Raw genomic sequence first — 56,721 nt, 5'->3', positions numbered from 1 at the left:
ATGGAAAGTTGATAACCCTTATGTTTGGATTCTTATCGGAAGAGCAATTCAAGGGATAGGTGCTGCTGGTGCTATGCCAGTTGTCATACCATGTGTCGGTGATTTATACAAAGATGAAAAACAGGTTAGTACAGGTTTAGGAATCATTGAGACGTCAAATACATTTGGAAAAGTATTGAGTCCCATATTAGGATCAGCTCTTGCAGCTATTGTATGGTTCTTACCATTTTGGGCGATTCCAGTTTTATGTGTAATATCGATTGTTTTACTACTGGTACTAGTAAAGGCGAAGAAACAAGAAGAAGAAGTCCCACCACTTAAAGAATTTATTCAATCTATTATCTCTACGTTTCGAGAAAAGGGAAGATGGTTAATTGCCATTTTTATACTAGGTGCAATTATTATGCTTATTTTATTCGGAATACTTTTTTATCTGTCAACTATACTGGAGTCGAAGTACGATATTCATGGTATATGGAAAGGGTGTGTACTCGCTATTCCTTTACTTGTACTATCACTTAGCTCATATATGGCTGGTAAAAAAATTGGAGATCAACAAGATATTATGAAAAAGTGTATCTATATTGGATTTTTACTGGCTGCTGCATCTGTCTTCTTACCTTTATTTCTAAAAGGAATCTATTTGCTACTTCTTTGTCTCGTTATTATGGGGGGAGGAATTGGTATGGCGTTACCATGTCTAGATGCTCTTATTACACAAGGGATTGAAAAAGAGCAGAGGGGGACAGTTACGTCATTTTATAGTTCAATGCGATTTATCGGTGTAGCAGCTGGACCACCCCTGTATTCTTTTTTTATGAAAGGGGCAGACCATGAAGTGTTTTATTTAACAAGCATCTTCGCTGCTATTGGTGCTGTCATAGCAATTATTTGGATTAAACCAGCAAAAGATAAAATGATGTTAAAACAGAAACCGGAACCAACTTCATAATGCGAAAGAGAATTGCATGCCAATTACATAACATGCAATTCTCTTTAATTAGTTAGGAAAAACAACTTGTTTTAACATATAAAGTGCGACTCCCCATATGATTAGCCCTGAAATTTTATTTAATATTATAATCGTTTTTCCTGTCGAGTCAAATCCTTTTAGAAATTTTCCAGCAAAAGCTAAACTAATAAACCAGATCCAAGAAACTATAATTGTTGCAAAAGTGAAAGCCCATTTCTCACTTCCTATGTACTGTATAGAGTTTGTTCCGATTACACCAATTGTGTCTAAAATTGCGTGTGGATTTAGTAATGAAACTGATGCGGCGAAAATAATTTGATTTTTTAAAGGCATGCTTTTTTCTTGTTTTACATCATTTGAAGGATCGCTTCTCCAAATAACCCAGCCCATATACATAAGAAAGAAAAATCCAATCATATACAAGGTGGTTGTTAACCAAGAGAAAGTTAAGAGGACAAGGGAGACACCTTGTACAGCAATTAATATTAATAATGTATCACATATAGATGCAGTCAAGACTACAGGAGCAGCTCGCCAAATATTTGGTTGACTAGCGCCTTGGTTAAAGACGAAAACATTTTGGACACCTAATGGAATGATAAGACCAAATGCAAGGATGATACCGTGAATAATTGCTTCACTCATCAGATTACCTCCTACTTAATTTGATTAATTATGATAGTCTATATTGTATAGAAGAAATGAAAATTTGTATCCATCCATATGGTTGGATAGGTTACCAACCATAAAGTATGTGAGGTGAGATAATGGAAAGGCTCGTTTGGAAACCTAATATGTCTTCATCTGTTCCTTTGTATAAACAAATAGAATCTTATATAAAAGAGAGAATTGTTAATGGGGAATGGACAATTGGAACTAAATTACCTTCACAAAGAGATTTGGCGCATACGTTTGAAGTGAATCGAAGTACAATTGTAATGGCTTTCGATGAATTAGTAGCAAAAGGGTATGTTGAGGGGAATGGCCGGAAGGGAACAATTGTTATAAATAATAGTGAGAGTACTTCTACATATGCCCCGCCTCCAAACTGGCAGTCTTATGTAGAAACAGGACTTCATTATCCGAATCTTCCTGCTGTACAAGAGATTAATCAAGCTGAATTTACTCCCAATGTAATTCGATTAGGAACAGGTGAACTTTCACCGAGTCTCTTGCCTGAGAAAAAGATGAAGGGTATTATTAATAAAATTCTACAATCAAATGTTACACTTGGGTATGAGGAACCGAAAGGAAATCTCCATTTAAGAGAAAAAATTGCGGAATATTTAAAAGGGCATGGGGTATATGTATCTCCTGACTCTATTTTAATTGTTTCGGGAGCAATCCAAGCACTGCAACTTATTTCTATGGGGCTTCTTCCGAAAGGAGCGTCAATTTTACTAGAAAAACCATCATATTTATATTCGCTTAATGTATTTCAATCAGCAGGAATGCGCTTGATTGGAATACCAATGAATGAGAATGGTATAAATACTTCCTATATCACAAAATATAAGAAACAATTTAACGCATCTATTTTATATACAATCCCATCTTTTCATAATCCGACCAATTTTAGTATGAACACTAAGAAGAGGGAAGAAGTGATGGAGATATGTAATGAAATTGGATTACCTATTATTGAGGACGCGGTATATCAAGATTTATGGTTCGATGCACCAGTTTCAAAGCCTTTAAAGGCATATGATAAAAATGGTATCGTGCTACATATTGGAAGTATGTCCAAAGTCATTAGTCCTGGTTTAAGAATTGGGTGGGTTGTTGGATCAGAATCAGTTATTCAAAGATTAGCAGATATAAAAATGCAAACTGATTATGGTTCAAGTTCTATATCCCAGCAGATTGCAGCGGAGTGGTTTGAAAATGGATTGTATGATGAACATTTACAGTTTGTAAGAAGTGAATTGAAAAAACGTAGAGATTTTATGATAAGTATGTTAGAAAAGTATTGTAGTGGCATTGCAACTTGGCATGAGCCAGTAGGAAGCTTTTACATTTGGCTACATATAAATCTACCAATTTCGAATCGTAGTTTATTTGAAAAAGCTTTACAAGAAAGGGTGTTGTTAAACCCAGGCACTTTGTATGATAGAAGTGCTAACCAATTTTTACGTCTTTCTTATTCCTATGCAACTGTAGAAGAAATTGAAGTTGGAATAAAAAAGATTGCGCAATTAATTAAAGGGTAAAAGGAGAAAACCATGAAACAATATGTGATTTGCCAAATTATCGATGGGGATAAATATTTAGCTGCTTATGCAGAGACAAAACAGGATGCAGTTGAAAAAGCAGAACTGTTAGGATTAAGAACCGGAAACCGTTACATAGTAATTACCGCAGAAGAAGCTGAAGGGTTAACTTATCCTTAAATAATGGGAGAGTACATAAGAAGTAAATAAGCCTAACAATGTACTATATTATTAGGCTTATTTACTATTAAAGTGTGACAGGGAAAATAATATAATTATGAGTCAAGTTGGCGGAAATACCGATTTGTTTTTCGATCCTGATTGCCGTCTCTATATTCATCAACATATTGTCTGAAGTTCCAGGATTGTAAAAACTTATTAGCTGCATTATAACCAGAGTTATAGAGCCATTCTTTCTCTTCTTTAGTTAGTTGAAAATTAGTACTGGTAATGATTCCTGTTGGAATTGTAATAGTTCTAGCCTTTGATTCTTTATCTAAATGACGTAAATCATGAGCTTGCATCATCGTTTTAAATAATCCTTTGAACATGGAAATAGGTTCGTCATAGTGGGCGGGATCAGCTTGAATCTCATCTTTTACAAAATGAAATCCAAAGGTAGGCCAGCGAGGAGAAGTCGGTGAATCGAAAATCCAAATTGGGTAATTACTTAAAATACCGCCGTCAACCATATAACAAGGTTGTTTCCATTTTGGGGTTCTCCATTTCACTGGTTCGAAGAAGAAAGGAATGGTTCCACTCATTCTTACTGCTTTAGCGATAGAGAAGCGATAATTTAAAAATCCGTAGTTTGGCAAGTCATCGGGAAAAATAACCATTTTACCATTGCTTATATCTGAAGCGATAATTTTGAGTTTATTCAAATCGGGTAAGTCTGTAAACAAATGAATTCCTTTTTTTCTAAGCAGGTCTTCTAGCCATTCTTCGAGAAATACATTTGAATAAATACCTAGAGTAGACCAAGCGCTTAATCCTTTACCAATAAAGGGGATTCTATCAAGAAAAGTTTTTTTAGTGAATTTTTCATAATCAATGTCTGTTACAATCGTCTTTAATTCGGAACAAGAATATCCTGCTGCTAGAAGAGCTGCAATAATAGCGCCGGCTGATGTTCCAGCTAAACGTTCCCATTCATATCCTTTTTCGGCTAACGCGCAAATTGCCCCTACATGAGCAATTCCGCGTACACCGCCTCCTTCAAAAACACCATCAATTTTCATTGAACATACTTCCTTTCTAAAAAATGAAAATGGAAAAAAAGCACGTATTGTACGTGCTTTTTTACAATAGTTTTTAAGTTTACTAGCAGCCTACAAAGCCGCCCCAACAGCTAGCTCCGATGATGATTAGAAGGATAAATAAAACGATTAATAAAGCGAAACCTCCATAACCACAACCGCCACCACAACTACCGCCGTAACCGTAACCACCGCCGTAACCGCCGCAACTATATCCGTAACCCATGTGGAATTCCTCCTTAAATTAAAAATAAAAATGAACGAGGGGAAAATGTACTGGAAGAAATAAAGAATTATCGTGTTTGTAGGAACAATGTATACTATGCTTTTTTAAACTTGTTCGCGTACGAGGGATAAGCCCGTTTTTTGGAGGGCTTGTTGAATTTACAATGAATGAAGTATAATCTTTGTGCTATGATACAAATAAGTATGTAAATGTAAGGAGAATTTATGGAACAGAAAATTGAAATATTAATTGATAAATATGAACTAACACATTTGAAACAGGAACTTATTAATACTGTATTTCCTTGTGTAAAAGTTGTGCCAAAACAACAGGAAATAATTGCGATAGGCAGTTCGAAAATGGGCGGAGTTCCTGATTTGCCAAATACATTTGAATATCCAACATACAAAGAGAATCCGTTACGTTTTATCGCACAATTTAATTTAAGTGATTTACAAAACGTTGGTATGGATCATAATCTTCCTAAGACAGGGATGTTATATTTCTTTAGTATTGAAAATTACTTTGAAGAAGATGTGGATCCAACCGAAGCTGGACGTGTACTTTATTATGATATCCCTGTAGAGCAATTACGTAGAGCAGATGAAATACAAGCGAAATATAACCAGTGTGCAATTACTTTTGAACTGACGTATAAATTACCGGAGCTTTTCATTGAAGATGAGGCGGATTCAGATCGTTTCTTGCAATTACTTGAAGAGCTAATCCCAGACAACTATGATAATCATCAAATGTTTGGAGAACCATTCTCTGTACAAGATGAGGTATTGTACGAGACTGGACAATATATGGGGATAGATCCACAGCATATGACGCTCTTATTCCAAATTGATTCAGATACTAAAAATTGTAATATGATGTGGGGAGATTTAGGGATGCTTTATTTCTGTATTGGAAATGAAGACTTGAAAAATCGCCATTTTGAAAATACATGCTGTGTGTTGCAAACTTGCTAAGAAAAGGGTTGTTCTTTTTCTAAAAGAACAACCCTTTTAAAAATGTTAAATATGCATAATCTCATATGACCTATTTTGAAAAGTATTGTATACTCTGAAACTATACGATACTTTTTTGTATAGTTATAGAATGTAAGGAGTGACAAGATGGGAAAGACAAGTAAGTATGTGACAGCTGCCGCACTTTGTTCAACTATAGTAATGGGAAGCTTACAGGCGTCAGCTGTATCTTATGCGGCTACGAATCCGACTACAGTGACAACACAATCGGATGCAAAGTTGTTAAATGATTTCAGAAAAGAATTAAAAAAACAGATTGATAATAGAGAAGAAAATATTACAATCACATATAAAACAAAAGATAGAAATGCTAGAAATATTATGGACCAATTGTATGGCGAGTTTAATAAAATTGTAGATGCTGATGAGTATGTAAAATATAATGTAGCGTCTACTAAATATTCTATAAAAGGGATGCCAGGGAATTATACATTTACATTACAAGTGAAGTATCGTGAATCAAAAGAGCAAACACAGTATGTAAAGTCTCAGGCGAAAGCAATTGTAAATTCTATCATTAAACAAGGCATGGATGAACATGAAAAAGTGAAAGCTATTCATGATTATGTTGTGAAAGAAGTATCATATGATACTTCTTATCAAGCATATACAGCGTATGAAGCGTTAGCGAATCGTTCTGCCGTTTGCCAAGGATATACATTGTTAACATATCAATTACTAAAAGAAGCAGGTATTCAAAATCATATTGTAACAGGTACAGGGAATGGACAAGCTCACGCATGGAATTTAGTGAACATTGATAACAAGTGGTACCACCTTGATACTACATTCGATGATCCAGTTCCTGATAAAGCTGGGCGCGTAACATATTCATATTTTAATATGTCTGATGAACAATTAAGCAAAGACCATGAATGGGATCGTAGTGAATATCCCGCGGCAACTACAAGCTACTTCAACGAATTAACAAGCAAAATAAAAGCCGGTAGTTCAAAAACTGCTGTATATGAACAAATGTTAAAAGAAACAAATTTAAAGTATTTATCTGCACAATACGGAGCGGAAAATTACAATGAGTTTAAGAAAAAATTACAGCAACAATTTGCTTCCAAGCCAGAAAAAGTAGAAGTACGATATAAGCAGTCCATGGATGGAACGATGCAAGATATAAAGAAAGTATTAAATGAAATAACTTGGCCAAAAGGTGCAAAGCGTGTATCTTATCAAGTTGCGCCATATAGTGCAATGACAGGTTATTCATTAGCGACAATTACATTTACGTATTAATGAAAAAGAGCATCTTTAAAAGGTGCTCTTTTTACGTTTGAGTATAATTCTAGTGACTATTTAGAATTATGCGATAAAATAATTGAAAATAGAGGATGTGATAGCTGAATGAATTTGTTCGAAAATAATATATTTGCATTGATATATTTTTGTCTAGTAATCGGACTTATCGTTTTGTTTTTTGTATCATTTACTCTGTTCATTAAAAGATTATTGCAAAACAACACTATGAAAAAACAACATGTGATTAATATGAATCAGAAGTTAGATCGGATTATTGAATTGCTTGAAAAAGATAAAAAAGAATAATGGAAGATGGATAAAAAGGAGAAGCAGATGGCGAATTATATAAAGGAATTACGTGAAAAAATAGGGCATGATTATGTTATTTTGAATTTTGCAGGAGGTTGTGTATTTAATGAATTTGGTGAAGTGCTTCTGCAAAAAAGAGGAGACTTTAATGCTTGGGGATTTCCAGGCGGTGCAATGGAAATCGGGGAATCTGCGGCAGAAACTGCGATTCGAGAAATAAAAGAAGAAACAGGATATGATGTGAAAATTGATGAGCTCATTGGTGTGTATACGAAATATTTTCAAGCATATCCGAATGGAGATCAGGCACAGGCAATTGTAATATTCTTTAAGTTTTCAATCGTTGGAGGGAATACAAAAATAGACGGTGATGAAACGTTAGATTTGCAGTTTTTCCCTTTAGACAAAATGCCGCCATTGTTTAATAAACAACATGAAGATTGCTTGCAGGATTTATTAGAGAAAAGAGTAGGGGTATATCGTTAACGTATAAAAAAGAAGCTAAATGAGATTAGCTTCTTTTTTATGTTCTATTTCCACCAATCATCAAACATTGACGCTGGTACTTGTCTTTTATGTTCACTCACTTTGTAACGCTTCTCGATCTTTTCAGCAACGTCAGCTGGAACGGATTTACCTTCTAAATAGTCATCTAATTGATCGTAAGTAATGCCTAGCTCTGTTTCATCAGCTTGACCTGGTTTTTCATCTAATAAATCAGCTGTTGGCATTTTTAAGTAAAGTCGCTCGTCTGCACCTAATTCTTGTAATAAATCACGTCCTTGGCGTTTCGTTAATCCCGTTAATGGTAATAAATCTGCACCGCCATCTCCGAATTTTGTGAAGAAACCTGTTACAGCTTCAGCAGCATGATCAGTTCCGATAACGAGTAGCCCTTGTTGTCCGCCGATTGCGTATTGTGTAACCATACGGATACGCGCTTTAACGTTCCCTTTATTGAAATCTGTTAATGATTCGTCTAATAAGTTTTCGTATTGATTTGAGAAAGCATCAACTGTTGAAGCGATATCGAAAGCAACAGACTGATCAGCTTGAATAAATTGTAATGCTAATTGTGCATCATCTTCATCTTTTTGTACTTTGTATGGAAGACGTACGGAGATAAACGTTGCGTTACCACCTTCATTACGAACTTCTTCGACTGCAAGCTGTGCTAAACGTCCTGCCAGTGTAGAGTCTTGTCCGCCGCTAATTCCAAGTACAAATCCTTTTGCACCTGTAGTTTTTAAATAATCTTTTAAGAAATCAATTCGTTTACAAATTTCTACTTTCGGATCAATTACAGGCTGAACATGTAATGCTTTCATAATTTGTTCTTGTAATGTCATTATGTTTTCCTCCTATTCATATTAAAGCGGTAAATAAGTTTATATGTATATTGGTACATACTTCTATCCTTTATTATTTCGCAAAACTAACGAATATACAATAGGATGCGTGTATGAATGTAGTCATTATAATGAAACTGTTTTATATAAGCAATTGTTTAAAACCTTTCAATAATGTAAGGTTTTTGTCATTTGAATCGATGGAAGGTATTTCCGAACTTTACTAATATAAAAGTATAGTTAGTAGAAGGGCGGAGAAGTAGTATGAACATTAGAGAACTCGCATTTCGAAATGTAACGCGAAATAGACGAACATACTCAGCTTATTTTTTGAGTAGTGCATTTGCAATTATGGCCTTTTTTGTGTATTCATTTTTTGCGTTTCATCCGGCATTAAGTGCTGGAGAATTAGGACAGTACGTATTCGTAAGTATGTCTTTTGCGCAGTCTATTATTTACTTATTTACATTCTTCTTTATTTTATATTCAATGGGAATGTTTTTAAAAACGAGAAAGCGTGAACTAGGAATTTTAATGATGCTAGGTATGACGAAATATCAATTAAAGCGTCTTATCTTCTTTGAAAATATAATGATTGGAATAGGAGCAATAATTTTTGGGATTCTTTCAGGTATGTTGTTTTCAGGGATATTAATATTTGTAGCTCCGATGATATTAAAACTAGATATCTCTTTATCCTATTACATACCGATGAAAGCGATTGTTGTAACGAGTATTATGTTTTTCGTATTATTTATGATCATTTCATTGTTTAGTGCAGGAATGGTTCGTAAAAATAAAATTATGAAATTGTTTAGAGGATCAGCAGAGGCGAAGCCGGAACCGAAGGCATCTATAATTTCTTCTATATTAGCAGTAGTATTGCTTAGTGCTGGCTATGCAGGAGCTCTTATGTCACATGGTGCAATGGTATTTATAATGATGATTCCTGTTACAACGGTAGTCATTATTGGTACGTATTTGCTGTACAAGCAGTTGAGTGTCTTTATTATTCGATTATGTAAAAAAAGTAAACGTTTCTATTGGACACAGACAAATATTATTACTTTGTCAGATTTAGCATACCGTATGAGAGATAATGCAAGGATGTTCTTTATTGTAACGATTATTTCAACTGTAGCATTTTCAGCAATAGGTACATTGGTTGGGTTTGCTTCGATGACGAAAGAAATTATGGACAGACCAATTGCGTTTCACTATCAGTCTAAGCAAGGTAATAGCAATGAGTCACAGCATCTGAAAATCATTGACGAAGGATTAAAGAAACATAATATAGCAGCTTCAAAAATAAATATTTCATCGAAGAAAACGGAGGAGCAGTCGTTAAGAAGCGCCATTTTTATAAAAGAATCAGATTATAAAGAATATGCAAAGTTAACAGGAGAACCATTTAATAGTGTATCAAATAAAGAGGCTTTATTTTTGTCAGTCGAAATACCCGGACCACCGATGAAAGAAAGAAAAGAAATTACTTTACCAAATATGAATGAACGTTTAAATGTGAAAAAAGTTAATACTTCTTCATTAAGTAAAATACTAAGAGGTAATGTGTATGTAATCTCTAAAAATCAATATGATTCATTACAAGATGGATTTAAAGAAGAAAAAGATTATATGTATAAAACACAATCCGCGAAAGATGAAATTGAGGTCGGTAAGGAACTTACGCTTCAGATGAAGCCTTATGAAGAACATTCAACGTTTAGTGCAGAAGAGTACGATCAAAATCAAAGTCTACAAATCGCAGGACCCATTTTATTTGTAGGTTTCTTTATTGGTATTGTATTTTTCGTTTGTGCAGGAAGCTTCCTTTACTTCCGTTTATTTTCAGATTTGGAGGACGATACTCGTTTATTTGAAATGATTCGAAAAGTTGGATTGACGAGAGGGGAATTATCGAAAGTAGTCACAATCCGCTTAGCGCTTTTATTCTTCGTTCCAGTTGGAGTTGCAACATTACACGGGGCAGTAGCATTAACTGCGTTAGGACAAATGTTTGAGTACTCACTGTTTAAAGAAAATACAATTGTATTAAGTATTTTCGTAGGTATTCAAGTTGTATACTTCTTAATTATAAGATCGCGTTATTTAAAACAATTGAAAGAAAGATTGAATATTCGTTAAATGTGTTTTTTTAACTTTTGTACTATATTTTCTAAAAAGAGTAAGGCATTACCAAATATATAGTGATAAAATGAAAATAGCGAGGTGAAAAAAATAATAGAGAGTAAGGGGGGAGTAACATGAAAGCAACAGGAATTATTCGAAAAGTAGATGAATTGGGACGGATAGTTATTCCTAAAGAATTACGAGATGTATTAGGAATACAAATCAAATCACCACTTGAAATTTTTGTAGAAGAAGACAAAGTCATTTTACAAAAATATCAACCTTACAATGCTTGTCAAATAACAGGTGATGTTTCAGACCAAAATATTTCATTAGCAAATGGAAACATTACTGTTAGTATAGAAGGCGCAAAACATGTAATAAAAGAAATTGAGCAGTTTTTGAACAAGAGTAAGATTTAGTCTTAATTTATCCAGCTATTTGTGGGCAGTAAAACTCCCACCTCAAAACTCGGCTGAAGAAAAGAAGTTGGGTGGGAGATCAACTGCCCGTAAAAGCCCGATTGGTGAGGGCTAATAATCAGTGGGGGATGAACACCCCCCACTGATTATAGTTTCACTTTATATTATTCTTTTGAAAAACTGAAAAAGAAAAGGACCATAATGGGTCCTTTTCTTTTGTTTATTGAGAAATATTTGAGAGGAAGGGAAATGGAACGAATAAAACGAATGTTAAATCTAAACGCATTCAATAGTGGTCTGAAATGAAAATAATATATTTTCAGGAGGGATTACGATGAATAGTAGTACAGCGAATAAACAAAAAGGCATTAAATTAATTCCGTTTACTGTAAATAAAGTGGTTGAACAAGTAAATGAAATTCCACCAGGTGTACAATTGATTCATGCTCCGCAAGTATGGGAAAAGAGCGCGAAAGGAAAAGACATTGTCGTTGCTGTTTTAGATACAGGTTGTGATGTAAATCATGTAGATTTAAAAGATCGTATTATTGGTGGGAGAAATTTCACAAAAGATTATGAAGGAAATCCCAATATTTATCTTGATAATAATGGGCATGGTACTCATGTAGCGGGGACAATTGCAGCGACTGAAAATGGAGTGGGTGTACTAGGAGTCGCACCACTTTCTAAAATGTTAGTTTTAAAAGTATTAGCTGGAGATGGTTCTGGAAGTTATGAGCAAATTATTGAGGCCATTCATTATGCTGTAAATTGGAGAGGACCGAATAAAGAGAAAGTGAGAATTATTTCAATGTCACTTGGTGGTCCGCAAGATGTACCAGAGTTACATGAAGCTATTCAAAATGCGGTAAAACAAGACGTACTTGTCGTGTGCGCTGCAGGAAATGATGGAGATTGTAACGATGATACTGAAGAATTAGATTTTCCAGGTGCTTATTCTGAAGTAATTGAAGTAGGTGCTGTTAATTTAGAGCGGAAAATTTCATGCTTTAGTAATTCAAATCAAGAAATTGATTTAGTAGCGCCGGGTGATGAAATACTGTCTACGTATCCAGAGGGGAAATATGCGGTATTAAGTGGTACTTCAATGGCGACGCCGCATGTCGCTGGGGCGCTAGCACTTCTCATAAAGCAGTGTGAGAGAGAGTATGGTAGAAAATTATCAGAGCCGGAAATATATGCGCAACTTATAAAAAGGACTGTACCTTTAGGGTATGAACGTACATCTGAAGGGAATGGATTAATAGATTTATTAAAAGAATAGTAATTACTAAAAAACATCTCATATTTATATGAGATGTTTTTTAGTATGGTTCTGTCGCATGTATTACAACATCTAATAAACCAGGGAATCTAGTATTTAAATCTTCTTCACGAATTGAAATGAAACGTTGCGTTCCCTCAAGTCGTGTAAACATAACACCAGATTCACGTAAAACTTTGAAATGGTGAGATAAAGTTGATTTCGCAATTGGAATGTTTAACGCACCACAAGATTGTTCATTTTTCTCTAGTAGCATAGTTACAATTTGTAAACGAATTTGATCGCTAAGTGCATATAAGACAGAAGAGAATTGAATTTCTTCTCGATTTGGATGATAGAGAGTACGCATTTTTTCACCTGCTTGTATAAGTTAATATATTTGCACTATAACATATAAAGTGGTATATTTCTATTGTTCGAATATAATCGAACAATAGAAATATAGGGGGATAAAAAATGAAGTATACAAAATTGCAAAAGGCAGGACTAAATATTTCGAAGTTGGGGTTAGGAACAAACGCTGTTGGGGGACATAATTTATATGCTGATGTGAATGAGGAAGAAGGAAAAAGATTAATAGAAGAAGCAATTCAGCAAGGGATTACATTTTTTGATACAGCAGATTCATACGGTTTCGGTAGATCAGAGGAATTGGTAGGAGAAGTATTAAAAGGAAAACGCCACGAGTTTGTACTTGCTACAAAAGGTGGAATTCAGCCGTTATTAAATGGAGAGGTTCATATTAATAATGAACGAAGCTATTTAAGAAATGCTGTGGAAAATAGCTTAAGAAGATTACAAACTGATTATATTGATTTATATTATTTACATTTTACAAATCCTGAAACAAGTTACATAGATTCAATTGGGGAGCTTACTCGCCTAAAAGAAGAAGGGAAAATTCGTTCAATTGGAATATCTAACGTAAATGTAGAGCAACTAAAAGAAGCGAATCAGCACGGACATATAGATGTTGTACAATCACCATATAATATGTTGGATCGTGCTGCTGGGGAAGAACTTTTGCCATATTGTATAGAATCAGGTATTTCATTTATTCCGTACGGGCCTCTTGCCTTTGGGATACTAGGCGGTAAATATACAGAAGATTTTAAATTAAACGAAGGCGATTGGCGTCAAAGTGTAAATCTATTTGAAGAAAATACATATAAAAATAACTTTAAAAAAGTTGAGATGTTAAAAGATTTAGCTAAAGAAATGAATCTTGAAGTATCACATTTAGCTTTAGCGTGGCTATTAAATAAAAAAGGAATTGATACTGTTATTCCTGGTGGGAAACGAGCGGAGCAAATAAGAGAAAGTGTAAGAGCAGTGGATGTTTCATTGAATGAAAAAGTTATGAAAGAGATTGAATCTATTTTAGAAGATTAGTTGAAAAGAGGGATAGGGCCCTCTTTTTATATAAAAGGAGAAGGTTTAAATGAAAAGAGTGCTAGCTGTATTCTTTACGATAATGTTTATGATTGGTACAGATACTTTCTTAATTTCACCACTTTTGCCGACATTACAACAAGTGTATCATGTATCAACTGAATTATCAGGATGGATGGTGAGTTCATATGCTTTAGGATACGCTGGATTTGCGCTTATCGCTGGTCCTATATCAGATGGCTTAAACAGAAAAAAAGTGATGGTATTAGGAATGAGTTTTTTTGCATTAAGTACATTTTTGTGTGGAATGGCACCGAGTTTTTTATGGATGCTAATATTTAGATTTTTAGCAGGTGTAAGTGCAGCTTTTGTATCTCCACAAGTATGGGCATCTATTCCGCTCCTTATAGAGAAGAAGCAAATTGTAAAAGCAATTGGAATTGCAACAGCAGGGTTATCAATCTCCCAAATTTTAGGCCTGCCAATTGGAGCATATTTAGCAACGATACATTATACAACACCATTCTTCGTCATTGGTATATTATCAGCACTACTTGTCGTTCTTATTTATGTAGTATTACCAGAAATACAACCGGTTCATATAGGTGGAAGTAAAACAAACATCTTAAAGCGCTATAAACAATTACTTACAGATTCAAAGGTTTCACTTTCTTATTTTGCATATTTTGTTTTTCAAACTGGTAATTTTGCTGCATTTTCATTTTTTGGTGTATGGCTTTCCATTCAATTTGGCTTACAAGTCCATGAAATAGGAACAGCTATGCTCGTATTAGGGTTAGGAAATTTAACAGGGAATATTTTTGGCCCAAGAATCGTAAATAAAATTGGTTATAACCTTTCTTTCTATGGTGGAATTGTATTTACAGCTGTGCTATATGTATTACTTCCTCATGTAAAGAACATTATATTTGTGGAGTTATTATTCTTTGTTTTATTTTTTGTGACAGGAATTTTGTTTGTATTGATGATGGGGCGCTTACAAAATATGTCTAGTATAGCAAGAGGAACAGGAGCCGCTCTTGCTAATGCTTCTATGTATATTGGCCAAATGATTGGAGCGGCAATAGCAGGAATGTTATTTGCAGCATCTCACAATTTTATACTTGTAGGTAGTTTTACTGCGTTACTATATATAGGAGCTTTATTTTTGTTTAGAAAAAGTGAAAAGCTTAGTGAAGATAGTGAAACAGGAATTGCATCATAAAGCCTTTAAAAATAAATCGGAGAAATCCAAAAAAATAAAAAATCCCTAAAGAGATAGGGATTTATATATCGGCATATAGTTCCTTGGAAAAGGATATACTTAGTTTAACATATAGGAATACTTATATTTGTGAAATAGATGTGAAAGTAATGTGAAAAATGCCGTAATAAAAAGCACTGTTTTAGCTAAAACAGTGCTTTTCGTTTAGATTGAACTGTTGCCGCATTTTCATCATGTATTCCTGCTTCTTCAATAATTCGTTTTTTTACTTTATTTAATAGATGGTCTACTGCCTCACCAAAATAGTTAGCTTCGCTTTTTGTGCGGGCTTCTCGTAAACATTTATAGTTTTCTAGCAGTTCCTCTTTTTCGGTGTTTGTTAAGAAATCTTCTATTTTCTTTTTTGTCATACGAAACACCCTTTCTTCTGACAAACGACGCAATAGAAAATAATTATTTTTTATTATAACAATAATTTTTAGAGAAAGTATAGACTAACGTCGTAATAGTTTGTCAATTTCTTGGATTTTCTCATCAGCTTTCCCAATTTGCGTATTTTTAGCCTGTTCACCACCAAGAGCTTGGTGAAGTAAAAACGTTTGACCGGAAATAGCGGTCACAATGGAGACTTTTATAATTTCTTTTATTAAGGTGACATCGAATAAAACGAGTCCAAGAAGTGCGGCGAGGCTACCTGTAAAAATATCAGTTAAAAATCCAAAATGAAAAAAAGTTTTTAAACGGCGTGGAAGCAATAACTTGCCTTGGTTATTGATTAGATGGGAAACGAAGCCAGTAATGCCACCAACGAGAACTGCGGTTAGCCATTGATACATTTCCATCGAATCCACTCCTTTTAGTGAATAAGATTCGATAATTTTATATTGATTCCTTTTAATATTTCATATAAGCATATTGAGAAAGTTTGTTTAGGTTTATTCCGTATTCAATTTAATTTTAACAGAAAAATCTGATATATTTCAGTCATATTATATGAAGCGGTTATTCCTTAATATGAATGTAGAAAGGGGTGCGTGATATGAATATAGATTATCGAATAAGAAGTGTAGATGGTTATACAAAAAATATAGGGGAATTAGTAAGCATGCTGGAACATACGAGGGCTGTAACATTCCAGGAAATAAACGAGCTATCAGTTGAACAATTAGATTTAATTATGCCAAGTGGTGGGAATTCAATTGGCGCCTTATTAAAACATATAGCAGCTATAGAAAAAGCCCATCAGCTTATTTCATTTCAAAATCGTGACTTTACAAAAGAAGAATTAGAAATATGGGAAGACGCACTGTATTTAGGGGAAGTTGGGAGAACGATTCATGGTCATGAAATACAGTATTATGTACAACTTTTGCAAAGTGTTCGAGAAGAGTCGCTAAAGTATTTGAGTGAAGTAGATGATACATGGCTAATGTCAGAAAGAAAGTGGCCTAATGGCGTAGCGTATAATCAGCACTACCTTTGGTTTCATGTGCTAGAAGATGAAATTAGTCATCGCGGACAAATTAAAATGCTAAAAAATAAGTTATTTGAAAATTACGTTAAATAAGGTAGCTTTTTAAATCAATATTCCATATAATGAGAGTAATTAAAATAAGAACGGGGTGATGTATTATGGCGAAATTAACTTATATGAATAATAAACCAAATACAAAGGTGGACGGAAAGGGCGATACTCTATAAGTGAGCGCACAATCCTTCCACTAAGTTCAAACTAGGGAGGATATCAATTTGGATCAAAATATTTTAGAATCTTTCGGATGGGATTCTTTTTTTGAAGAACAAGCTGTAGAGAACTATGAAGTAGGGCGTATTTTACTTGAGCATAAGCATATATATCGGATTATTTGTAATGATGGTGAATATGTAGCGGAACTGTCTGGGAAGTTTCGTCATGAAGCGTTAACGAAGGGAGATTATCCGGCAGTTGGGGATTGGGTATATATAAAGAAAATAGAAAATGAGAAAAAGGCAATTATTCACCGTATTTTTCCGAGAAGAAGTTCTTTTTCAAGACAAGAAGCTGGTAACAGAACTGAAGAACAAATTATCGCAACAAATGTAGATTATCTATTTTTAGTGAATGCACTTAACCATGATTTCAACGTAAGAAGGATGGAACGTTATTTGCTGGTGGCTTATGAGAGCGGTGCAATGCCTGTTATTGTTTTAACGAAGAGTAGTTTATGTGAAGATGTGGAACAGAAAATTGCAGAAACTGAAGCGGTAGCAATCGGTGTTCCTATATTTGTTGTTGATAGCTTAGTGTACGTCGGAATAGAATCATTGCAACAATTTGTTTCACCAGGAAAAACAATTGCTTTAGTTGGATCTTCAGGTGCAGGGAAATCTACTTTATTAAATGCATTAATAGGAACAGCTGTAGCAAAAACCGGAGATATACGTGAAGAAGATAGTAAAGGAAGGCATACGACAACTCACCGTGAATTGTTCCAATTACCGAGTGGCGGTTTAGTAATTGATACGCCTGGTATGAGGGAACTTCAGCTTTGGGAAGGAAGCACGGCAATTCAAACTACATTTTCCGATATTGAAGATCTTGCAAATACTTGCCGCTTTCGAGATTGTAAACATGAAGGTGAACCAGGATGTGCAGTGCGAAATGCTATAGATAACGGAACTATACCCGTAGAGCGCTTACTAAGCTATAAAAAGCTGCAAAGAGAATTGGCATATGTTATGAGAAAACAAAACATTACTCTGGCAAGAGCGGAACGAGATAGATGGAAAAAGATTTCTAAACAACATAAAAAAATGTAAAAAACCAAAGGATTATTCCTTTGGTTTTTTGTATTTGTAAATTTTATAATAATATTATTCATATATATAGACAAAGGGGGGATATTTGTTTAAACTTTACAAGGTGTTTATCAAAAACGAATTGTAAAAATAGAGGATAGGGAATGGGATATATTCATAATTGGTTATTTATCTTTAAAACTTAATATTTAAATGTAGGAGGTTTATAATGAGTAAACTGTTAAGGTGGTTTCGAGATATAAAAGTAGCAAAAAAGCTATTAATTTCATTTTTGATAATTTTAATTGCGGCTGTCTCTATTATTGGAGGAATGTCTTATCAAACGGCTAAAAAGAATTTTGAATCACAAATTACGAGTAGTGCTCACGATAATATAAAAATATTAGATAATTTAATCAATCAAATGATTGAGGCGAAATTTAACGAAGTAAATAACTTTGCACGAGTGATTCATAGTGATATGTATCAAGGAGATAATCAAGATGAATTAAGAAAGGTATTATCTCAATATATTAATTTAAATAAAGATATTGAACAAGTATATGTTGCCGGCAATGATAAGAAATTTGTGCAAGAACCAAATATACAAATGGCAGCAGATTATGATCCAACAACTCGTTCTTGGTATAAAGATGCAGTGAGTAAACAAGGTGGAATCGTGGTCACTGAACCGTATAAGGCGAAAGGAAATGGACATATTGTCGTAACGATTGCGAAACAAACAGAAGATAAAAATGGTGTTGTTGCGGTAGATTTAAGTTTAGAGAATTTATTGAAAACAACAAAGTTAATCAATATTGGTAAAAAAGGATATACTTTCATTTTAGATGGAAAACAAAAAATAATTGCGCATCCTCAAGAAAAACCAGGAGATAAAGCAGCTGATTCTTGGGCAAAGAGAATTTACGAAGATAATCAAGGCACTTTTTCATACACGTATGACGGTAGTGAAAAGAAAATGGTATTTGCTACAAACTTAAAAACAGGTTGGAAAATCGGTGGAACGATGTACTCAAATGAAGTAATTGAAGCTGCTCAGCCTGTATTTTATAATATGTTAATTGTTATGCTTATTTCATTAGTTGTAGGAGGGGCACTTATTTATTTCGTAACTCTTTCTATTACAAAACCTTTAAAGAGATTAGTTGCCACTTCTAAAGAAATAAGTGAAGGAGATTTAACGCAAACAATTGAAATTAATTCAAACGATGAAATCGGTCAACTTGCAAAAGGTTTTAATGAAATGACAGATTCACTAAGAACGTTAATTGGAAGAATTAATACTTCAGCAGGGCATGTTGCAGCGGCATCTGAAGAGTTAACCGCAAGTGTGAGACAAGCGAGTGAAGCGACTGAACAAATTACATCAGCAATGGATGAAATATCAAGTGGTGCAACGACGCAAACAGCAAGCGTAGAAAATGGTGCTATGTTACTGTTTGATGTAACAGAAGGGATTCAGCATGTAGCAAATAGCTCATCATCTATTAATACTGCTTCTGCTCACACTCGCGAAAAAGCAGAAGATGGTGGAAAGCTAGTTGGAAAAACAGTAAATCAAATGCAATCTATTGCGGAATCTGTTTCACAGTCAGATGCTGTTATTCAGTTGTTGAATAACAAATCAAAGCAAATTGGTGATATTTTAGAAGTTATTCAAAATATTGCAGATCAGACAAATCTTCTAGCTTTAAATGCAGCAATTGAGGCTGCAAGAGCTGGTGAGCATGGAAGAGGCTTTGCAATTGTTGCTGATGAAGTACGAAAATTAGCAGAACAATCTAGTGTATCATCAAGTGAAATTAGTAAATTAATTTGTGAAATACAAGATGATATGAGTAAGACAGTAAAATCTATGAATAATGTAAATGAAGAAGTGCAATCTGGACTTGTTATTGCAAATGAAACAAAACAAAATTTCACTGAAATTTTACAATCTACAAATGAAATTGCTGACCAAATTAAAACGATGGTTGAAACAGCTAATGGGATGTCAAAAGGTGCAAATGAAGTATCTATTTCGGTTGGTCAAATTGCTATGACGGCACAAAATAATGCGACGAGTACACAAAGTGTTGCAGCGTCAGCTGAGGAGCAGTTAGCTTCTATGGAAGAAATTGGTTCTGCAGCTGGAACACTATCTCAAATGGCTGAAGAGTTACAAGTATTAATTGAAAGATTTAAAGTATAAAAAGGGGAGGCTGTCTCAAAATAGCATTAGTGCTATTAGAGACAGTTTTTTAGCTGATAAACGGATTAGAGGTTCAATGTATTTAATGTTTGTCGAAAAATAGAGGAATTTGTTAAGCGGGTGTATAATTAATATAATATAGACTACGTTTAAAGGAGATCAGTATGGGAGTGTATTGGGGAACGAAAAGACATTCTTGGCTTAGCTATGTCTCGTTTTGGTTAAGCATTTTATTCTTTGTTGCTTTTTTAATTGAAGTGTTTGTATTTAAAACACTTTCAAATAGCTCATTACAAATCGTTAAATACTTTTATTTTATATTTGTCCCATTAAATATCATTCTTAGTTTAAGGTTATTATTTAAGAAGAATGAAAAGAAAATATTACCGATTTTTAGTTTAATTGTATCACTATTATTTGCAAGTTTAATTATAGTGTTAGCATTAGCAGCTACAGGAAAATTCTTATGAGGAGAGTGATATAAATTACTCTTCTTTTTTGTGGTTTTTTAAGAGTTATAAGTAGTATGTAGGAAATAAGGAAAGTGATAAGTTATCAGTAAGAGGACGTACTAGTGAATAGAGAGTGAACTGAAAATACTATATGTTTTGTATGTGTATATAAAGCAAATGAATGCAGTAAGATTCGTGATATATGGTACAATAAACATGGATAGTGATAGAGATAAAGGGTATATAAAATACTCATCGTTTTTTAGTAAGAGAGGGGTTATCTTATGCTGTACGAGGATTTGATGACATTATTCCAAGCTGCTCCGATAGAATTGGATAGAGGCGGCTGGAAATATATAATCCAGGAACAAAATGATAATTATGAAATTGTTGATGAAATGTTAAAAAAGCAAATGAATGTTGAATTGTATTTTAATGAGTATGATGAGGTGAAAATCACTTTATATAAAGATGGAAGCCCTATTACTACTATGCAAAGAATTGCTATTTCAAAAGTTGAGTTGGATGAAGAGGAAGACGGCATTCAATTCGTATTGGAACGCATGCCAAGTCGAATGATTCGTTTGCAATTAAAGCCATATCTTGCAGTAGAAATGGGGCCGTACTGGGAAGTATGTGAAGACTGTGAATGAAGATGAAAAACATCCGTATACACGGATGTTTTTTTATGTTTTTTGAAGTTTTTTAAAGGCAATAATCGGTAGTAAAATGATGCTCACCCAACCGATAATAGGATATAGAATATGAAGTAATTCACTATATCCAATGAAACTAAAGCAATAACTAATTAGTAATATGAAGTAAATAATGTTATTACTTTTCCATCCGGTAATGGATTGCATTTGTTTTGTCATTCCGAATATATTCCCAACTAATGTTGTGAATACTTCACCAAAAATGATAAGAACAAAGAAAAAATGGAAAGTTGCATTAAACCTTCTTACAACTTCAGCCATTGGGATGTTATATTGATAAAATTGTTCAACTGATAATATTGCTAGATGGCTACATAATAAAATAAAGCAAAGCCCCGCGCCGCCTAAAATACCACCCCATAAAATAGCTTTTCGATCTTTTACTTCACTGGCCAATGGGACGAGAACACTTTGGGCGAGAGACAGATTTAATGCAACATATGTAATAGGGCTAGTAATCCATTTCATATTCCAACTTTCTGTAGGAACGGTGTCAATAATAGGAGTTGTACCATGAATAAGGGTTGTAATAGCAAGTCCGATAATGAAAATCATCATAATAGGTACGACAAGTGTATTCACTTCAAAAACACCTTGTAATCCCCGGCTCCCAATAATGAGGCAGGCGATGACTGTGATGAAAATACCAAGTTGTCTTGGGAGACGAAGTTGTTCTTCAAATACTGCCCCAGCTCCTGATAACATAACGCTAGTTACGCCAAATAATACGAGTAATAATAAAGTATTTACGACATTTCCAAATACATCCCCAAATAAATATTTATTAAATTCTTGCGCTGAAAATGCCCCGATTTGTGATGAAAGTAACATCATTTTTGTACCGAGCCAAATAAAAAAAAATCCACTTATACATATGCCAATGGTTCCGTACAATCCGTTAACTGTAAAAAATTCGACAATTTCTCGCCCAGTAGCAAATCCAGCTCCAACGACCGTTCCGATATAAGTAGCAGCGACTTTCTTTGCTACTTGCCATTGTTGATTGTCCATGTTATCCCTCTTTCTTCTATGATGAGCTTGACTTACTATTATGCATATGTGTGAGCTTGGACAATTAGACATATGAAGTAGTTGAAAGGATACATGAATTATATGATATTAGGGAAATATTAAGGTTGTTAAAACTTTGTTACATAAAAGCTGTTCATTCAAAAGAATAGGGAATGTATGGTAAAATGAAGTTAGGTCATTAAAAGATAGTAACATGATAAGAGGGGTGGATTGTATGAGTACGAAAACGAATGTTGTTGAAGTATTAAACAAGCAGGTAGCAAACTGGAATGTATTATATGTCAAACTGCATAATTATCATTGGTATGTGACAGGACCGCACTTCTTTACATTACATGAGAAATTTGAAGAGTTTTATAATGAAGCAGGAACATACATTGATGAGTTAGCAGAGCGTATTTTAGCGTTAGAAGGAAAACCGTTAGCGACAATGAAAGAGTATTTAGCAACTTCAACTGTAATCGAAGGGACAAGCAAAGAGTCTGCAGAAGAAATGGTGCAAATTTTAGTAAACGATTTTTCTGCACTTATTCAAGAATTAAAAGAAGGTATGGAAGTAGCTGATGAAGCTGATGATGAAACATCGGCTGATATGCTATTAGCAATTCATACGACATTAGAACAACATGTATGGATGTTAAGTGCATTCTTAAAATAAACATAAATGGATTAAAGAAAAACTCTATCGAAAAATTCTTTCAATAGAGTTTTTTATGATTTTTCAGTTTTCTTTTATGCTATAATATAGTAAAAAGGAGGCGATACAATGTTTCGCTTTTTCAGAACTGGAAAAGAGGATAGGGAAATTACGAAAGATGAATTAGAACAAGCGATGGCGAAGTTTCTAGAAACGAATGCTAATATCGTTTATACAGTTTTAGTAAATGATGATTACACAGTAAATTATGATTTGTTAAAGCCCTATTTACCTGCATTTCCAACAAATTTTTTTCTGATAACGAAGGAAACGCTTGAAGTATTTGAACATACAGAAGAAAATTTAAACCTAGTTAAAGAAATTGATATCGTACAAAAGGCCGTAGATCAATATGTAACAGAAAAAGAAATGTTCCCAATTGTTGAAGATAGCGAAGATCGCCTCATATGCGGAGTGAAGTTAGGACCATATTTAAATCGTATATTAAAAAGAAACTTATATATTTCAGAAAAGCATTATTTAGTTTCAAGTAAACCGGATAAGAAAAAAAAGAATAGTGGGCAGATGTTATGAGAACAACAATAATATTATTGTTGTCTTTTTTTTATTAAAATATTGATTTTTCAGTTTATTTAACTTTATACTACAACTAGTGGATAGGAAGGAGTGGTGTATTATGCGTATACATACATTAACTATTAAATATCATTCTGAGAATCAGGTATTGTTAAGTTAAATTGTAGAATTTAACTATTTATACCGTGACCCTAGAATGATAGGAAGATTGGAGAAGCAATTATTATAAAAGGTTACGGGGGAATTCCTATATGGAAAATAATATGACTTATATTAAGTTATTAAATGAAACGTTACATTGTTATGCAAATAAAGGAAGTTTTGAAGCGTATTCTTATATAATGAATAATGCTAAAGATGTAATGGGTAATGAAGCACAAATATATAATTTTAAATATGCATTAGCAAGTGCAGCAGGACTTGAAGAAGAAGCGTTGCATTTAATGAAGAAAGCAATTATAGAAAATGGATTTTGGTACGAAAGTGAGTATTTAATTTCCGATGATGATTTAAAACCACTACATAAATTTGAAGAGTTTCATAGAATGGTTCAATTATGTAAAGAAAGAGAAGAATTAGAAAAGAAATCGGAACAAGCAGACGTGAAATATAAATACAGCAAACAAAATGAAAATCTACTAATAACACTGCATGGGGATCAAGAAAATATACAAATAATAGAACCATATTGGAACTCTGTAATGGAACAAGGTTTTATGCTGGCATTGCCTCAATCTTCCCAAATTCAATTTTCAGATGGATATGTTTGGGATAATATCGAAAGAGGAAGAGAAGAGTTAAAAGGACATTACAATAAGATTAAAGTGAATAAAACATTTGGGAATATTATTATTGGTGGCTTTTCTGCTGGGGCAAGAGTAGCGTTACATTCCATGTTACAAGGTGAAATAGAAGTGAACGGTTTTATTTTTGTGGCACCGTGGCTCCCGGAAATGGAAGAATGGGAAGAAATGATTGGAATATTGCATGATAAAAGCATAAAAGGATATATAATATGTGGGGATCAAGATGAAGATTGTTTTGAAGGTACACAGCAATTTGTAAAGTTATTAAAGGATAAAAATATAGAACATAAGTATAAAGTTGTGCCTAACTTAAATCATGATTACCCTCATAATTTTGATGAGTTATTAAAAGAAGCTATTGAATATATAGGAAGCAAAAACAATTGATTGGTAGTAAGAAAAGGAGATGCATCATATGTGATGCATCTCCTTTTCGTTATTATAAATTAAAAGCATCTGCCAATAGGCGATAAGAGTTTAATTTATGTTCAAATTGATGAGTAATCGTGACAATCATAAATTCGTCAGTATTATACGCTTTGCTTAAGTTTAATATTTTTTCTTTCACAGAAGACGGATCACCGACAATCATACGTTGACGATTTTCTTTTATACGGAATAGATCATAAGCACTATACGAATAATTTTGAGCAGTTTCAATAGAAGGAGTACCAGTAGTCCGTTTTCCTTGTTCTAATAGTAAAATCGATAAATCAAGGCTTGATGCAATCTTCTCCGCTTCTTCATTTGTTTCTCCGCAAATAACAAAAATAGATACGATTGATTTTTGTTTATCACCTAAATAGGAAGGTTGGAATTGTTCTTGGTAAGCCTTCATTACTTCAGGGCCACCGTATCCGTTAATGAACTGTGCAAATGCAAAAGAAGCGCCTTGCTTTGCCGCAATCAGTGCACTTTCTCCGCTAGAACCGAGCATCCACATTTCAGGAGATGTTGGGATAACTGGAGTAGCCTTTAAGTTTGCATAATGATGGTTTTCTGGTACTTGATCATGTAAGTACATAGCAACATCTGCAATTTGTTCTGGATATTGATCAAGTGAGACCATTTTACCTTCTTGAAGTGCGCGAGTTGCTATCGGCATACCACCAGGCGCTCTCCCGACACCAAGGTCGATGCGGCCCTTATAAAGTGCTTCTAAAACGCGGAAATTCTCGGCAACTTTATATGGACTATAATGTGGCAGCATAACACCACCAGAACCAACTCTAATACGGTCAGTTTTCGCGGCAATATGTGAAATGAGTATTTCTGGACTTGAACCAGCTAAGCTAATTGAATTATGGTGCTCGGATACCCAAAAACGTGTGAATCCGAGTTTCTCAACTTCTTGTGCAAGCGTAACTGTATGCGAAATAGCCTGGGCTGCTGTGCTACCATCTGAAATAGGTGATTGGTCTAATACACTTAATTTGATCATAGAATATACCTCTCAATCTTAATGTACATCCTATTATATATTTACTTACGAAAAATGCGTAATGAAATGCTCAAAAGGAAAAGTGAATAATTTTTTATCCGCTTTTAATGAGAAAACCCTCGTTCATAATGATTCATTTCGACTAAGTTTAATATATATTCGTAGTTATCAATTTCTAAATGTATTTGCTTGCGTTCTTCTTCAGTTAGTTTAACGCTAGTGAGTTTTTTACATAACTGCTGTTTTTTAAATTCTAAATGTTTTTTTGTAGCCTGATAATCGTAAGTACGTTTCATGTGTATCCATCCTTTCCATACAGTTACTATCTGTATGTTTATCATATGAAGCATGTGGAAGGGGGAGAGCTGCACCTTATGTATTTTTAGTGATTTTTCAAATTGTGGTGGTGTTATGTTTAAGTGAATTTATGAATAAAATGCACTAAACCACTAATTTGTATTTCATGAAGTAAGGGGTGGGATTGTGCAGAAAGATATAATGTTTAACAATGAGATGGATGAAACGTTAAAAGTTATAAATAAGGGATTGAAGAAGACGACACGTCCGAAACAAATCATTGTAGTAGGGGCTGGTATGGCTGGATTAGTTTCGGCATCTTTATTAAAAGCAGCAGGGCATGAAGTGAAGGTTTTTGAAGCGAACAACCGTGTAGGTGGCCGCATAGAGACAGTTAGGATGGAAGATACCGGATTATATTTAGATGTTGGAGCGATGAGAATTCCGTATTCGCATACATTAACGATGGCATATATAAGAAAGTTTGGGCTACAGGTGAGCCCTTTTATTAATAGGAATGAGACTGATATTATATATGTTAATGGCCGAAAAACAACGTTGAAACAATATGAAAAGGACCCAAGTATTTTAAAGTATCCGGTGGAAATGAACGAAGAGGGGAAAACGTCGGAGGCCCTATTATTATTAGCGGTACAGCCAATTATAAATTTTATTAAAAGAAATCCAGAAAAAAATTGGGATATTGTAGTAAAGGATTTTGGGAAATATTCTACAGGGCAATTTTTAAAGTATCATCCTTATCAATATAATACTTATTTTTCGCCAGTAACGATTGAGATGATAGGTGTTTTATTAGATTTAGAAGGCTTTTTGGAAAGGTCATTCGTTGAGACGTTACGATTTTTATACATTATGCAAGAGGAAAGTGGATTTTGTGAAATAATAGGTGGGAATGATAGATTACCAAAGTCTTTTTTACCACAATTAGAAGAAAATATTATATATAATCAAAAATTAATGAAGCTTCATCAACAAGCCAATAGTGTAACAGCCTATTACCGAAATGAGGAAACTTTTGAGTATAGTAGTATAACTGGTGATTTAGTTATTGTTACAATTCCTTTTTCAACAATGCGATTTGTAGAAGTAGATCCATTTGATTCGATATCTCATGCGAAGTGGAAAACAATTCGTGAATTGCATTATATGCCGGCTACAAAAATAGGGATTCAATTTAAAAGTCGTTTTTGGGAGGAACAAGGGCAATTAGGTGGGAGAATTATAACAGATCTTCCTATACGTTATGCGTATTATCCAAGTCATGGAATCGGTTCAAAAGGACCAGCCATTATGCTTGGGAGCTATACGTGGTCATACGATGCATTACTATGGGATGGTTTATCAAAAGGAGATCGTATCTATTACACATTACAAAATTTAGCAACAATATTAGGTGGTCAAGTATATGATGAGTTCATGTCTGGAATATCAAAGAGTTGGACATTGGATCCATATGCACTTGGAGGATTTGCACTATTTCAAGCTGGTCAAGAATCTGAATTACAACCGGTCATTGTAAAACCTGAGGGGAGAATTTACTTTGCCGGAGATCATACAACGCTGTATCACGGATGGATTCAAGGTGCGATTGAATCTGGAGTTCGTGTAGCGATGGAAGTGAATGATTAAAAAGTTTAAAATTCAGAAATTTCTTTACTGTATAACTTGAGATGGATATTATTATATAAAAGAATTATAGGGAGTGTTTACAGTGAATCCGTTATTATTCGATTTTCCTTCTGAATTTTATACTGACAGGCTTTTTATTCGAATGCCAAAACCAGGTGATGGTAAAGTTGTATATGACGCAATTCAAGCTTCAATACAAGAATTAAAACCTTGGATGGTCTTTGCACAAAAAGAGCAAACAGAGGAAGAAATAGAAGAGAGTATTAGAAAATCGCATATTCAATTTTTGCAGCGTGAAGATTTGAGACTACTAGTTTTTTCGAACGAAACAGGTGAATTTATTGCATCTGCCGGATTACATCGTATTAATTGGGATATACCTCAATTTGAAATCGGGTATTGGATTGATTCAAGGTTTAGTGGAAAGGGCTATATGGTAGAGGCTGCAAAAGGAATAACGGATTATGCTTTCACTGAACTGAAAGCAAACCGGGTAGAAATTCGTTGTGATTCTCTAAATAAGAAGAGTAGAGCGATACCAGAGAAATTAGGCTTTAAATTAGAGGGTACTTTAGAAAGCGCGAGTGTTGCGGTGGATGGAAATGGATTAAGGGATATGTGTGTATTTGCAATGACGAGAAATACATATGAAAAAGAAGAGCTGTAAAGAACTATATAGACTAAACTAATAAGAGGATATTATGTTCAATATATGAGCATATATCCTCTTTTCCTATGCATATTATATTCGTTAATTAGATAGTAATAATTAATTAGGCTTAAAAAAGACAAGTTTGTGAAGAAATCTACTTAAACTATAGGGTGCTTTAATTGAAGATTCGCAACCAGAAATAATCAATCTTTATTATAAAAACCAAACTAGATAAATAAAGAACCAACTGTTTTGATCAAACTTTGTTTCAAAACAGTTGGTTTCTTTCTGTATAAAATCAGCGTTTGCAACTTACTTTTAATCGAACTTTATTCAAAAGCTACATATTCTTCTCTCTAAACAATCCAGGTATATATAAATTAATGCTGTTGATTGATAAAACTACGGTCTTAACATGTCTCCCTCTTTCCATGAATCGATTAATCGATTCAATCTTCTTAGCCTAGTTTCTTCTTTTTTGGCACTCATTACCCACCAAATAGAATCTCTTTTGTAAGAATCCGGAAGCTGATTAAAGAATTTCCAAGAATTTTGATTTTTTTTAATTTCATCCTCATATTCTTTTATTAAAGTAACGTTCCTATTAGCGGAAGAATAACCTGTTTGATCATTTCTTTGATTAAAAATAGTCAATCCTTCAGGCTTCATTTGATTAAGTTCTATTAATTTATGCACCTTTTGCACGTTAACTTTACTCCAGAGGCTATTAGACTTACGTGGAGTAAAGCGGATTTTATAGCTATCTTCATCAACTGTTTTTCGTATCCCATCAATCCAACCAAACGACAGTGCACAATCTACTGATTCTGACCAAGTAAGACTAGCTTTATTGGTCTTTTTTTTTGAAAAAACTACCCAAATCTCACTAGCTGTTTGGTGATGAATATCTAACCAATCAATAAATTCTGTTTGATTAATAAAAAATAAGGCTTCACTCATTTTATCAGCCATTTTAAAATCATTTGATTAAGCTCTTCAGGTCTTTCTTCTTGAATCCAATGACCAGTGTCCAAACTCTTAACGTCTATATTAGGTACAAAATCTTTTATATTTTGAAGTGGCGGAATAATATCTTTCTCGCCATATACCATCAATGTTGGCTGATGAATAATAGGAGGGACGTCACCTAATAAATGCCAATTACGATTTAGATTTCTGTACCAATTGATGCTTGGAGTGAAACCTGTCTTATTGAACCCTGAGATATAAACAGAAAGATCTTCATCACTCATAACAGGTTTACCTAATGGCTTGGTTGCTTTAGCTAGATTAATCATTTCCATTCCTTTACCAGGAACTTGTGATGGAGCATTCTTTCGATATAAGTTATTAAGAAATTGTGATGAATTTTCATCTAGTATAGCATCTGCAACACCTGGTTGTTTGTTAAAGTGAACAAAATAGTAATCGTCTCCAAAAACTTCTTCCATAAAATCAATCCAAGGTTTCTCTCCACGAACTTGATAGGGCAAGCATAAGTTAATCATTTTACGAACACGTTCTGGGTGCAGCAAAGCCATGCTCCAAACAACACTTGCACCCCAATCATGCCCCATAAAAATGGCATCTTTGTACTGATAGTGATCCAATAGAGCAACAAGATCACCGGTTAAATGTTTAATATCATATTTTGTAACTTCTTTGGGACAAGAAGATTCTCCATATCCCCGTTGATTGGGAATAATAACGTGATAACCTGCTTCTACAAGAGGAGTCACTTGATGTCTCCAAGAATAGGCATGTTCTGGCCATCCGTGGCAGAGAACGATAGGTCGCCCCCAATTTTTTTGTCCAGCTTCAAAAACTTCTAGTTTCACACCGTTAACTGAGATAAGTGTTGGTGTTGGAAATTCATAATTGTTTGTCATTTAACGTTCCTCCTAATTAAAATAAATGTGTCTTATAACAACAATATTATCACGGTGATTTGACAACAGTCTGTCAACTTTGAGAAACGCAATTAACGATATTTTTCAGCCATCAATCTGAGTTTTGAAGCAATTGCTTCACGCATTTCTTTTGGAGCTAAGACCTCTACATGCTCTCCAAAACTAAATATGAGAGAGAACAACCATTCTTTTTCGGGGAGTGTAGCTTTAACAAGAAGTTCACCTGTTTCTAACACCGAAATATCTTCTTTATTAAAAATATCCTCCACACGAGACTGCATTATAGAGGAAATCTTTAAGACAATTGTTGTCATTATTGTTTGCTCATTTAATAATGTCCTAATCTCATGATACGATTTTTCTCGACGTTCAAATGATTGATTTTCGATATAACAATCACTTATACGGGAAACTTTAAATATTCTGAAATCTTCTTTTGAAAGACAATAAGCAAATAAGTACCAAGTATAATTTTTAAATATGAGTGACATAGGTTCAACTCGTCTTTTGCTGACAATATTATTATAATTTCTGTAGTCAATCGTCAGTATATCAGTCTGTGTAATAGATTTTCTTAGCGTTTTAACTAATGACTTTTGTTCTAGAGATTCTCCAAAAGGATGTAAATCAATGATGATTTGTTCCATATGCAGCTTTAGTTCATCTGCCTTGTTTTTAGGAATGATATTTTCTAACTTTTCTATGGATGATTCTAGCTCAATGTCGTCAACCGTGGAATTAATATCTTTGAGAACAGAAAGAAGGGAGGACAGATTATTAAGAGTCAGTACTTGATGATTTAATTTATAATTTTCATAAATGCTGAATCCACCATTGTTTCCAGAGTGGGAAATGATAGGAATTCCGGCTAGATTGATTGTTTCAATATCTCGGTAAATAGTCCGAACCGACACTTCAAATTTTTGAGCCAATTCATTGGCTGTTATACGATTTCTATTAAGTAACATCACAATAATGGTTAACATACGTTCTATTTTCATTTTGTTCTCCTTAGATAAGGTTTCTTTTCATTCTACACTACACAATATGATGATACATTAAAAAAACTTTTCAAAAGAACTAATCTTTCATATACAAAAATATTATTCAAGTCTTGTATGCTTAGAGGTTCTTTTTTTACGTAACAAGTATGATAAAAGAATACTCAATACTTTTGATTGAGAAATTAAATCATGATATACTTTAAGTGCGAAACGTTATGAAATTTAGCAAGACAACACGAAAGCCAGTCCTACAGCGAATAGGACTGGCTTTTTTTTCGTTTGTTGCGAAGCCAAACGCGTGTTCAATACATGCGTCACACCATATAGTTCACCTTTTCCATTATGATTAATTGCAACGTCTAAATCATTGATAATTTGCTTCATGTATTCGAATGCAATACGCGTATTTTCATCAGTAGGTGCCCATTGATTAACTAAATCTGTTGATTCCATTGCTTCACCATTAGGATCTAAATGTACCGTACGGGCAACTTGCTTATTAGATATATAACTTGTTAAAAGGAACAAATTTATATAATCTTTTTCCAATTCTTTATTTCCTTTAATTAAATGGATTGGTGATTCAGCATTGACTACTAGTGACTTCAAGTAATACTCGAAACCTTCATCGTTACTAGCTTTTTTCAATTTTGGGTCGTTCATCGGTTCGGAAAGTAATACGTTCATCTTTGAAACCCATTCTCCGATTTCAGCATTATAAATTTGGGATTCAGATGCTTCTACAATGTTGCTATTTGTTGAGTCATCTTTGTCGCTTGAATATTTAAGAGCCCCATATTCACGAACTCCAAGTGTGGCAATAAGTATAACGGCAATAGCAGCAGAACCGAATAAGATTTTTCTTTTCATTCTCAACACTACTTTCCCTAATAAAGTTAGTATAACCAATAAGAGGGGCTCTTACAAATAAACGGGAAAGGGATGGAGAAGTAATTGTAATTGAATGATTTAATTGTATTTTCTAAATAAAGATAAATTTGATTAGTAATGATATTACAACTCTTATTCAACTAACGGAGTGCTTTAGTTGAATTTTAAAGCCAAAAATAACCCACATATTAGATATGTTCTAATTTGTGGGTATCTTTTATTATGATACGTTCAAGTTAACTGACCTAAAAATAGGTGTCTCCTCGTTTTTTTATATTTAAAGAGGAAAACTATCCTATTGTAGAAATTTTATGAGAGGAGAGTGAGGAGGAATGAAAGAAGTTAGACTTTGTTTTCATTGTGGAAATAAAACACAGATGGAGTTAGTGACTACGTATAAACATAATATTCCTGAAGTTGAATATGAACCAGGTTACGGAGAAATACAAATCGGGGAATATTGGGATGTTTATAACCTTTTTCTTTGTCCAGTATGTCAGAAAGTTACATTAGAACTGAAATCCTCAAGTACTTTTGAGTGCGGACCAGATGGAACAGAATATTGGAGCGAAAAGGTATTATATCCTCTAATAGAATCTCAAGTAATAAAGTTTCCCTCCGGAGTGAAAGAGGCTTTTGAAGCAGCACATAAAGTGAGAAATATTGATGGAGCTATAACATCTCTGGCTTTAAGGAGAACACTTGAAAGAATGTGTAAGGATAAAGGTGCGGAAGGGAAAAATCTATATCGTAAATTGAAATATTTATCAGATAATGGTGTAATCCCACCGATTCTTTCAGTAATGTCTTCTATCATCAAAGATATTGGCAACGAAGCTGCACACGGTGATGATGTGGAATTTGATCAACAATTAGTAAGTTCCCTATTCAAATTTACAGAGATAATTTTGGAATATGTTTATGTAATACCAAGGCATCTAAAAAAAATTCAATTTGATATGGGCATAAGGGAAGAGGAAAATCAGAAACCAACAGTGGAGGTAACTAGCGAGTAGAAAATACTCGCTTTTTTTGATTATTTAAAAGTAAAAACAGGACACTTGTGTACTGCATTTCTAACCAAATAAAATGGGGAATAATTGATTCTATTGAAATATAAAGACTTTAAAGAAGTTGAAGAATCATTAGGGATGACTTATATATTTCTAATAGGTGTTTTTTTATATCGTATATAAATATATTCGAAAGTGATAAATTACTTATTCAACTAACGGGGGCTTTAGTAAAAGAAGAAAGGTTCTACATATTAGTCATATCTAATATGTAGAACCCTTTAATTTTTCTATCTTTTTTAAAATTAGGTCTTGATAAAATACAACAGCTCTTCTTTTTGTTTATTATGGTACAGGATGACCGTTAGAGCTTTCGAAAATTGTAAACCATTGTTGGCGGTCTAAATTAACTTTTGTTGCCATTGCAGCCGTTTTTACTCGATCTAATTTACCAGAGCCAACGATTGGCATCATTTTAGCTGGATGAGCAAGTAACCATGCATACATAACAGTATCGATGCTATCAACGCCGAGCTCAGTAGCAATTTTTTGTAAAGTTTCACGTACACGTACGGCGCGTTCTGATTGGCCAGTAAAGATTTCTCCACCAGCAAGAGGTGACCAAATCATTGGATTGATTCGTTTTTCTTGGCATAAATCAATCGTACCTTTTTCAAAATGCTCCATTTGCATCGCAGATACTTCAATTTGATTTGTAATGAGCGGGAAATCTAAATATGAACTTAACATATTAAATTGAGAAGGTAAAAAGTTAGAAACACCGAAGTGACGAACTTTTCCTTCTTGCTTTAAGCGTGAGAACGCTTCTGCCACTTCGTTTGGGTCCGTGAATGGATCAGGACGATGAATGAGCAATACATCAATATAATCTGTATGTAAGTTTTGTAATGAATCTTCCGCGCTTTTTATTATATGTTCAGCACTCGTATTGTAGTGAGCAACATATCGCTCTGGAAATTTAGGTGATGGGGGAGCGATTCCACATTTAGTGATGATTTGCATATTTTCGCGTAAGGAAGGCTTTAATTGTAACGCTTCTCCAAACAATCCTTCACACGTATCCCCACCATAAATATCAGCGTGATCGAAAGTAGTAATCCCCAAATCCATACAGTCTTCAATAAAAGAAAGTAACTCTTGCTTTGTCATATTCCATTCTGCTAAACGCCAGAACCCTTGAATAATACGAGAAAATTCTAGTGTTTCGGCCATTTGAACTCGTTCCATTATAAGTACCCCCTTGATGAATGATAATATTTTTGAAAAGGCTTTCTTGCTACATATTATTATATAGTTACCCGGTTGTACATACAATAAATATGTTTTGCTACAAAAACGTTTTTCTCTATATGCTATAATGTAGAAACATATAGCTATAAGGAGATGTAAGGAATGATTCCAGTAACAATACTAACTGGTTTTCTTGGATCAGGGAAAACGACATTATTAAATCGAATTTTATCAGAGGATCACGGCAAGAAATTAGCAGTGATTGTAAATGAAATAGGGCAAATTGGTATCGATAATCAATTAATTATGAACGTTGAAGAAGAAATTATGGAAATGACAAACGGTTGTTTATGCTGTACTGTGCGTGAAGATTTACTTGTTGCTTTAAAACAATTACTGGATGTGAAAGCAGAAGGGAAAATGGACTTTGATGGATTAGTAATTGAAACAACAGGTCTTGCAAATCCAGGTCCGATTATTCAAACTTTCTTTTTAGATCCAGTTATTCAATCTGCATACCAAATTAACGGTGTTGTAACAGTTGTAGATAGCTATCATATACATAAACATTTTGAAAAGGGACTGGAAGCAAAAGAACAAATTGCCTTTGCTGATGTTGTGTTAGTTAATAAATTAGATTTAATTGAAGAAAATGAGAAAGAAAATCTCTTGCATGAACTTCAAGGAATTAACCCGACTGCAAAGTTAATCGAGGCGACTAACTGTGAGGTAGATATTCCATCGTTATTACAAATTCAAACGTTTAAAACGAAAGATACGCTGCAAATTTACCCTCATACAGAACATAACCATCTAGAAGGTGTAAAATCGTTTGTACTACGTGAAGAACGTCCGTTAGATTTACAAAAATTGAATGAGTGGATGTCAGCTGTCGTTCAAGAACTAGGGGAGCATTTATATCGCTACAAAGGAATTTTATCTATTGATGGAGTAGATAAACGTATTGTTTTCCAAGGTGTGCATACGTTATTTGCTGCTTCGTACGATAGAGAGTGGCAAGAGGGCGAAGAGCGAGTAAGCGAAGTAGTTTTCATCGGAAGAGATATTAATAAAGAATGGTTCCAAGAACATTTTGAAGAATGTGTGAAATAAGTCTGCGTAAATCGCAGGCTTATTTTTTATGAGCATTTTAATGAGATAATACTAGATTACAAAAATGAAGTAATAAGGGAACGAAACAAAAATAGAAAACATAACATTGATAAATGCATAATAAAAAGCCTGTTTTCACAGACTTGTATTTTCATCTATAAGTAATTCCATTACAACACCTACAACTGGACCTTCGTCATCAATATCCCCATTTAAACGGAAGCCAAATGACTCATATAGTCCCATTGCGTGTTTGTTGTCAGGATGTAAACTTAAATAAATTATTTTACATTCGAATTTTTGTTGCAAGAATTGAATTAGTAAGCGAAGGAAACGTTTTGCGTATCCTTTTCCTTGAAATTGTTGGTCAATCATAAAACGATCTAACCATACGCTTTCATGTTTTTGGGAATACCAACCGTACATTGCGTATCCAACGAGTGTTTCTTTGTCATATAAGCCTACTGACGTTCCGTTTTCTTCATATAATGATTCCGCTAAAGAAAACGCATTGCTTTCAATAAACTGCTGCTGGTCTTTTGCTACGTCTAAAGCAGCAACTGAACGCCAATTATTTGCTGTTACTTCACAAATGTGAAGATTCATAGTTCCAACTCACCTTCTAAATTAGTATAGCTTACAAGCTAATATGGATAATTCTACTTGTTATTTCGATCAAGTCAAGGATAAATACATAAAAAGGCAGCTGGATGACATATTCAGCTGCCTAGAAAATATAGTTGATTAGTTTGTTGCTTCTTTTAAAGTATTTACGTTTTCTTCCATTAATGTGAAGTAATCTTTATTGTTCTTTGCATCATCCTCAGAAATAGTAGCAAGGTGATTTAAGCGTAAAATTTTTGTACCTGTTTCTTTTTGAATAACTGATGCTACTTTTGGAGTAGAGAATGTTTCAAATAAAATATATTGTAGACCGTGCTCTTTTACTGTTTTTGTAATGTCAGTAAGCTGCTTTTGAGATGGTTCATCAGATGCTGAAATTCCAGCGATTGGAATTTGTTTCAAACCGTATCGTTGTTCCCAGTAGCCGTAAGCTGCGTGTGAAACTAATATTTCTTTCGTTTTTGCATTTGCAACAACTGCTTTAAATTGATCATCTAAATCAGTAAATTTTGTTTGTAGTGCTGCAAAGTTTTTTTCGAATTCTTTTTTATGTTCAGGCTGTAATTCTACAAGTGCATTTTTAATTTTTTCTGCTTGTTTCATCGCAAGAGTAGGGTCTATCCAAACGTGTGGGTCTTTATCGTGATGATGTTCATCTTCTTTATGACCGTCTCCATGATCGTGCTGCTCTTCTTCAGATGAAGCACGAAGTTCGATATCTTTAGATGCATTTACAATTTTTACGTTTTCTTTTTTTAATGATTTTTCCATTTTTTCGGCAAATGGTTCTAATTCTGCGCCGTTATAAACAAATAAATCGGCTTTCGCCACTTGTACAGTCTGCTTTTGACTTGGTTCAAATGTATGAGAATCCGCACCAGGTGGGTAAATTGTTTCTACATTTACATAATCACCACCGATTTTTTTTGCAAAGTCAGCGAGTGGGAAAATGGTTGTATAAACAGAAAGTTTCCCATCTTTTTTCGCTGCACTATCTTTGTTGTTAGAACATCCAGCAAAGATGAGTGTGAAAATAAGTATAAATGAAAATAGAGCTAATTTTTTAGGCATATAATTCTCCTCTTTTCTTTTTTACAATTATATTTTCTCCAAATATAAGAAGAAAATATCGTTTTAATACAAAACGGAATAATTACGTTTTAGTTTGCGAACCTAGTATAATACATCTTTATGAAAGTTGCAATAAATAATAATCATTACGATTTGATTTTGTAATAAATCTGTCAAAAAGAAAGGTATTAATTTTTATGATTGGTGCATATGTGACAATGTTACTTTCATATATTGGGAGGGAGCAGAAAAAAGGGGATGAGCGCTTGGGTTACTTCATGGAAGCTATCTTATTAATACTTGCGGTTGTTTTGCCATTATCTTTTGTTTTAATTTTTTTAAGAAGACTAATAAGTAATTTAGGGGATGCTACAACAATTACAAAATTGCCAGCAGAAGAAAAAGAAGAGAAAAAAGAGTAAGTAAAGCACTATGCATACGCATAGTGCTTTACTTATGGTAAAATGGGAGAACGGAAACTCCTGTTAGCGACGATTAGCTATAGGAGAGAATAGTAAATAAAGAGGTATACACATATATGAATAAGCGAACAGCGTTAGTACTTGGCGCAAGTGGGTTAGTTGGACAAGAAATAACGCGACTATTACTTGACTCAGATTACTACGATTCGGTTACTATTTTTGTAAGGGAACCATTACAATTACAGCATGAGAAATTGCAACAGAAACAGGTGGATTTTTCAGTATTAGAGGAATACAAAGAATTTTTTGCAGTAGATGATGTTTTTAGTTGCTTAGGAACAACGATAAAAAAAGCGAAGTCGAAGTCTAATTTTAAAAAAGTAGATTATGAATATACATTACGAGCTGCCTGCTTAGCTGAAAAACAAGGCGTGCAAAATTTTCTTGTTATTTCATCAATGGGAGCAAAACCTAAATCATTTTTCTTTTACTCGCAAGTGAAGGGGAAAATGGAAGAGGAGCTAAAAAAGCTAGTTATTGGTGGCATACATATTTTCAGGCCGTCATTATTAGTTGGAAATCGTCAAGAATATCGTTTTGGGGAAAGAATGGCTGAGAAATTATCTCGTATTCTTCCGTTTATATTTAAAGGGGCTTTTAAAAAGTATAAACCAATTTCAGCTAAAGATGTGGCGAAAGGAATGTATATAACAGCGCTACGTGAAGAATCTGGTATTCATATTTATAGTTCAAACGATATTATAGAAATAAAATAAGTAAAACCGAGAAGAATAATTTCTCGGTTTTATTTATTAGTTTTAATTTTCCCGGGTGCTCGTTGGTACTGATATGGTTCTTTTAATTCAAAGCCAAGTTCATTGGCAGCTATTCTTGGGAAGTATGGATTACGAAGTAACTCGCGTCCGATAAAAATTAAATCTGCTTCGTTATTATTTAAAATTTGCTCTGCTTGTGATCCGGTTGTAATTAATCCTACCGCACCAGTCGCGATGTTAACATGCTCCTTAATATGTTTAGCATATTGTACTTGGTAACCAGGATACACATCAATATGTGCGGGTACAACAGCACCAGAACTACAATCGATTAAATCTACCCCTTGTTCTTTCATCCATCCTGTATACTGCACATAATCTTGAACCGTTAACCCGTCGGGATGATAATCATTTGCTGAAATACGAACAAATAACGGTCCGTTCCAAACTTCATTTACAGCATCGATGATTTCGCGTAAGAAACGATAGCGATTTTCAGGTGAGCCCCCGTATTCATCAATCCGCTTATTGGAAAGCGGAGAAAGAAATTCATTAATAAGATAACCGTGAGCACCATGTAATTCAATAACGTCAACCCCCGCTCGTTTAGAGCGTAAAGCTGCTTTTTGAAAAGCAGAAACAGTTTCTTTAATTTGCTGTTTATTCATTTCTACTGGTATTTTCATTCTATCGTTAAACGGAATTGCTGAGGGAGCGAAAGCATCTGTTTCTAATTCAGCCTTTCTTCCGGCGTGAGCGAGTTGAATGGCTGCTTTTGCACCGTTATTATGTATAAATGTTGTCGTTTTATGTAAGCCTTCAATTAGATTATCATCCCAAATGCCTAAGTCTTTGTTAGAAATTCGTCCTTCAGGTAACACAGCTGTTGCTTCAATCATAACTAAACCTACTTGGCCAGCAGCCCTGGTTCCATAATGGACGAGATGAAAATTAGTTACTTGGCCATCCTCATTTTCTGATGAATACATGCACATAGGTGACATAATGATACGGTTTTTTAGCGTAACGTCCTTAATTGTATAAGGTGAAAAGAGTTGAAACTCCATCAAATATCCCCCTTGATTGAATTTTCTTACATTGTATCATCCTCTTTTTTGTTTCCCTAATAAAACGCTTATACGAAAAATTTCGTCTATTCGTGTTACAATAAATAATATGTAATGAATTGGAGGATGACATATGTACCAGGCTTATTATGATAGTGAATTAGGTTTGTTAGAAATTACAGCGAACGAAGAAGGAATTACGTCTGTTATATTTGTTGAAGAAAGAAAAGAAGAACATAAAAATGAACTTGTTGAACAATGTATAAATGAATTAGATGAATACTTTGAAGGAAAAAGAAAAGAGTTTACAGTTCCATTGTCTGCTGAAGGAACACCATTCCAAAAGAATGTATGGGATGCACTTTACACTGTTCCGTATGGCGTAAGTGCTTCATATTTAGATATTGCGGAGAAGGTTGGGAATACGAAAGCTGTACGAGCGATAGGAGGGGCAAATAGCCGGAATCCAATTTCAATTATCGTTCCATGCCATCGTGTAATAGGAAAGAGTGGAAAACTTGTTGGGTATGCGGGTGGTTTATGGAGGAAAGAGTGGTTATTGAAACATGAAGGTATTTTAAATAAATCGTAAGAAACAACCTTTGGAACGAGGGAGTTAGCTCGGCTGTCCTAAGACAAATTCGTTAGCTATCAAAAGTAACGATGAACCGAGAAGCCCCCACTTCGGGGTAAGCTCGTAAGAGATACTAAGTGGTGGGTAGTTCACAATGAAGTATGGATGGAAAGAGGGATTGTTTTGAAATGTATAAATTGTGGGCGACCTTGTATTAATGATCAGCTGAATTGTGCAAATTGTCAACGAAACTTGCATAATGAACAAGGTGAAGAAAGCTCGCTAATAGACAAAGAATTAGAAGTATATGTAGGGAGACAATATCCATATTACAAAAGAAAATGGGAGCTTGAGAATAAGCGAATTGCTAGGTGGAGCTGGAATGGTCTGGCTGCTATTTTTAATGTAGGTTGGCTTGGATATCGTAAGTATTACGTACCTGCTGCTTTATTTATACTGTTATTAGTAGCATGTGATGCATTTTCTTATTATATGGGGTTCAACGTAGCATTGCCAATTATTAATATGGTACCTCTCACGTTTTTATTACTCGTTTTCATTCTATTTGGGATGGGGATTTTTGCAAATGGATTATTTTATCAATTTGCAGAAAGGCGTATATATCGAATAAAAGCACGGGGAATTAAAGATGAATCGGTTGAAAATTATCTCATCCGTGATAGTGGTGGAACGAGTAAAATGGGAGCAACAATCGTTACTATTTTAGCAGTTGCAAGTATTTTTTTCAGTCATTTCTTTTTTCCGACTGATCGGGATATTATTCAAAAAGTTCGTACAAGCTCGCTTTATGAATATCCAGTCTTTTCAATTGGTGAATCGTTCGAAAATTATTTTCAAAATTCAGGATGGATATACTATCGGGGAACGGAAGGATTAGAATTAGTAGAATTTCAGGGGGAGAGTCCTGAGATGCCAAGGAAAAAGGTGAGAATTCAATTTATTGTTGATTATAAATTGGGAGAAGTGGAACCATATTCACTTACGATTAACGGTGAATCTAAAAATGAAGAAGAGTTTTTGAAGATAATGGAGGAAATATTTAAAGTTCAAAATCCATTTGATATAGAGGATGGCTTACAAGTAAATGCTATTCAACAAAGCGGAGGGAAAGCAATTTCTGACCGCTTTTTTTCTTTTTATGAAAATAAATATTTAAAATAATCAGAATTTTTTGTATAATAAAATATATTATACAAGTTTTAACTTATACATATAGATTGGGGGAAGGAAGAATGAAGAGAAAGGTAACAACGATTGCTGCAGTTGCATTATCGGCTAGTGTATTGGTTGCAGGTTGCGGAAATGGGGAGAAGGCATCTACAACGAAGAAAGAAGCAGGTAAGGGAGTAGCGGATAAGCAAGTATTAAACTTACTAGAAACAGCTGAAATTCCTTCAATGGATACATCTAAATCAACAGATTCTGTATCTTTCCGTGTATTTGTAAATGCAATGGAAGGATTATATCGTCTAGATAAAGATAATAAACCAACTCCAGGTATGGCCAAAGACGTGAAGATTAGTGAAGATAAAAAGACATATACATTTGAATTACGTGATGCAAAATGGTCAAATGGTGATCCAGTTCGAGCACAAGATTTTGTATATGCATGGCAACGTACATTAGATAAAGCAATAGCAGCAGAATATGCATTTATTTTATTTGATGTGAAAAATGCACAGAAAGTAAATAAAGGAGAAGTACCGTCGGATCAATTAGGTGTTAAAGCGAAGGATGATAAAACGTTGGTAGTAGAATTAGAGCAACCAGCACCTTATTTCCTCGAGCTTACTTCGTTCCCTACATTCTTCCCATTAAATGAAAAGTATGTAAAAGGACAAGGGGATAAATACGGATTAGAAGCAGATAAATTATTGTACAATGGACCATTTACAATGAGTGAATGGAAACATGAACAAAGTTACCAGTTAAAGAAAAACCCAAATTATTGGGATAAAGATGCTGTAAAATTACAAGAAATTAATGTGGGTATAGTAAAAGAGACAAGTACTGGGGTAAATTTATATGATAGTGATCAAGCAGATCGTGTCATTTTAAGTTCTGAGTTTGTAGACAAATATAAAAAGAATAAACCAGATGAATTTAAAACGAAGCTAGACCCACGTATGTATTTCCTACGTTTTAATCAAAAAAATGCAACGTTTAAAAATCAAAAGGTTCGTGAGGCGATTGATTTAGCGTACGATAAAAAAGGAATTGCGGATGTAATTTTGAATGATGGATCATTGCCGGCGTATTTCTTAGTACCTGAAAAGTTTACGACAGGACCAGATGGAAAAGACTTCCGTACTGTAAATAAAAATTTCCGTGACAGTAAAGATAATGCTGCGAAAGCAAAAAAACTGTGGGAAGAAGCGAAGAAAGAACTTGGTCAAGATACAATTACAGTAGAATTACTAAATGATGATAACGGTAGTCGTAAAAAAGTGGGCGACTTTATTAAAGAAGAATTAGAGAAAAACTTACCTGGTATTAAAGTGAATCTGAAGCAACAACCATATAAGCAGAAGTTAGATTTAGAAAAGAAATTTGAATATGAATTCTCATTATCTGCATGGAGTCCAGATTATCCAGACCCAATGACATATATTGATATGTTCGTTACTGGAAGCTCGTTTAATGAAATGGATTATTCAAATCCGAAGTACGATGATTTAGTAGCAAAATCAAAAGGAGAACTACTAAAAGATGACGCAGCACGCTGGAAAGCACTTGCAGAAGCTGAAAAAATCTTAATTGGTCAAGACGCTGCAATCTCACCTACGTACCAACAAAGTACAGCTTACTTAGAGAAGACGTATGTAAATGGTATTGCTAACCATACGTTCGGTGGCGACTTTAGTTATAAATGGGCATATATTACAAAGAAATAGTATAATAAAAGATGAGTGAATTTTCACTCATCTTTTATTTGTTTAGGGAGGAACGTGGAGTGTTGAAAGGAATCAATCATCTTTGTTTTTCAGTATCAAATTTAGAAAACGCTATTATGTTTTATGAAAGAGTGCTAGAAGGAGAACTATTAGTTAAAGGGAGAAAACTTGCATATTTCAATATATGTGGAGTATGGATAGCACTGAACGAAGAGGCACATATTCCAAGAAAGGAGATTCATCAATCTTATACGCACCTCGCATTTTCTGTTGAACAAGAAGACTTTGAACGCTTACTGCAGCGATTAGAAGAAAATAAAGTTCATATTTTACAAGGAAGAGAGCGTGATGTGAGAGATTGTGAATCTATATATTTTGTGGATCCTGATGGTCATAAATTTGAGTTTCATTCAGGGACGTTACAAGACCGTCTAAATTATTATAGAGATGAGAAACCTCATATGACATTTTACTAAGGGGGGAAGAAGTTGCATGCGCTTGTAATTGGTGGAACAGGAATGTTAAAGAAAGTTTCTATGTGGCTTTGTGATCAAGGATTTCGTGTGTCTGTTATTGGACGAGATGAAGTGAAATTAGAAAATGTTAAGCAAGCTAGTTCGGCACCAGAAAATATTACATGTCTTCCTTTAGATTATCAAAATGACGATGATCTAAAGCGATCTATTACTAATACAATTGAACAGAATGGTCCAATAACATTAGTTGTTGCCTGGATACACTCTAGTGCTAAGCATGCATTACGACTCATTTGTAATGAGGTAGAATTGTCGTCGGAAAAGTACAGTTTATTTCATATATTAGGTAGTAGTGCATCACGTACGAAGTCAAAAAAAATAGGCGGGGCATTATGTAGTTATTACAGAGTTATATTAGGGTTTATTTTAGAAGATACATATGCAAGGTGGCTTACTCATGAAGAGATAGCTGACGGAGTTATAAAAGGAATTGAAAGTAAATGCACAGAATGGATTGTAGGGAGAGTAGAGCCGTGGGAATTGCGGCCGAAATGACAAGGGGGAAATAGGAAATGAAGACAACAGTATATGTAACAAGGCACGGTGAGACAGAATGGAATGTAGCAAAGCGGATGCAAGGACGAAAAAATTCAGCCTTAACTGAGAATGGTATGATACAAGCGAAACAATTAGGGGAGCGTATGAAGGATTTACCTCTCCACGCCATATATAGTAGTCCAAGTGAAAGAACGATTCATACTGCCGAATTGATTAAAGGAGAACGCGATATTCCAATTATAGCAGATGAACATTTCTATGAAATAAATATGGGGACATGGGAAGGGCAAACAATTGCTGATTTGGAAATGCAATATCCAGAAGAAGTACATTTATTTTGGAATGAACCACATCTTTTTCAATCAACATTAGGGGAAAACTTTGCGGCCGTTCATAAAAGAGTAATTGAAGGGATACAATTTCTTTTAGAAAAGCATAAAGGGGAAAATATTTTAATTGTCTCTCATGCTGCAGCAGCGAAATTACTCGTAGGGCATTTTGCAGGTTTTGAAATTGAACATGTATGGGAAGAGCCATTTATGCATAGCGCGAGTCTTAGTGTGATTGAATTTGATGAAAACCGTGGTAAAGTAAAACAATTTGCAGATATAAGTCATTTTCAGTAAACGTAAAAAAGGTCGCAAAGCGACCTTTTTTGGTGGACATAAAAAACTAGCAATTACGTTTTTTATACCAGAAGTGATCGAATTTTTTATTCTTGCAAGAAGAAGACTTGTGTCTGCTATCTTTGCAATCGTCCCATTTGTGCCCGTCATCGTGACAGTCCTTGCCACGATCCCACGAATCATCACAAGAACCATGATGGCTATGAGGGAAAAATACACATTTTTTACAGAAACATCGTTTTGTCCAGAAACATTTCTTTTCAAAGCGAACGCATTTTGTAACGAAAGTGCATTTTTTCACGCGAGTACGTTTTGTAACTATAACGCATTCTTTTCTGCGAGTAACCTTTGTAACGAAAGTCCATTTTTGAACGCGTACACGAGTACATTTTGTAACAAATGTCCATTTTTTTACATGAGTACATTTTGTAACGAAAGTACAATGTTTCACGCGAGTACATCTTGTTCTTGGACATTTACGCCCTGTTGTACATTTACGCCCTGTTGTACATTTACGCCCTGTTGTACATTTACGCCCTGTTGTACATTTACACCCTGTTGTACATTTATGATGATCATCATCGCAATCAAAAGTACTTGGATCTTGGTGTAAGAAATCCTCCATCCCAGCACTTTTGATTTCTTCAACAGCTTTTCTAATGTCACGTTTCATAGAAATCCTCCTTATCGTGTATTAAATTGAACAAGTATTCTTTTTCCTTAACATGATATGAGATTAGGTTTCTTTCTGAACAAGACAAGAGTGTAATTTTATATAAATAGATGATAGCGGATGTATGGACAAGACAAGGCGCATACATTGAATGAAGAGAACAGAGAAGGGATGAGAATATATGCTACCTTCATATGAATTTTTTATTCATCCAATGTACTTAGTGGAAATGAAAAAAGACATTTGGTCAGATAGTCCAGTGCCAGCAAAGTTAACATATGGAAAAAAGAAGTATGATATTGATATCGTTTATCGGGGTGCTCATATTCGTGAGTTTGAGAAAAAGTCATATCATGTTCAGTTTTATAAACCGAAAAAATTTCTAGGTGTGAAGGAATTTCATTTAAACTCTGAATTTATGGATCCATCCCTTATTCGTAACAAATTATCATTAGACTTTTTTAATGATATTGGGGTACTTTCACCGAAGTCACAGCATGTGTTTATAAAAATAAATGGTCAAATTCAAGGTGTGTATTTACAGTTAGAATCAGTTGATGAAAACTTTTTGAAAAATAGAGGGTTACCGAGTGGTTCTATTTATTATGCGATAGATGATGACGCAAATTTTTCTCTAATGAGCGAGAGAGATAAAGATGTTAAAACTGAGCTTTTTGCAGGGTATGAATTTAAATGTTCGAATGAAAATAGTGAAGAGCAACTTAGTGAATTCGTTTTTCAAGCAAATACACTATCGAGGGATGAGTATGAAAAAGGGATTGGAAAATACCTTAATGTTGATAAATATTTACGATGGTTAGCTGGAGTTATTTTTACGCAAAACTTTGATGGTTTCGTTCATAACTATGCACTATATCATAACGATGAGACAAATTTATTTGAAGTGATACCGTGGGATTATGATGCGACTTGGGGGCGAGATGTACAAGGGAGACCACTTAATCATGAATATATTCGTATTCAAGGTTATAATACGTTAAGTGCAAGATTGTTAGATATACCTGTATTTAGAAAACAATACCGAAGTATTTTAGAAGAAATATTAGAAGAACAATTTACCGTTTCATTTATGATGCCGAAAGTAGAAGGTTTGTGTGAATCGATTCGTCCATATTTACTACAAGATCCATATATGAAAGAAAAATTAGAAACATTTGATCAAGAAGCTGATATGATTGATGAATATATAAATAAAAGAAGGAAGTATATACAAGACCACTTACATGAATTGGATTAATTTTGAAAGAGATTGGAACATTATCAATCTCTTTTTTTGTATAATAAAGATGTATCGATTGAATTGACGTAATATTTACTTAATAAAGAATGGAGATGTGGAAACATGACGGTCAAGTGGATTGATTGGGTAAAACAAATACAATCTATAGCTCAAGCGGGTTTAACGTATTCTCAGGATGTATATGATATAGAGCGTTTCCAACAATTACGGGACATTTCAGTTTCAATGATGTCACATTACACAAAGACAGATTGGGAAGTAGTAGAGAATTTATTTGCAAGTGGGACAGGCTATCAAACACCTAAAGTTGATATACGGGCAGTTATTTTTCAAAATGAAAAACTATTATTTGTGAAAGAAAAAAGTGATAGGAAATGGGCATTGCCAGGTGGATGGGCTGATGTTGGTTATACGCCAACAGAAGTAGCAGCAAAAGAAGTTTTAGAGGAGACGGGCTATGAAGTAGATGATTTTAAGCTACTCGCTATATTTGATAAAGAAAAACATCAACCATCGCCTTCAGCAACACATGTATATAAAATTTTTATTGGCTGTAAGATTATTGGTGGCGAAAAGAAAACTAGTATTGAAACAGAAGATGTGGAGTTTTTTGGTGAGAATGAATTGCCTAATTTATCGATTGCTAGAAATACAGAAGAGCAAATTAAAGAAATGTTTGCCTACATGAAAGAACCTCAAAAAGAAACATTAATAGATTAATAATGCTTATGCCGATGATATTGTTGAAATGAAGATATTGGCAGAATGCGACCTTTATGTAATAATGGGATGGTATGTGAAGAAAAAAGGAGATAGAAAATAAAATGTTAGCAAGCATAATAGATCAGTTATTGCAATTTTTTGCAAGCCTAGGTTACTTTGGAGTAGCGCTAGCTTTAATGATTGAAATTATCCCGAGTGAAATTGTACTTTCGTATGCTGGATTTTTAGTAGCGGATGGTAAAATTAGTTTTGTCGGTGCAGTTATCGCCGGAACTATTGGTGGTACTTTAGCCCAAATCTTTTTATACTGGCTTGGATATTACGGAGGGCGTCCGGTTGTAGAGAAATATGGGAAATATCTACTTATTAATAAACACCATTTAGACATAGCGGAAGGTTGGTTTAAGCGTTACGGAGCAGGAGTAATCTTTTCTGCACGCTTTATCCCAGTAGTACGTCATGCAATCTCTATTCCAGCAGGATTAGCTAAAATGCCGTTAAAACTATTTACACTATATACAGTAGTTGCGATTATTCCATGGTCAATACTATTTATATACTTAGGTGAAAAGCTTGGTGGAAATTGGCGACACATTAAAGAGTATGCATCTGATTACACACATTACATAATTATAGGGGCTGTTCTCTTTGTTGCTCTATACTTCGGTTTAAAGTATTTAAAAAAGAAAAAAGCAGCGCGTTAAAGTCAATGATTTTTCATTGGCTTTTTTTATTGTTTCAGTTCTAAAAAAAAGGAGTTGTCCATAATGTGTAGTAATAAAGCGTAGCGGGGGAATGTGATGAAAGGATCACCGTTTTTACGTGGAACGATATTTTTAACGATGGCAACGATGATATCTAAAATGTTAGGGTTTATATATGTTATACCATTTACAGCAATGGTGGGTACGAGTGGGTACGTATTATATACGTATGCATACCGTCCTTATACAATTATGCTTAGTATTGCAACGATGGGATTACCACTTGCCGTTTCAAAAATGGTTTCAAAATATGATCAACTCAATGATTATCACACTGTTAAGAGAGTGCTAAAGAGTGGTATCGTTTTTATGGTCATTATGGGCGTTATTTCTTGTTTAGCATTATATATGTTAGCACCACATTTAGCTAAACTTGTGATTGATGGAAATGATCAGTCGGGGAATAGTGTGGTAGCTGTCACGCACAATATTCAAATTGTAAGTTTTGCGTTAATACTCGTTCCTGTAATGAGCTTGTTACGTGGTTTCTTTCAAGGTTTTCAATCTATGGGACCTTCTGCGCTCAGTGTAGTTGTAGAGCAATTTTTTCGGGTCTTAACTATTTTGATAGGAAGCTTTGTCGTTTTATATGTTATAAAAGCTTCTGTTTCGTTGGCAGTTGGTATTTCAACGTTTGGAGCATTTATGGGAGCACTAGGTGGATTAAGTGTTTTAAGTGCGTATTATATAAGAAGGAGAAAACATTTAAAGAAAAAAGAGATTGCCAGTATACCACAAACGACGAAAACTTTTTTTTCGTTGTATAGAGAACTGTTTACATATTCTATTCCTTTCGTTGTAGTTGGATTAGCGATTCCGTTATATCAGACGATTGATACATTTACAATTAATAAACTACTTATACAAATAGGGTATATGCAAGGAGAAGCGGAGAAGATTAATGCGATAATTGGTCTTGTCCAGATGGTTGTACTTATCCCGGTTTCCGTTGCGACTGCTTTTAGTATGTCTCTCGTGCCTGAGATGACAAAAGCCTATACAGCAGGGAATGTGAAGTTACTGTACAAACATTTTACGAGGACGAATGTATTAGTAGTAGGTATTACGGTACCAGCGGCGATTGGAATGATGTTGTTAGCAAAACCAGTATATACTCTTTTATTTGGTGCCGGAAATGATCCGGAGATGGGGAGAGTTATTTTACAGTATTATGCTCCTGCCTGTATACTATTTTCGCTTTTTACAGTAACAGCTGCGATGTTACAAGGAATTAATCAACAACAGAAAACAGTGCTAGGATTAGTAATTGGTATTATTGTGAAGATAGTTTTAAATATCGTATTGCTTCCGTATTTCGATTATGTAAGTTTTATTATTTCAACATACGCTGGTTATACGATTTCAGTTGGCTTTAACTTGTGGATGCTTTCTAAATATGTTATAAAGGCAACATAAGCTTTTTAAGGCAGAGAGCACTCTGTCTTTTTCTTTGTTTAGAATATTTTTCTTATAAAAACGTTTTCAAAATAATTTTTCTATTGAAATTTAAACGTATGTTTCATATGCTGAGAATGGCGGTTCAAAAACTGTTATGTAAGAGAGGTAGATTCCTACATGTAAAAAGAATCGGGGTGATAGTATGTTAAATATTTATTTAACAGACCGAAACGGAAAACTACAAGAGGTTGAGGAAATGCAAAAGGGTTGCTGGATTAATGTACTTCATCCAACGGAAGAAGAAATTCAATATCTAGTACAAACGTTAAATGTAGACTTAGATTTCATTAAAGACCCTTTAGATGATGAAGAACGCTCTCGTATTGAAAAGGAAGACAATAATACTTTAATTATCGTGGATATTCCAACAGTTAGACATGATGAAGAAGGAAATTCGATTTATGACACGATTCCAATAGGTATGATTGTAATGCCAGATTGCTTTGTGACAATTTGTTTAGAAGAAAATCCAATTTTTGAACGCTTTATTAATCAACGTATTAAAGAATTTTATACGTTTAAAAAGACGCGCTTTGCACTTCAGCTCTTATATACGATTTCTACTTATTATTTAAGATACTTAAAGCAAATTAACAGAAAAACAATCGATTTAGAGCACCAATTAAATAAGTCGATGAAAAATAAAGAAATTTTTACATTGCTAGGCCTTGAAAAAAGTTTAGTTTACTTTACAACATCATTAAAGGCGAATAAAATTGTAATTCAAAAATTAATGCGTAACAGTACATTTTTAAAAATGTATGAAGACGATCAAGATTTACTAGAAGATGTATTAATTGAAAATAAGCAGGCTATTGAAATGGCGGAAATATATAGTCACATTTTAAGTGGAATGATGAATACTTTTAGCTCTGTTATATCAAATAATTTAAATAGTGTTATGAAACTGTTAACGTCTATTACAATCATTTTATCGTTACCAACGATGGTTTCTAGTTTCTTTGGAATGAACGTAAAGGTTCCGTTTGAAGGGGAAGCACATGGTTTTGTAATTGTACTCATAATATGTGTAACACTATCTTTCACATTAGCGTTTGTTTTTTGGAAGAAACGTTACTTTTAACGAGAAGAAAGCTGCTCTAGCATAGTTGTGTAACTGCGCTAGAGCAGCTTTTTTGCTATGAAATCCTAAATTTTGAATAGAATATAACTTATAAAATGTAATGTATATGAAAGGGGTGAATTCCGTATAAGTCTTGTCCAATTCATAAAATGAGGTTAAAATTACATATTGTTAATGAAAAGTTGGAGGAAATACATCATGGAATTGTTTCAATTACCGAAAGCATTCCTGCAAATGAATACAATTTTTATCTCCATATTGATCGAAGCACTTCCTTTTGTGCTCATTGGTGTATTTATTTCAGGATTCATTCAAATGTTTGTAACAGAAGATATGGTAGCAAAATGGATGCCGAAAAATCGATTTCTGTCTGTTTTAATGGCTACTTTTTTAGGGATGATGTTTCCGGGCTGTGAATGTGGAATCGTTCCGATTGTAAGGCGATTAATCGGAAAAGGGGTTCCGCCCTATGCCGGGATTGCATTTATGTTAACTGGACCAATCATTAATCCAGTCGTATTATTTGCAACATACGTTGCCTTTGGAAGTAGTATGCACATGGTATGGTATCGTTCTATTGTAGCGATTATCGTAGCAATTATCGTTGGAATTATATTATCATTTATGTTTAAAGAACATCAATTACGAGATGATCACTTCCCAGAAGTGAATCATAAGCGTCCATTACGTAAAAAAATGTGGGATGTATGTACGCATGCTGTTGAGGAATTTTTCTCGATGGGAAAATATTTAGTATTAGGTGCGTTAATTGCAGCGGCAGTTCAAACGTTCGTACAAACTTCAACACTTCTTGCTATAGGACAAGGGCCGTTCTCTTCACCAGCTGTTATGATGGGGCTTGCTTACATATTATCACTTTGTTCAGAAGCGGATGCGTTTATTGCTTCGTCATTCCAAAGTACATTTTCAACAGCGTCACTTGTCGCGTTCCTCGTATATGGACCGATGGTGGATATTAAAAATATGTTTATGATGCTTGCGACATTTAAAACAAAATTTGTAATTGTTGTGACGGTTACAGTTACACTTGTTGTTTATGCAAGCTCACTACTCATTTATGCGATGGGGTGGTAGGTTATGTTTCGAGCATATATATTATTAGGCTTTACAATTTTAATTGGACAGCTTCATATTTCCGGTAATATTACGAAGTATATAAATATGAAGTACGCCTATTTATCAAAAACTGCAGCTATTATTTTAGGTTTCTTAACGATTGTACAAATTATTATCGTTTTCCAAAAAGAACATCAAAAAGAAAAAGAGAAACATGATTGTAGTTGTGATCATAGTCATTGTGGGCATGATCATTCGAAAGATGAGAATACATGGTGGAAAAAAGTGTTTTCTTACACGTTATTCTGTTTTCCAATCATTACAGGATTGTTTTTCCCAATTGCAACATTAGATTCCGATATTGTTAAGGCGAAGGGATTCCATTTTCCAGTAGCGCAAGCAGAAAGTAAAGATCCATTTATGACAAGACAATTCTTAAGACCGGATACGAGTATTTATTACGGGAAAGAAGGATACCGTGGTGTAATGGAAAAAGGGAAGAAAGAGTTTGTTACGAAAGATAATATCACTTTAAAAGATGAAGATTTCTTAAAGGGTATGGAGACAATTTATAATTATCCTGGTGAATTTACTGGTAAAACCCTGTCTTATAAAGGATTTGTTTTCCGAGATGATTCTTCTAAAAAGGAACAATATTTCTTATTCCGTTTCGGCATTATACATTGTGTTGCGGATTCGGGTGTATATGGTATGTTAGTTAAAAAACCAGAAGGGGTAGAGTGGAAAAATGATGATTGGATTCAGATAGAGGGAGAAATTTCAACTGAATTTTATCAGCCGTTTCATGCGAATATTCCAGTGTTAGAGGTAACGAAATGGAATAAAGTTGAACAGCCGAAAGAACAATATGTGTTTAGAGGAGCCGATTGATAAAATCGGTTCTTTTTTGTGGACTAAAAGTTCTAAAAATTGTTAATATTAAACGTGTAGTTCATGAGGTGTAGTGTATATTGGGATATTAGGGATAAATAATTAAAGGGGTGATAACAATGACTGAAGTAAAGGGTAAAACAGCTAATGAATCAAGGGTGTTTAAAACGAGTCGAGTATTTCCAACGGATTTAAATGATCATAACACGCTATTTGGTGGAAAGATATTGGCGGAGATGGATATGGTTGCTTCAATTTCAGCAACGAGACACTCGAGAATGGAATGTGTCACAGCGTCTATGGATTGGGTAGATTTCTTACATCCAGTACGTTCTTCAGATTGTGTTAGTTATGAATCTTTCGTAATTTGGACGGGAAGAACTTCTATGGAAATATTTGTGAAAGTAATAGCAGAAGATTTAATTTCAGGTAAAAAACGTGTAGCAGCAACTTCATTCGTTACTTTTGTTGCGCTTAGCAAGGAGAATAATCCAGTCCCTGTACCGCGTGTTATCCCTGAGACAGAAGAGGAGAAAGAATTGCATCGAATTGCTGTGTTACGTGCAGAACAGCGCCATATTCGTAAGGCAGAGAGTAAGAAGGTAGCTACACTGCTAACTTTTTGATGTAAAATATTTTCCTAGTGGTACTATTTTGTAATAGGTTAGGAGATTTTTGAAATGAAAAGCGGACACCTAAAAATAGGTGTCCGCTTTTATAGTTTTTTCATCCCCATATCGTACTATAATAACTGCTTAGCAGAAGCAAGCAGCACCGACGATAATTAAGAGGATAAATAATACGACTAGTAGCGCAAATCCATTACCATGTGCGAAGCCCATTGTTATTTCCTCCTTTTATTTTAAGATACAACATACAATATGCAGATGAGCTCCTGTTTGATATGGACGTATATCATGCAATGACATATTTTTTGTATGATAATGTTTTAAAAAAGGAAAGATATAGGAATAACAGTAGTTAGAGAAAGGAACGTATCCATGAAGCGCTTTTTAATTGTAATAATTTGTTTTATAGGTGTATTCATATGGATGAACGTTGATGTGGAAATGGGGAAGAAAATGGCTAGTGGATATGAATTAGAAAAAATCCGATCAGGGGATTTTCAAGTATATACGAACGGTGATGAGTTATATAAAAGTTTATTTGAGGATATAAATCGTGCAGAAAAGAATGTGTATGTTCATTTTTATATTGTAGGAAAAGATGAAGTAAGCCAAAAGTTTTTACAGTTATTAGAGAAAAAAGCATCTAGCGGAGTAGATGTGAAATTGTCAGTAGACCGCATTGGCGGATATAAGCTTAAGAAAAAGATAATTAATCAATTAAAAGAAAAAGGCGTGAAGTTTACATTTAGTAAAAAACCTAAATTAAAAAACTTATTTTATTCTTTGCATCAACGTAATCATAGACGCATTGTTACTATAGATGGGAAAGTTTCGTACATTGGTGGCTTCAATATCGGAAAGGAATATCTTGGACAGGATCCTAAATTTGGTCCGTGGCGTGATTATCATGTACGCATCGAAGGGAATGGAGCTACTGATATGGAACGGAAGTTTGCGGAAGATTGGCAAGAAGATACGGGAGAAAAGTTTCCTATACACCAAGAGTTACCTGTACAAGGAAATGTAAAATATCAATACGTATTTTCGAATGGAAAAGGTTTATGGAAGGAGTATGGAGCGTTTTTAAAGAAGGCAAAACATTCTTTAATTATCGCTACACCATATTTTGTACCGAGTAAAGAAATGGTGAAGGGGCTGAAAGATGCATTAAATCGTGGTGTCCATGTAAAAATCCTCGTCCCATTTAAAAGTGATGCAGTATTGCTAAAACAGGCTGCCTATCCTTATTTGAAAGACATGTTAGATGCTGGAGCGGAGATTTATCAATATCGAAATGGATTTTTTCATGGGAAAGTAACAATCATCGATGAGGAAATGGTTGATATTGGTACAGCAAATTTTGATAATAGAAGTTTTTACTTAAATAACGAATCTAACTGTTTCATATATGATAAGACAGTCGTTGCTGACGTATGGAATCGATTAAAAGAAGACTTTCATAAATCAAAACGATTTTCTGAAGAAGATTTTGAGAAAATTAGTAGATGGGATTGGTTTCTAGCAAGAATATCAAATGTTATCGCATCATATTTATAGTATAGAGATGAAATAGGAAGGGAGGCGCTTTAATGGATTGTATGAAAGAATTGATGACATATAGTTACACACTTATATATAAAGTTGGAGAATACACGAGCAAGGTTCGAGATGAAGAATTAAAGGATATATTACAGCATCATTTGCCGTATATGTTACAAGCATATAATGAACAAGTGAATTTTCAAGAAGGAGAAAATATACAACATATAACTTGTAAACAAATGTGGCCGGAATTTACTGAAATGGATAGGGAAACAGATAATGAGTGTACAGGGGATATTGGGATTGCTATTTGTTATATTTCACATTTGAAACGATTAGCATTAAAGTTTGCTCAAGTTGCAGTGGAAGTTGCGAACCCAGAGTTTCGTTCTTTCTTGGAAAATTGTTTTGTGAAAATGAATCGTTATGCTTATAGTGTTTGGCAATATGTTGTGAAGAAGGAATATAAAATTAAACATTTATATGAAAATGAAAGTGAGAAGTTTGCGTGAAAAACTAAGACGGAATGAAAGGCGTCTTAGTTTTTTTATGTCTAATGAAAGGCTCAATTAGAAGAATTGAGACAAACCAGTTGTGTTATCAGAGTATTTACAAAAGTTTACAATATCTTTACTGTTTTTAAATCTTTCCTTTAAAAATAAAGAGTAATATGGGATTGTACATATTCTATCAAAGGGAGGAAACGCAAATGAACAAATGGGTTAAGTCATTAGCTGCTATGGCACTTGCAAGTTCTTTATTAATGGTAGGTTGTAGTAAAGATGAGGATAAAAAGAAAGAGGATGACACAACTTCGCAGCAAGATGAAAAGAAAGATAAAGAAACAAGTGGAACAGAAAAATCTTCTGATTCGAAAGAAAAGAAATAAAGTGAAACTTTAATCAGCGGGGATTTTGTCCATCCCCACTGATTATTAGCCCACACCAATCGGGCATTTACGGGCAGTTATCTCCCACCTAATTTCCTCGCATTCGCCGAATTTACTGCCCGCAAATAGCGGGATAAATGGATAATAGAGCTTCCTCACATATATGAGGGAGCTTTTTTGTTGCGTATTTGTAAGTTTTGCGGAAAAATAGAGAGAAAGAATGGGAGAGGGGATAATATATGAAAGTATGTATATTAGGAGCGACAGGTAGAGTAGGATCACACATTATGAAATTGGCATTACATGATTCATATGAAGTGACGGTATTAGTTCGTGATTTGAGTAGAGTGGAAACAGAGCATGAAAGGTTACATATTATAGAGGGAAATGTGTTAAACGGAAATGATATAAAGGAAGCGATTAAAGGATGTGATATTGTAATTAGTGCTCTTGGAACTGATCGGAATGGGACGTTAGAGAAGAGTTTACCGATTATTATAAAGCAAATGGAAGAAGAGGGCATAAAGAAAATTGTTACAATAGGAACTGCTGGTATTTTACAAGCACGAACAAACCCAAGTATATATCGTTTCCAATCAAAAGAATCGAAAAGAAAAATGACAACAGCTGCGGAAGATCATTTAGCTGCTTATGAAGCGCTGAATAATAGTAAACTATGTTGGACTGTTGTTTGTCCGACGCATTTAATAGATGGTGATGTAACCGGTGTATATCGAACTGAACAAGATATGTTGCCAACAGATGGATCGAAAATAACAGTTGGTGATACAGCTCAGTTTACATGGAGTTTACGTAATAAAAGCTTATACGAGAAAAGTCGAGTAGGTATTTCATATTAAAAAACCATCCCAAAATAGGGATGGCTAAAAAATGATATAGCATACAAAGATGATAATCATAATGATTTGGAGAATTGCTTTCGCTACTGTACTACTTAAAAAACCGACAACAGTTGCAATTCCGACTAAAAGGGCGTCTTTTGGCGCCTTTTTATGCATTAGTTCCGTAATAAATACAGATAAGAACGGTATGATAATAAGCCCGAATGGTGGGAAGAAGAACGATCCGACAATGATAGAA

The 56,721-nt window shown here is 34.2% G+C and carries 65 protein-coding genes (2 of these 65 running past the window's edge); 44 read left to right on the top strand and 21 right to left on the bottom strand.

Annotation, left to right across the window (positions count from 1 at the left end; translation table 11 throughout):
• Positions 1-952 carry the 3' portion of an MFS transporter gene (locus tag AC0IXC_RS07190; RefSeq protein WP_471652779.1) on the top strand. The gene continues 299 nt to the left of window position 1, outside the view, so the window shows 952 of its 1,251 coding nt (coding positions 300-1,251); the start codon falls outside the window, past its left edge; its stop codon occupies positions 950-952.
• Between the two features lie 48 nt (positions 953-1,000).
• Here the strand turns inward: AC0IXC_RS07190 and AC0IXC_RS07185 are convergent, their stop codons facing one another.
• Positions 1,001-1,618, bottom strand: coding sequence for a LysE/ArgO family amino acid transporter (locus tag AC0IXC_RS07185; RefSeq protein ID WP_471652757.1), 618 nt, complete (start codon positions 1,616-1,618; stop codon positions 1,001-1,003).
• Positions 1,619-1,740: 122 nt separating this feature from the next.
• Between AC0IXC_RS07185 and AC0IXC_RS07180 the strand changes: the two genes are divergently transcribed.
• Positions 1,741-3,183, top strand: coding sequence for an aminotransferase-like domain-containing protein (locus tag AC0IXC_RS07180; protein WP_471652756.1), 1,443 nt, complete (start codon positions 1,741-1,743; stop codon positions 3,181-3,183).
• A gap of 12 nt (positions 3,184-3,195) precedes the next feature.
• On the top strand, positions 3,196-3,363 hold the full coding sequence (locus tag AC0IXC_RS07175; protein WP_002012388.1) for a DUF3933 family protein: 168 nt from the start codon (positions 3,196-3,198) through the stop codon (positions 3,361-3,363).
• Between the two features lie 95 nt (positions 3,364-3,458).
• Here the strand turns inward: AC0IXC_RS07175 and AC0IXC_RS07170 are convergent, their stop codons facing one another.
• Entirely contained in the window at positions 3,459-4,424 is a 966-nt protein-coding gene (locus AC0IXC_RS07170; RefSeq protein WP_137076063.1) for a patatin-like phospholipase family protein, read from the bottom strand.
• 82 nt (positions 4,425-4,506) lie between these two features.
• On the bottom strand, positions 4,507-4,668 hold the full coding sequence (locus AC0IXC_RS07165; RefSeq protein ID WP_002012392.1) for a YjcZ family sporulation protein: 162 nt from the start codon (positions 4,666-4,668) through the stop codon (positions 4,507-4,509).
• 224 nt (positions 4,669-4,892) lie between these two features.
• On the opposite strand from AC0IXC_RS07165, the gene AC0IXC_RS07160 reads away from it, so the two are divergent.
• From AC0IXC_RS07160 to AC0IXC_RS07145, 4 genes are all read left to right on the top strand, one after another.
• The gene (locus AC0IXC_RS07160) at positions 4,893-5,645 is read left to right on the top strand and encodes a YwqG family protein (RefSeq protein WP_002141373.1); all 753 of its coding nucleotides are present in this window, start codon (positions 4,893-4,895) and stop codon (positions 5,643-5,645) included.
• Between the two features lie 147 nt (positions 5,646-5,792).
• A complete protein-coding gene (locus AC0IXC_RS07155) occupies positions 5,793-6,953 on the top strand; it encodes a transglutaminase domain-containing protein (protein ID WP_471652755.1) in 1,161 nt (386 codons plus the stop codon).
• A gap of 108 nt (positions 6,954-7,061) precedes the next feature.
• The gene (locus AC0IXC_RS07150) at positions 7,062-7,262 is read left to right on the top strand and encodes a DUF4083 domain-containing protein (protein WP_002141377.1); all 201 of its coding nucleotides are present in this window, start codon (positions 7,062-7,064) and stop codon (positions 7,260-7,262) included.
• A 27-nt stretch (positions 7,263-7,289) separates the two neighbouring features.
• Entirely contained in the window at positions 7,290-7,751 is a 462-nt protein-coding gene (locus tag AC0IXC_RS07145) for an NUDIX hydrolase (RefSeq protein ID WP_002141378.1), read from the top strand.
• A 44-nt stretch (positions 7,752-7,795) separates the two neighbouring features.
• Here AC0IXC_RS07145 and nadE read toward each other — a convergent pair whose 3' ends face one another.
• Positions 7,796-8,614: an ammonia-dependent NAD(+) synthetase gene (gene nadE, locus AC0IXC_RS07140; RefSeq protein WP_471652754.1), complete on the bottom strand. Its 819-nt coding sequence runs from the start codon at positions 8,612-8,614 to the stop codon at positions 7,796-7,798.
• A gap of 264 nt (positions 8,615-8,878) precedes the next feature.
• On the opposite strand from nadE, the gene AC0IXC_RS07135 reads away from it, so the two are divergent.
• The 3 genes from AC0IXC_RS07135 (at position 8,879) to AC0IXC_RS07125 (ending at position 12,451) form a co-directional block, all read left to right on the top strand.
• Positions 8,879-10,759, top strand: a complete 1,881-nt coding sequence (locus tag AC0IXC_RS07135; protein ID WP_471652752.1) for an FtsX-like permease family protein — start codon at positions 8,879-8,881, stop codon at positions 10,757-10,759.
• A gap of 119 nt (positions 10,760-10,878) precedes the next feature.
• Positions 10,879-11,166, top strand: coding sequence for an AbrB/MazE/SpoVT family DNA-binding domain-containing protein (locus tag AC0IXC_RS07130; protein ID WP_002012401.1), 288 nt, complete (start codon positions 10,879-10,881; stop codon positions 11,164-11,166).
• Positions 11,167-11,500: 334 nt separating this feature from the next.
• Positions 11,501-12,451 carry a serine protease gene (locus AC0IXC_RS07125; protein WP_002012402.1) on the top strand — a complete coding sequence of 317 codons (951 nt, stop codon included), beginning with the start codon at positions 11,501-11,503 and terminating at the stop codon, positions 12,449-12,451.
• Between the two features lie 40 nt (positions 12,452-12,491).
• Here AC0IXC_RS07125 and AC0IXC_RS07120 read toward each other — a convergent pair whose 3' ends face one another.
• Complete coding sequence (locus AC0IXC_RS07120; protein ID WP_340813822.1) at positions 12,492-12,800, bottom strand: ArsR/SmtB family transcription factor; 309 nt, start codon at positions 12,798-12,800, stop codon at positions 12,492-12,494.
• Positions 12,801-12,907: 107 nt separating this feature from the next.
• On the opposite strand from AC0IXC_RS07120, the gene AC0IXC_RS07115 reads away from it, so the two are divergent.
• On the top strand, positions 12,908-13,843 hold the full coding sequence (locus AC0IXC_RS07115; RefSeq protein WP_063226473.1) for an aldo/keto reductase: 936 nt from the start codon (positions 12,908-12,910) through the stop codon (positions 13,841-13,843).
• A gap of 49 nt (positions 13,844-13,892) precedes the next feature.
• On the top strand, positions 13,893-15,068 hold the full coding sequence (locus AC0IXC_RS07110; protein WP_061689812.1) for an MFS transporter: 1,176 nt from the start codon (positions 13,893-13,895) through the stop codon (positions 15,066-15,068).
• 185 nt (positions 15,069-15,253) lie between these two features.
• Here AC0IXC_RS07110 and AC0IXC_RS07105 read toward each other — a convergent pair whose 3' ends face one another.
• On the bottom strand, positions 15,254-15,478 hold the full coding sequence (locus AC0IXC_RS07105) for a hypothetical protein (protein ID WP_002012407.1): 225 nt from the start codon (positions 15,476-15,478) through the stop codon (positions 15,254-15,256).
• 84 nt (positions 15,479-15,562) lie between these two features.
• A complete protein-coding gene (locus AC0IXC_RS07100; RefSeq protein ID WP_000426320.1) occupies positions 15,563-15,910 on the bottom strand; it encodes a DUF4257 domain-containing protein in 348 nt (115 codons plus the stop codon).
• 197 nt (positions 15,911-16,107) lie between these two features.
• Between AC0IXC_RS07100 and AC0IXC_RS07095 the strand changes: the two genes are divergently transcribed.
• The 5 genes from AC0IXC_RS07095 to AC0IXC_RS07075 all read left to right on the top strand — a co-directional run bounded on the left by AC0IXC_RS07095 (position 16,108) and on the right by AC0IXC_RS07075 (position 21,163).
• Positions 16,108-16,635, top strand: a complete 528-nt coding sequence (locus AC0IXC_RS07095) for a DinB family protein (RefSeq protein ID WP_002189339.1) — start codon at positions 16,108-16,110, stop codon at positions 16,633-16,635.
• A gap of 182 nt (positions 16,636-16,817) precedes the next feature.
• Entirely contained in the window at positions 16,818-17,867 is a 1,050-nt protein-coding gene (gene rsgA, locus AC0IXC_RS07090; RefSeq protein ID WP_471652751.1) for a ribosome small subunit-dependent GTPase A, read from the top strand.
• A gap of 208 nt (positions 17,868-18,075) precedes the next feature.
• The gene (locus AC0IXC_RS07085) at positions 18,076-20,058 is read left to right on the top strand and encodes a methyl-accepting chemotaxis protein (protein ID WP_002086101.1); all 1,983 of its coding nucleotides are present in this window, start codon (positions 18,076-18,078) and stop codon (positions 20,056-20,058) included.
• 164 nt (positions 20,059-20,222) lie between these two features.
• A complete protein-coding gene (locus AC0IXC_RS07080) occupies positions 20,223-20,528 on the top strand; it encodes a hypothetical protein (RefSeq protein ID WP_002086100.1) in 306 nt (101 codons plus the stop codon).
• 266 nt (positions 20,529-20,794) lie between these two features.
• The gene (locus tag AC0IXC_RS07075) at positions 20,795-21,163 is read left to right on the top strand and encodes a DUF3979 family protein (protein ID WP_002086098.1); all 369 of its coding nucleotides are present in this window, start codon (positions 20,795-20,797) and stop codon (positions 21,161-21,163) included.
• Positions 21,164-21,196: 33 nt separating this feature from the next.
• Here AC0IXC_RS07075 and AC0IXC_RS07070 read toward each other — a convergent pair whose 3' ends face one another.
• A complete protein-coding gene (locus tag AC0IXC_RS07070) occupies positions 21,197-22,237 on the bottom strand; it encodes a YkvI family membrane protein (protein WP_471652750.1) in 1,041 nt (346 codons plus the stop codon).
• A 235-nt stretch (positions 22,238-22,472) separates the two neighbouring features.
• Between AC0IXC_RS07070 and AC0IXC_RS07065 the strand changes: the two genes are divergently transcribed.
• The 3 genes from AC0IXC_RS07065 (at position 22,473) to AC0IXC_RS07055 (ending at position 24,685) form a co-directional block, all read left to right on the top strand.
• A complete protein-coding gene (locus AC0IXC_RS07065) occupies positions 22,473-22,916 on the top strand; it encodes a Dps family protein (RefSeq protein WP_002012416.1) in 444 nt (147 codons plus the stop codon).
• A gap of 108 nt (positions 22,917-23,024) precedes the next feature.
• The gene (locus AC0IXC_RS07060; protein WP_000488199.1) at positions 23,025-23,489 is read left to right on the top strand and encodes a DUF3939 domain-containing protein; all 465 of its coding nucleotides are present in this window, start codon (positions 23,025-23,027) and stop codon (positions 23,487-23,489) included.
• 254 nt (positions 23,490-23,743) lie between these two features.
• Positions 23,744-24,685, top strand: coding sequence for an alpha/beta hydrolase (locus AC0IXC_RS07055; protein ID WP_471652749.1), 942 nt, complete (start codon positions 23,744-23,746; stop codon positions 24,683-24,685).
• A gap of 52 nt (positions 24,686-24,737) precedes the next feature.
• Here AC0IXC_RS07055 and AC0IXC_RS07050 read toward each other — a convergent pair whose 3' ends face one another.
• Both AC0IXC_RS07050 and AC0IXC_RS07045 read right to left on the bottom strand, forming a co-directional pair.
• Positions 24,738-25,739, bottom strand: a complete 1,002-nt coding sequence (locus tag AC0IXC_RS07050) for an LLM class flavin-dependent oxidoreductase (protein WP_471652748.1) — start codon at positions 25,737-25,739, stop codon at positions 24,738-24,740.
• A 104-nt stretch (positions 25,740-25,843) separates the two neighbouring features.
• The gene (locus tag AC0IXC_RS07045) at positions 25,844-26,035 is read right to left on the bottom strand and encodes a DUF3896 family protein (protein WP_471652747.1); all 192 of its coding nucleotides are present in this window, start codon (positions 26,033-26,035) and stop codon (positions 25,844-25,846) included.
• A gap of 187 nt (positions 26,036-26,222) precedes the next feature.
• Between AC0IXC_RS07045 and AC0IXC_RS07040 the strand changes: the two genes are divergently transcribed.
• Positions 26,223-27,686, top strand: coding sequence for a flavin monoamine oxidase family protein (locus tag AC0IXC_RS07040; RefSeq protein ID WP_471652746.1), 1,464 nt, complete (start codon positions 26,223-26,225; stop codon positions 27,684-27,686).
• 82 nt (positions 27,687-27,768) lie between these two features.
• Positions 27,769-28,353: a GNAT family N-acetyltransferase gene (locus AC0IXC_RS07035; RefSeq protein ID WP_002126982.1), complete on the top strand. Its 585-nt coding sequence runs from the start codon at positions 27,769-27,771 to the stop codon at positions 28,351-28,353.
• A gap of 387 nt (positions 28,354-28,740) precedes the next feature.
• Here AC0IXC_RS07035 and AC0IXC_RS07030 read toward each other — a convergent pair whose 3' ends face one another.
• From AC0IXC_RS07030 to AC0IXC_RS07015, 4 genes are all read right to left on the bottom strand, one after another.
• Entirely contained in the window at positions 28,741-29,310 is a 570-nt protein-coding gene (locus AC0IXC_RS07030) for a YdeI/OmpD-associated family protein (RefSeq protein ID WP_234816581.1), read from the bottom strand.
• Positions 29,295-30,227: an alpha/beta fold hydrolase gene (locus AC0IXC_RS07025; RefSeq protein ID WP_471652745.1), complete on the bottom strand. Its 933-nt coding sequence runs from the start codon at positions 30,225-30,227 to the stop codon at positions 29,295-29,297. Before AC0IXC_RS07025 ends, AC0IXC_RS07030 begins: the two co-directional genes overlap by 16 nt.
• Before the next feature lie 92 nt (positions 30,228-30,319).
• The gene (locus tag AC0IXC_RS07020; RefSeq protein ID WP_061675446.1) at positions 30,320-31,249 is read right to left on the bottom strand and encodes a helix-turn-helix transcriptional regulator; all 930 of its coding nucleotides are present in this window, start codon (positions 31,247-31,249) and stop codon (positions 30,320-30,322) included.
• A gap of 225 nt (positions 31,250-31,474) precedes the next feature.
• Complete coding sequence (locus AC0IXC_RS07015) at positions 31,475-32,122, bottom strand: hypothetical protein (protein WP_471652744.1); 648 nt, start codon at positions 32,120-32,122, stop codon at positions 31,475-31,477.
• Positions 32,123-32,475: 353 nt separating this feature from the next.
• Here AC0IXC_RS07015 and AC0IXC_RS07010 point away from each other — a divergent pair, with 353 nt between their 5' ends.
• On the top strand, positions 32,476-33,159 hold the full coding sequence (locus tag AC0IXC_RS07010) for a DUF4145 domain-containing protein (RefSeq protein ID WP_471652743.1): 684 nt from the start codon (positions 32,476-32,478) through the stop codon (positions 33,157-33,159).
• A gap of 342 nt (positions 33,160-33,501) precedes the next feature.
• Here AC0IXC_RS07010 and AC0IXC_RS07005 read toward each other — a convergent pair whose 3' ends face one another.
• Positions 33,502-34,404 carry an aldo/keto reductase gene (locus AC0IXC_RS07005; protein ID WP_471652742.1) on the bottom strand — a complete coding sequence of 301 codons (903 nt, stop codon included), beginning with the start codon at positions 34,402-34,404 and terminating at the stop codon, positions 33,502-33,504.
• Positions 34,405-34,569: 165 nt separating this feature from the next.
• Between AC0IXC_RS07005 and AC0IXC_RS07000 the strand changes: the two genes are divergently transcribed.
• Positions 34,570-35,520, top strand: coding sequence for a CobW family GTP-binding protein (locus tag AC0IXC_RS07000; protein WP_002086082.1), 951 nt, complete (start codon positions 34,570-34,572; stop codon positions 35,518-35,520).
• 135 nt (positions 35,521-35,655) lie between these two features.
• Here AC0IXC_RS07000 and AC0IXC_RS06995 read toward each other — a convergent pair whose 3' ends face one another.
• Both AC0IXC_RS06995 and AC0IXC_RS06990 read right to left on the bottom strand, forming a co-directional pair.
• Positions 35,656-36,126: a GNAT family N-acetyltransferase gene (locus AC0IXC_RS06995; protein WP_002012425.1), complete on the bottom strand. Its 471-nt coding sequence runs from the start codon at positions 36,124-36,126 to the stop codon at positions 35,656-35,658.
• A gap of 138 nt (positions 36,127-36,264) precedes the next feature.
• A complete protein-coding gene (locus tag AC0IXC_RS06990) occupies positions 36,265-37,215 on the bottom strand; it encodes a metal ABC transporter substrate-binding protein (protein WP_002141395.1) in 951 nt (316 codons plus the stop codon).
• A gap of 197 nt (positions 37,216-37,412) precedes the next feature.
• On the opposite strand from AC0IXC_RS06990, the gene AC0IXC_RS06985 reads away from it, so the two are divergent.
• The gene (locus AC0IXC_RS06985) at positions 37,413-37,637 is read left to right on the top strand and encodes a hypothetical protein (protein ID WP_002012427.1); all 225 of its coding nucleotides are present in this window, start codon (positions 37,413-37,415) and stop codon (positions 37,635-37,637) included.
• Positions 37,638-37,753: 116 nt separating this feature from the next.
• On the top strand, positions 37,754-38,413 hold the full coding sequence (locus AC0IXC_RS06980) for an oxidoreductase (protein ID WP_002031464.1): 660 nt from the start codon (positions 37,754-37,756) through the stop codon (positions 38,411-38,413).
• Between the two features lie 29 nt (positions 38,414-38,442).
• Here the strand turns inward: AC0IXC_RS06980 and namA are convergent, their stop codons facing one another.
• Positions 38,443-39,480: an NADPH dehydrogenase NamA gene (gene namA, locus AC0IXC_RS06975; RefSeq protein WP_149190421.1), complete on the bottom strand. Its 1,038-nt coding sequence runs from the start codon at positions 39,478-39,480 to the stop codon at positions 38,443-38,445.
• Between the two features lie 133 nt (positions 39,481-39,613).
• Between namA and AC0IXC_RS06970 the strand changes: the two genes are divergently transcribed.
• The 6 genes from AC0IXC_RS06970 to AC0IXC_RS06945 all read left to right on the top strand — a co-directional run bounded on the left by AC0IXC_RS06970 (position 39,614) and on the right by AC0IXC_RS06945 (position 44,629).
• Entirely contained in the window at positions 39,614-40,072 is a 459-nt protein-coding gene (locus AC0IXC_RS06970; RefSeq protein ID WP_002135839.1) for a methylated-DNA--[protein]-cysteine S-methyltransferase, read from the top strand.
• Between the two features lie 165 nt (positions 40,073-40,237).
• Complete coding sequence (locus tag AC0IXC_RS06965) at positions 40,238-41,236, top strand: DUF2628 domain-containing protein (protein ID WP_002189363.1); 999 nt, start codon at positions 40,238-40,240, stop codon at positions 41,234-41,236.
• 71 nt (positions 41,237-41,307) lie between these two features.
• Positions 41,308-42,969 carry a peptide ABC transporter substrate-binding protein gene (locus AC0IXC_RS06960; RefSeq protein ID WP_002189364.1) on the top strand — a complete coding sequence of 554 codons (1,662 nt, stop codon included), beginning with the start codon at positions 41,308-41,310 and terminating at the stop codon, positions 42,967-42,969.
• Between the two features lie 59 nt (positions 42,970-43,028).
• Positions 43,029-43,445 (top strand): FosBx1 family fosfomycin resistance bacillithiol transferase, encoded by a 417-nt coding sequence (gene fosB / locus AC0IXC_RS06955; protein ID WP_002126995.1) that lies wholly within the window; start codon positions 43,029-43,031, stop codon positions 43,443-43,445.
• A gap of 12 nt (positions 43,446-43,457) precedes the next feature.
• Entirely contained in the window at positions 43,458-44,000 is a 543-nt protein-coding gene (locus AC0IXC_RS06950) for a short-chain dehydrogenase (RefSeq protein ID WP_002189366.1), read from the top strand.
• 17 nt (positions 44,001-44,017) lie between these two features.
• Positions 44,018-44,629, top strand: coding sequence for a phosphoserine phosphatase 1 (locus AC0IXC_RS06945; protein ID WP_107887943.1), 612 nt, complete (start codon positions 44,018-44,020; stop codon positions 44,627-44,629).
• A gap of 46 nt (positions 44,630-44,675) precedes the next feature.
• Here AC0IXC_RS06945 and exsB read toward each other — a convergent pair whose 3' ends face one another.
• Positions 44,676-45,302 (bottom strand): exosporium protein ExsB, encoded by a 627-nt coding sequence (gene exsB, locus AC0IXC_RS06940; protein WP_080784644.1) that lies wholly within the window; start codon positions 45,300-45,302, stop codon positions 44,676-44,678.
• A 181-nt stretch (positions 45,303-45,483) separates the two neighbouring features.
• Here exsB and cotH point away from each other — a divergent pair, with 181 nt between their 5' ends.
• The 8 genes from cotH to AC0IXC_RS06900 all read left to right on the top strand — a co-directional run bounded on the left by cotH (position 45,484) and on the right by AC0IXC_RS06900 (position 53,186).
• A complete protein-coding gene (cotH, locus tag AC0IXC_RS06935; protein ID WP_107887944.1) occupies positions 45,484-46,560 on the top strand; it encodes a spore coat protein CotH in 1,077 nt (358 codons plus the stop codon).
• A gap of 105 nt (positions 46,561-46,665) precedes the next feature.
• A complete protein-coding gene (locus AC0IXC_RS06930; RefSeq protein WP_107887945.1) occupies positions 46,666-47,283 on the top strand; it encodes an NUDIX hydrolase N-terminal domain-containing protein in 618 nt (205 codons plus the stop codon).
• 104 nt (positions 47,284-47,387) lie between these two features.
• Positions 47,388-47,990, top strand: a complete 603-nt coding sequence (uptA, locus tag AC0IXC_RS06925; RefSeq protein ID WP_000881203.1) for an undecaprenyl phosphate transporter UptA — start codon at positions 47,388-47,390, stop codon at positions 47,988-47,990.
• Between the two features lie 96 nt (positions 47,991-48,086).
• On the top strand, positions 48,087-49,466 hold the full coding sequence (locus AC0IXC_RS06920; RefSeq protein WP_002086052.1) for a putative polysaccharide biosynthesis protein: 1,380 nt from the start codon (positions 48,087-48,089) through the stop codon (positions 49,464-49,466).
• Positions 49,467-49,650: 184 nt separating this feature from the next.
• Positions 49,651-50,592, top strand: coding sequence for a magnesium transporter CorA family protein (locus AC0IXC_RS06915; RefSeq protein WP_000932392.1), 942 nt, complete (start codon positions 49,651-49,653; stop codon positions 50,590-50,592).
• Positions 50,593-50,790: 198 nt separating this feature from the next.
• Positions 50,791-51,687 (top strand): permease, encoded by an 897-nt coding sequence (locus AC0IXC_RS06910; protein ID WP_000418724.1) that lies wholly within the window; start codon positions 50,791-50,793, stop codon positions 51,685-51,687.
• A 3-nt stretch (positions 51,688-51,690) separates the two neighbouring features.
• On the top strand, positions 51,691-52,560 hold the full coding sequence (locus tag AC0IXC_RS06905; RefSeq protein ID WP_002012447.1) for a TIGR03943 family putative permease subunit: 870 nt from the start codon (positions 51,691-51,693) through the stop codon (positions 52,558-52,560).
• Between the two features lie 119 nt (positions 52,561-52,679).
• Positions 52,680-53,186: an acyl-CoA thioesterase gene (locus AC0IXC_RS06900; RefSeq protein WP_471652741.1), complete on the top strand. Its 507-nt coding sequence runs from the start codon at positions 52,680-52,682 to the stop codon at positions 53,184-53,186.
• Between the two features lie 129 nt (positions 53,187-53,315).
• Here AC0IXC_RS06900 and AC0IXC_RS06895 read toward each other — a convergent pair whose 3' ends face one another.
• Entirely contained in the window at positions 53,316-53,402 is an 87-nt protein-coding gene (locus AC0IXC_RS06895; protein ID WP_000505094.1) for a YjcZ family sporulation protein, read from the bottom strand.
• A gap of 159 nt (positions 53,403-53,561) precedes the next feature.
• On the opposite strand from AC0IXC_RS06895, the gene cls reads away from it, so the two are divergent.
• The 4 genes from cls (at position 53,562) to AC0IXC_RS06875 (ending at position 56,480) form a co-directional block, all read left to right on the top strand.
• Entirely contained in the window at positions 53,562-54,746 is a 1,185-nt protein-coding gene (cls, locus tag AC0IXC_RS06890; protein WP_002141405.1) for a cardiolipin synthase, read from the top strand.
• A gap of 32 nt (positions 54,747-54,778) precedes the next feature.
• The gene (locus AC0IXC_RS06885) at positions 54,779-55,243 is read left to right on the top strand and encodes a spore coat protein (RefSeq protein ID WP_016102165.1); all 465 of its coding nucleotides are present in this window, start codon (positions 54,779-54,781) and stop codon (positions 55,241-55,243) included.
• 197 nt (positions 55,244-55,440) lie between these two features.
• The gene (locus tag AC0IXC_RS06880) at positions 55,441-55,620 is read left to right on the top strand and encodes a hypothetical protein (RefSeq protein WP_002012451.1); all 180 of its coding nucleotides are present in this window, start codon (positions 55,441-55,443) and stop codon (positions 55,618-55,620) included.
• A gap of 239 nt (positions 55,621-55,859) precedes the next feature.
• The gene (locus AC0IXC_RS06875) at positions 55,860-56,480 is read left to right on the top strand and encodes an NAD(P)-dependent oxidoreductase (protein WP_002168577.1); all 621 of its coding nucleotides are present in this window, start codon (positions 55,860-55,862) and stop codon (positions 56,478-56,480) included.
• A gap of 24 nt (positions 56,481-56,504) precedes the next feature.
• On the opposite strand, the gene AC0IXC_RS06870 is transcribed toward AC0IXC_RS06875, so the two are convergent.
• Positions 56,505-56,721, bottom strand: the final stretch of a protein-coding gene (locus tag AC0IXC_RS06870; RefSeq protein ID WP_000217328.1) for a DUF456 domain-containing protein. The gene runs 266 nt beyond the window's last position; 217 of the gene's 483 nt are visible here — the last part of the coding sequence; its start codon lies off the right edge, out of view — the gene reads right to left on this strand; the stop codon is at positions 56,505-56,507.

The sequence above is a fragment of the Bacillus sp. AC266 genome, assembly GCF_979253805.1.
This window is presented reverse-complemented; position numbering and strand designations above follow the sequence as displayed.

Coding starts and splice junctions, on each gene's coding strand:
- AC0IXC_RS07030 (WP_234816581.1), bottom strand. CDS start 29,310: ATGGCTGATAAAATGAGTGAAGCCTTATTTTTTATTAATCAAACAGAA.
- AC0IXC_RS07120 (WP_340813822.1), bottom strand. CDS start 12,800: ATGCGTACTCTCTATCATCCAAATCGAGAAGAAATTCAATTCTCTTCT.
- AC0IXC_RS07180 (WP_471652756.1), top strand. CDS start 1,741: ATGGAAAGGCTCGTTTGGAAACCTAATATGTCTTCATCTGTTCCTTTG.
- AC0IXC_RS07130 (WP_002012401.1), top strand. CDS start 10,879: ATGAAAGCAACAGGAATTATTCGAAAAGTAGATGAATTGGGACGGATA.
- AC0IXC_RS06905 (WP_002012447.1), top strand. CDS start 51,691: ATGTTTCGAGCATATATATTATTAGGCTTTACAATTTTAATTGGACAG.
- AC0IXC_RS06960 (WP_002189364.1), top strand. CDS start 41,308: ATGAAGAGAAAGGTAACAACGATTGCTGCAGTTGCATTATCGGCTAGT.
- exsB (WP_080784644.1), bottom strand. CDS start 45,302: ATGAAACGTGACATTAGAAAAGCTGTTGAAGAAATCAAAAGTGCTGGG.
- AC0IXC_RS07025 (WP_471652745.1), bottom strand. CDS start 30,227: ATGACAAACAATTATGAATTTCCAACACCAACACTTATCTCAGTTAAC.
- AC0IXC_RS06915 (WP_000932392.1), top strand. CDS start 49,651: ATGTTAAATATTTATTTAACAGACCGAAACGGAAAACTACAAGAGGTT.
- AC0IXC_RS07160 (WP_002141373.1), top strand. CDS start 4,893: ATGGAACAGAAAATTGAAATATTAATTGATAAATATGAACTAACACAT.
- AC0IXC_RS06995 (WP_002012425.1), bottom strand. CDS start 36,126: ATGAATCTTCACATTTGTGAAGTAACAGCAAATAATTGGCGTTCAGTT.
- AC0IXC_RS07145 (WP_002141378.1), top strand. CDS start 7,290: ATGGCGAATTATATAAAGGAATTACGTGAAAAAATAGGGCATGATTAT.
- AC0IXC_RS06985 (WP_002012427.1), top strand. CDS start 37,413: ATGATTGGTGCATATGTGACAATGTTACTTTCATATATTGGGAGGGAG.
- AC0IXC_RS07100 (WP_000426320.1), bottom strand. CDS start 15,910: ATGGAAATGTATCAATGGCTAACCGCAGTTCTCGTTGGTGGCATTACT.
- AC0IXC_RS06945 (WP_107887943.1), top strand. CDS start 44,018: ATGAAGACAACAGTATATGTAACAAGGCACGGTGAGACAGAATGGAAT.
- AC0IXC_RS06910 (WP_000418724.1), top strand. CDS start 50,791: ATGGAATTGTTTCAATTACCGAAAGCATTCCTGCAAATGAATACAATT.
- uptA (WP_000881203.1), top strand. CDS start 47,388: ATGTTAGCAAGCATAATAGATCAGTTATTGCAATTTTTTGCAAGCCTA.
- AC0IXC_RS06895 (WP_000505094.1), bottom strand. CDS start 53,402: ATGGGCTTCGCACATGGTAATGGATTTGCGCTACTAGTCGTATTATTT.
- AC0IXC_RS07150 (WP_002141377.1), top strand. CDS start 7,062: ATGAATTTGTTCGAAAATAATATATTTGCATTGATATATTTTTGTCTA.
- AC0IXC_RS06885 (WP_016102165.1), top strand. CDS start 54,779: ATGGATTGTATGAAAGAATTGATGACATATAGTTACACACTTATATAT.
- AC0IXC_RS07185 (WP_471652757.1), bottom strand. CDS start 1,618: ATGAGTGAAGCAATTATTCACGGTATCATCCTTGCATTTGGTCTTATC.
- nadE (WP_471652754.1), bottom strand. CDS start 8,614: ATGACATTACAAGAACAAATTATGAAAGCATTACATGTTCAGCCTGTA.
- AC0IXC_RS07060 (WP_000488199.1), top strand. CDS start 23,025: ATGTTTCGCTTTTTCAGAACTGGAAAAGAGGATAGGGAAATTACGAAA.
- AC0IXC_RS07005 (WP_471652742.1), bottom strand. CDS start 34,404: ATGGAACGAGTTCAAATGGCCGAAACACTAGAATTTTCTCGTATTATT.
- AC0IXC_RS06970 (WP_002135839.1), top strand. CDS start 39,614: ATGTACCAGGCTTATTATGATAGTGAATTAGGTTTGTTAGAAATTACA.
- AC0IXC_RS07105 (WP_002012407.1), bottom strand. CDS start 15,478: ATGACAAAAAAGAAAATAGAAGATTTCTTAACAAACACCGAAAAAGAG.
- AC0IXC_RS06980 (WP_002031464.1), top strand. CDS start 37,754: ATGAATAAGCGAACAGCGTTAGTACTTGGCGCAAGTGGGTTAGTTGGA.
- AC0IXC_RS07115 (WP_063226473.1), top strand. CDS start 12,908: ATGAAGTATACAAAATTGCAAAAGGCAGGACTAAATATTTCGAAGTTG.
- AC0IXC_RS07015 (WP_471652744.1), bottom strand. CDS start 32,122: ATGAAAAGAAAAATCTTATTCGGTTCTGCTGCTATTGCCGTTATACTT.
- AC0IXC_RS06990 (WP_002141395.1), bottom strand. CDS start 37,215: ATGCCTAAAAAATTAGCTCTATTTTCATTTATACTTATTTTCACACTC.
- AC0IXC_RS07045 (WP_471652747.1), bottom strand. CDS start 26,035: ATGAAACGTACTTACGATTATCAGGCTACAAAAAAACATTTAGAATTT.
- AC0IXC_RS07155 (WP_471652755.1), top strand. CDS start 5,793: ATGGGAAAGACAAGTAAGTATGTGACAGCTGCCGCACTTTGTTCAACT.
- AC0IXC_RS07055 (WP_471652749.1), top strand. CDS start 23,744: ATGGAAAATAATATGACTTATATTAAGTTATTAAATGAAACGTTACAT.
- AC0IXC_RS07165 (WP_002012392.1), bottom strand. CDS start 4,668: ATGGGTTACGGATATAGTTGCGGCGGTTACGGCGGTGGTTACGGTTAC.
- AC0IXC_RS07075 (WP_002086098.1), top strand. CDS start 20,795: ATGCTGTACGAGGATTTGATGACATTATTCCAAGCTGCTCCGATAGAA.
- AC0IXC_RS07020 (WP_061675446.1), bottom strand. CDS start 31,249: ATGAAAATAGAACGTATGTTAACCATTATTGTGATGTTACTTAATAGA.
- AC0IXC_RS06920 (WP_002086052.1), top strand. CDS start 48,087: ATGAAAGGATCACCGTTTTTACGTGGAACGATATTTTTAACGATGGCA.
- AC0IXC_RS07080 (WP_002086100.1), top strand. CDS start 20,223: ATGGGAGTGTATTGGGGAACGAAAAGACATTCTTGGCTTAGCTATGTC.
- AC0IXC_RS07000 (WP_002086082.1), top strand. CDS start 34,570: ATGATTCCAGTAACAATACTAACTGGTTTTCTTGGATCAGGGAAAACG.
- AC0IXC_RS07085 (WP_002086101.1), top strand. CDS start 18,076: ATGAGTAAACTGTTAAGGTGGTTTCGAGATATAAAAGTAGCAAAAAAG.
- AC0IXC_RS07065 (WP_002012416.1), top strand. CDS start 22,473: ATGAGTACGAAAACGAATGTTGTTGAAGTATTAAACAAGCAGGTAGCA.
- AC0IXC_RS07095 (WP_002189339.1), top strand. CDS start 16,108: ATGAATATAGATTATCGAATAAGAAGTGTAGATGGTTATACAAAAAAT.
- AC0IXC_RS06900 (WP_471652741.1), top strand. CDS start 52,680: ATGACTGAAGTAAAGGGTAAAACAGCTAATGAATCAAGGGTGTTTAAA.
- AC0IXC_RS06875 (WP_002168577.1), top strand. CDS start 55,860: ATGAAAGTATGTATATTAGGAGCGACAGGTAGAGTAGGATCACACATT.
- AC0IXC_RS07135 (WP_471652752.1), top strand. CDS start 8,879: ATGAACATTAGAGAACTCGCATTTCGAAATGTAACGCGAAATAGACGA.
- AC0IXC_RS06880 (WP_002012451.1), top strand. CDS start 55,441: ATGAACAAATGGGTTAAGTCATTAGCTGCTATGGCACTTGCAAGTTCT.
- AC0IXC_RS07110 (WP_061689812.1), top strand. CDS start 13,893: ATGAAAAGAGTGCTAGCTGTATTCTTTACGATAATGTTTATGATTGGT.
- AC0IXC_RS06930 (WP_107887945.1), top strand. CDS start 46,666: ATGACGGTCAAGTGGATTGATTGGGTAAAACAAATACAATCTATAGCT.
- AC0IXC_RS07170 (WP_137076063.1), bottom strand. CDS start 4,424: ATGAAAATTGATGGTGTTTTTGAAGGAGGCGGTGTACGCGGAATTGCT.
- AC0IXC_RS07010 (WP_471652743.1), top strand. CDS start 32,476: ATGAAAGAAGTTAGACTTTGTTTTCATTGTGGAAATAAAACACAGATG.
- cotH (WP_107887944.1), top strand. CDS start 45,484: ATGCTACCTTCATATGAATTTTTTATTCATCCAATGTACTTAGTGGAA.
- AC0IXC_RS07125 (WP_002012402.1), top strand. CDS start 11,501: ATGAATAGTAGTACAGCGAATAAACAAAAAGGCATTAAATTAATTCCG.
- cls (WP_002141405.1), top strand. CDS start 53,562: ATGAAGCGCTTTTTAATTGTAATAATTTGTTTTATAGGTGTATTCATA.
- namA (WP_149190421.1), bottom strand. CDS start 39,480: ATGGAGTTTCAACTCTTTTCACCTTATACAATTAAGGACGTTACGCTA.
- AC0IXC_RS07070 (WP_471652750.1), bottom strand. CDS start 22,237: ATGGACAATCAACAATGGCAAGTAGCAAAGAAAGTCGCTGCTACTTAT.
- AC0IXC_RS07175 (WP_002012388.1), top strand. CDS start 3,196: ATGAAACAATATGTGATTTGCCAAATTATCGATGGGGATAAATATTTA.
- AC0IXC_RS07050 (WP_471652748.1), bottom strand. CDS start 25,739: ATGATCAAATTAAGTGTATTAGACCAATCACCTATTTCAGATGGTAGC.